Origin of the sequence: Actinomadura kijaniata NBRC 14229, assembly GCF_001552175.1 — a bacterium.
In the GTDB taxonomy this organism is placed as follows: Bacteria; Actinomycetota; Actinomycetes; order Streptosporangiales; family Streptosporangiaceae; genus Spirillospora; species Spirillospora kijaniata.
Genome location: NZ_BCQR01000086.1, coordinates 1 through 48758, shown reverse-complemented (window position 1 = coordinate 48758; position 48758 = coordinate 1). Strand labels below are relative to the sequence as shown.

42 protein-coding genes, 2 pseudogenes and 3 CRISPR repeat arrays are annotated in these 48758 nt (G+C 66.7%); of the genes and pseudogenes, 28 read left to right on the top strand and 16 right to left on the bottom strand.

The features are described 5' to 3' along the window. Positions 1–501: 501 nt before the first annotated feature. Positions 502–1143, bottom strand: a complete 642-nt coding sequence (locus tag AKI01S_RS26310; RefSeq protein WP_067823564.1) for a hypothetical protein — start codon at positions 1141–1143, stop codon at positions 502–504. Between the two features lie 3223 nt (positions 1144–4366). Next, a CRISPR array of direct repeats spans positions 4367–5676; the repeat unit is 28 nt; unit sequence GGACCATCCCCGCATGCGCGGGGCCGAC. A 213-nt stretch (positions 5677–5889) separates the two neighbouring features. Here AKI01S_RS26310 and AKI01S_RS26305 point away from each other — a divergent pair. The 9 genes from AKI01S_RS26305 (at position 5890) to AKI01S_RS26265 (ending at position 16266) form a co-directional block, all read left to right on the top strand. After that, positions 5890–8766, top strand: a complete 2877-nt coding sequence (locus tag AKI01S_RS26305) for a CRISPR-associated helicase/endonuclease Cas3 (protein WP_084000273.1) — start codon at positions 5890–5892, stop codon at positions 8764–8766. A gap of 250 nt (positions 8767–9016) precedes the next feature. Further along, entirely contained in the window at positions 9017–10690 is a 1674-nt protein-coding gene (gene casA / locus AKI01S_RS26300; RefSeq protein WP_218009809.1) for a type I-E CRISPR-associated protein Cse1/CasA, read from the top strand. A 5-nt stretch (positions 10691–10695) separates the two neighbouring features. Next, the gene (casB, locus tag AKI01S_RS26295; protein WP_067823559.1) at positions 10696–11298 is read left to right on the top strand and encodes a type I-E CRISPR-associated protein Cse2/CasB; all 603 of its coding nucleotides are present in this window, start codon (positions 10696–10698) and stop codon (positions 11296–11298) included. 88 nt (positions 11299–11386) lie between these two features. Further along, complete coding sequence (cas7e, locus tag AKI01S_RS26290; RefSeq protein WP_067823556.1) at positions 11387–12523, top strand: type I-E CRISPR-associated protein Cas7/Cse4/CasC; 1137 nt, start codon at positions 11387–11389, stop codon at positions 12521–12523. Next, positions 12523–13320 carry a type I-E CRISPR-associated protein Cas5/CasD gene (cas5e, locus tag AKI01S_RS26285; protein ID WP_067823554.1) on the top strand — a complete coding sequence of 266 codons (798 nt, stop codon included), beginning with the start codon at positions 12523–12525 and terminating at the stop codon, positions 13318–13320. Before cas7e ends, cas5e begins: the two co-directional genes overlap by 1 nt. Before the next feature lie 2 nt (positions 13321–13322). Further along, positions 13323–14078, top strand: a complete 756-nt coding sequence (gene cas6e, locus AKI01S_RS26280) for a type I-E CRISPR-associated protein Cas6/Cse3/CasE (protein WP_067823551.1) — start codon at positions 13323–13325, stop codon at positions 14076–14078. Further along, positions 14078–14320, top strand: a complete 243-nt coding sequence (locus tag AKI01S_RS52905; RefSeq protein WP_218009807.1) for a CRISPR-associated endonuclease Cas1 — start codon at positions 14078–14080, stop codon at positions 14318–14320. Before cas6e ends, AKI01S_RS52905 begins: the two co-directional genes overlap by 1 nt. 335 nt (positions 14321–14655) lie before the next feature. Next, positions 14656–15106: a CRISPR direct-repeat array (repeat unit 24 nt; unit sequence GTCGGCCCCGCGCACGCGGGGATG). Between the two features lie 131 nt (positions 15107–15237). Then, a complete protein-coding gene (locus AKI01S_RS26270; RefSeq protein WP_067823548.1) occupies positions 15238–15987 on the top strand; it encodes a hypothetical protein in 750 nt (249 codons plus the stop codon). A 99-nt stretch (positions 15988–16086) separates the two neighbouring features. Next, positions 16087–16266, top strand: a complete 180-nt coding sequence (locus AKI01S_RS26265) for an Lsr2 family DNA-binding protein (RefSeq protein WP_067823545.1) — start codon at positions 16087–16089, stop codon at positions 16264–16266. Between the two features lie 796 nt (positions 16267–17062). On the opposite strand, the gene AKI01S_RS26260 is transcribed toward AKI01S_RS26265, so the two are convergent. Continuing rightward, a complete protein-coding gene (locus AKI01S_RS26260; RefSeq protein WP_067823542.1) occupies positions 17063–17308 on the bottom strand; it encodes a hypothetical protein in 246 nt (81 codons plus the stop codon). Beyond that, positions 17309–17638 (bottom strand): DUF6247 family protein, encoded by a 330-nt coding sequence (locus AKI01S_RS26255; RefSeq protein WP_067823539.1) that lies wholly within the window; start codon positions 17636–17638, stop codon positions 17309–17311. A 569-nt stretch (positions 17639–18207) separates the two neighbouring features. On the opposite strand from AKI01S_RS26255, the gene AKI01S_RS26250 reads away from it, so the two are divergent. From AKI01S_RS26250 to AKI01S_RS26210, 11 genes are all read left to right on the top strand, one after another. Then, a complete protein-coding gene (locus AKI01S_RS26250; RefSeq protein WP_067823536.1) occupies positions 18208–19116 on the top strand; it encodes a hypothetical protein in 909 nt (302 codons plus the stop codon). Between the two features lie 33 nt (positions 19117–19149). After that, a complete protein-coding gene (locus AKI01S_RS26245; RefSeq protein ID WP_067823533.1) occupies positions 19150–21021 on the top strand; it encodes a hypothetical protein in 1872 nt (623 codons plus the stop codon). Between the two features lie 10 nt (positions 21022–21031). Continuing rightward, on the top strand, positions 21032–21754 hold the full coding sequence (locus AKI01S_RS26240) for a hypothetical protein (protein WP_157420160.1): 723 nt from the start codon (positions 21032–21034) through the stop codon (positions 21752–21754). A 72-nt stretch (positions 21755–21826) separates the two neighbouring features. Further along, positions 21827–22160: a CRISPR direct-repeat array (repeat unit 29 nt; unit sequence CGTCGGCCCCGCGCACGCGGGGATGGTCC). Positions 22161–22349: 189 nt separating this feature from the next. Further along, positions 22350–22658, top strand: a complete 309-nt coding sequence (locus AKI01S_RS26235) for a hypothetical protein (protein WP_067823527.1) — start codon at positions 22350–22352, stop codon at positions 22656–22658. 807 nt (positions 22659–23465) lie between these two features. Beyond that, on the top strand, positions 23466–23792 hold the full coding sequence (locus tag AKI01S_RS26230; protein ID WP_157420159.1) for a hypothetical protein: 327 nt from the start codon (positions 23466–23468) through the stop codon (positions 23790–23792). A 41-nt stretch (positions 23793–23833) separates the two neighbouring features. Then, positions 23834–24724 (top strand): hypothetical protein, encoded by an 891-nt coding sequence (locus tag AKI01S_RS50865; RefSeq protein ID WP_169814018.1) that lies wholly within the window; start codon positions 23834–23836, stop codon positions 24722–24724. 21 nt (positions 24725–24745) lie between these two features. Then, the gene (locus tag AKI01S_RS50860) at positions 24746–25408 is read left to right on the top strand and encodes a hypothetical protein (RefSeq protein WP_157420157.1); all 663 of its coding nucleotides are present in this window, start codon (positions 24746–24748) and stop codon (positions 25406–25408) included. A gap of 425 nt (positions 25409–25833) precedes the next feature. Continuing rightward, positions 25834–26343 carry a phosphotransferase family protein gene (locus tag AKI01S_RS26225; protein ID WP_067823521.1) on the top strand — a complete coding sequence of 170 codons (510 nt, stop codon included), beginning with the start codon at positions 25834–25836 and terminating at the stop codon, positions 26341–26343. 32 nt (positions 26344–26375) lie between these two features. Next, positions 26376–26552, top strand: coding sequence for a hypothetical protein (locus AKI01S_RS26220; protein ID WP_157420156.1), 177 nt, complete (start codon positions 26376–26378; stop codon positions 26550–26552). A gap of 119 nt (positions 26553–26671) precedes the next feature. Continuing rightward, positions 26672–27055 carry a fibronectin type III domain-containing protein gene (locus AKI01S_RS26215; RefSeq protein ID WP_067823516.1) on the top strand — a complete coding sequence of 128 codons (384 nt, stop codon included), beginning with the start codon at positions 26672–26674 and terminating at the stop codon, positions 27053–27055. Between the two features lie 210 nt (positions 27056–27265). Next, complete coding sequence (locus AKI01S_RS26210) at positions 27266–28519, top strand: HEXXH motif domain-containing protein (RefSeq protein ID WP_067823572.1); 1254 nt, start codon at positions 27266–27268, stop codon at positions 28517–28519. Between the two features lie 144 nt (positions 28520–28663). Here the strand turns inward: AKI01S_RS26210 and fxsT are convergent, their stop codons facing one another. Continuing rightward, positions 28664–31168 (bottom strand): FxSxx-COOH system tetratricopeptide repeat protein, encoded by a 2505-nt coding sequence (gene fxsT / locus AKI01S_RS26205; RefSeq protein ID WP_067823513.1) that lies wholly within the window; start codon positions 31166–31168, stop codon positions 28664–28666. Between the two features lie 82 nt (positions 31169–31250). Here fxsT and AKI01S_RS26200 point away from each other — a divergent pair, with 82 nt between their 5' ends. Further along, positions 31251–31493, top strand: coding sequence for a hypothetical protein (locus tag AKI01S_RS26200; protein WP_157420155.1), 243 nt, complete (start codon positions 31251–31253; stop codon positions 31491–31493). A gap of 276 nt (positions 31494–31769) precedes the next feature. Next, positions 31770–33422 carry a tetratricopeptide repeat protein gene (locus AKI01S_RS26195; RefSeq protein WP_369688742.1) on the top strand — a complete coding sequence of 551 codons (1653 nt, stop codon included), beginning with the start codon at positions 31770–31772 and terminating at the stop codon, positions 33420–33422. A 24-nt stretch (positions 33423–33446) separates the two neighbouring features. Here AKI01S_RS26195 and AKI01S_RS26190 read toward each other — a convergent pair whose 3' ends face one another. Then, the gene (locus tag AKI01S_RS26190; protein ID WP_067823504.1) at positions 33447–34874 is read right to left on the bottom strand and encodes a pentapeptide repeat-containing protein; all 1428 of its coding nucleotides are present in this window, start codon (positions 34872–34874) and stop codon (positions 33447–33449) included. 164 nt (positions 34875–35038) lie between these two features. Here AKI01S_RS26190 and AKI01S_RS26185 point away from each other — a divergent pair, with 164 nt between their 5' ends. Then, positions 35039–36049: a hypothetical protein gene (locus AKI01S_RS26185; RefSeq protein ID WP_067823501.1), complete on the top strand. Its 1011-nt coding sequence runs from the start codon at positions 35039–35041 to the stop codon at positions 36047–36049. Positions 36050–36561: 512 nt separating this feature from the next. Here the strand turns inward: AKI01S_RS26185 and AKI01S_RS26175 are convergent. Beyond that, on the bottom strand, positions 36562–37068 hold the full coding sequence (locus AKI01S_RS26175; protein WP_157420153.1) for a hypothetical protein: 507 nt from the start codon (positions 37066–37068) through the stop codon (positions 36562–36564). Positions 37069–37114: 46 nt separating this feature from the next. After that, positions 37115–37222, bottom strand: a complete 108-nt coding sequence (locus AKI01S_RS54710) for an ATP-binding protein (protein WP_369688741.1) — start codon at positions 37220–37222, stop codon at positions 37115–37117. A gap of 841 nt (positions 37223–38063) precedes the next feature. Between AKI01S_RS54710 and AKI01S_RS26170 the strand changes: the two genes are divergently transcribed. Continuing rightward, the gene (locus AKI01S_RS26170) at positions 38064–38456 is read left to right on the top strand and encodes a hypothetical protein (protein ID WP_067823495.1); all 393 of its coding nucleotides are present in this window, start codon (positions 38064–38066) and stop codon (positions 38454–38456) included. Positions 38457–38521: 65 nt separating this feature from the next. On the opposite strand, the pseudogene istB reads toward AKI01S_RS26170, so the two are convergent. Continuing rightward, positions 38522–39275, bottom strand: a pseudogene (gene istB, locus AKI01S_RS26165) (IS21-like element helper ATPase IstB). Here istB and AKI01S_RS26160 point away from each other — a divergent pair. Next, a complete protein-coding gene (locus AKI01S_RS26160) occupies positions 39274–39840 on the top strand; it encodes a hypothetical protein (protein WP_067823492.1) in 567 nt (188 codons plus the stop codon). The pseudogene istB and the gene AKI01S_RS26160 sit on opposite strands and share 2 nt — an antisense overlap. Before the next feature lie 187 nt (positions 39841–40027). On the opposite strand, the gene AKI01S_RS50850 is transcribed toward AKI01S_RS26160, so the two are convergent. Beyond that, positions 40028–40498, bottom strand: a complete 471-nt coding sequence (locus AKI01S_RS50850; protein ID WP_157420152.1) for a hypothetical protein — start codon at positions 40496–40498, stop codon at positions 40028–40030. Positions 40499–40623: 125 nt separating this feature from the next. On the opposite strand from AKI01S_RS50850, the gene AKI01S_RS50845 reads away from it, so the two are divergent. Beyond that, complete coding sequence (locus AKI01S_RS50845; RefSeq protein ID WP_157420151.1) at positions 40624–41112, top strand: hypothetical protein; 489 nt, start codon at positions 40624–40626, stop codon at positions 41110–41112. A 52-nt stretch (positions 41113–41164) separates the two neighbouring features. Here the strand turns inward: AKI01S_RS50845 and AKI01S_RS26150 are convergent, their stop codons facing one another. The 6 genes and pseudogenes from AKI01S_RS26150 to AKI01S_RS50840 all read right to left on the bottom strand — a co-directional run bounded on the left by AKI01S_RS26150 (position 41165) and on the right by AKI01S_RS50840 (position 46917). Beyond that, the gene (locus tag AKI01S_RS26150) at positions 41165–42196 is read right to left on the bottom strand and encodes a CNNM domain-containing protein (protein WP_067823485.1); all 1032 of its coding nucleotides are present in this window, start codon (positions 42194–42196) and stop codon (positions 41165–41167) included. Further along, positions 42193–43581, bottom strand: a complete 1389-nt coding sequence (locus AKI01S_RS26145; protein ID WP_067823482.1) for a hemolysin family protein — start codon at positions 43579–43581, stop codon at positions 42193–42195. Before AKI01S_RS26145 ends, AKI01S_RS26150 begins: the two co-directional genes overlap by 4 nt. A gap of 345 nt (positions 43582–43926) precedes the next feature. Continuing rightward, positions 43927–44151 (bottom strand): annotated as a pseudogene (locus AKI01S_RS26140) (IS701 family transposase); the annotation flags it as partial. Positions 44152–44233: 82 nt separating this feature from the next. Next, positions 44234–44725, bottom strand: a complete 492-nt coding sequence (locus tag AKI01S_RS26135) for a GNAT family N-acetyltransferase (protein WP_067823479.1) — start codon at positions 44723–44725, stop codon at positions 44234–44236. A 252-nt stretch (positions 44726–44977) separates the two neighbouring features. Next, positions 44978–45508, bottom strand: a complete 531-nt coding sequence (locus AKI01S_RS26130) for a hypothetical protein (protein ID WP_157420150.1) — start codon at positions 45506–45508, stop codon at positions 44978–44980. Positions 45509–45534: 26 nt separating this feature from the next. Then, on the bottom strand, positions 45535–46917 hold the full coding sequence (locus AKI01S_RS50840) for a hypothetical protein (RefSeq protein ID WP_157420149.1): 1383 nt from the start codon (positions 46915–46917) through the stop codon (positions 45535–45537). Positions 46918–47280: 363 nt separating this feature from the next. Between AKI01S_RS50840 and AKI01S_RS26120 the strand changes: the two genes are divergently transcribed. Both AKI01S_RS26120 and AKI01S_RS26115 read left to right on the top strand, forming a co-directional pair. After that, the gene (locus AKI01S_RS26120) at positions 47281–47718 is read left to right on the top strand and encodes a hypothetical protein (protein WP_157420148.1); all 438 of its coding nucleotides are present in this window, start codon (positions 47281–47283) and stop codon (positions 47716–47718) included. Positions 47719–47934: 216 nt separating this feature from the next. Then, positions 47935–48369 (top strand): GNAT family N-acetyltransferase, encoded by a 435-nt coding sequence (locus AKI01S_RS26115; protein WP_245681782.1) that lies wholly within the window; start codon positions 47935–47937, stop codon positions 48367–48369. Positions 48370–48558: 189 nt separating this feature from the next. Here AKI01S_RS26115 and AKI01S_RS49460 read toward each other — a convergent pair. Further along, the coding region (locus tag AKI01S_RS49460; protein WP_157420147.1) for a tetratricopeptide repeat protein at positions 48559–48758 on the bottom strand (200 nt) is incomplete at its 5' end.

Here is a 48758-nt window from a genome sequence, read left to right as displayed (position 1 = left end):
CCCACCCCGAGGGGGTTCTCCCTGCTCTGGTGGGGACCGGCGACGAACCCGTCGATCGACATCCCGATGTCGCAGGTGACCTTGCCGCAGGCTGTCGTACTCATGGCGTCATTGCTAATCTGCGTCGAATCTTCCTGCTCTAACTGAAGCAGCGCCAACTCCATCAGCCGTACGGCAGATACTCGCACCTTCCCTGCTCTCGACCCGCTGACACACAACCGCAGACCCATCGAGGTGATGATGCCCTGGGGCAGCAGCGACCCCGTGACGGCGTAGTCGAGAGAAGCGGTTGAACTCCCACAGTGTTAACGCCGAAAACACTTGACGCGCCCTGCCCACCCTCCACCGAGGTCAGCAGCATATTCGTGGCCATCCACCTACGGCAGGACCACCGACTCTCCGATCGGCCTGAGCAGGCTCCGCCCGCCGACAAGGCGACACGATCGGCAGCCCGTCAGCACTGGGAAGAGACGTCAAGCAACAGAGAACCGAAGCTACGGACTACAGCTTCCGCACTGCTCGCATTGCTTCCTGAGCTGGAACCGAAGCGGTCGATGGGTGACCGGTCCGCGCTGCAAGCTCCTCGATCTCAGCAACGGCGATACGCATTTGGGTGACCAGGCTGGCGGTTGCGCTGGGGGAGTGGGGACTGCGTAGCACCAACTCGATGCCCTCGGCCCATTCGTCGATGTCGGGATCGGTCTCCAGTTCCGGCCACACCCTCAACAGAGTCTCGGCGACGGCTCGTACGTGCTCCTCCGGAGGCGTGGCGGGGGAGGAGGAGTCGTCCAGCGCCTCGGGTGGTACACCCAGCCGGGCAGCGCCGATCTTGCGAGTGAGAGCTCGGATGCGGTCGTGGATGCCTTGACGCGTGCGGATGCCCGTAGCCGGGGTCAGTTGCCGCGTTTTGATGCGGTCCGCCTTGGCGGTGAGCAACGCGCGCTTCTCCAATCGGTCCAACTGTTCCCTGGCACAGCGGACCAGCAGCAACGCGTCCAGGACATTGGCCTGGCTGTCGACACGCGACAGCCGGGTGCGGCGACGCAGAGCGAAGTCCACGACAGCGGCGATGTTCTCTGGGTCGGGGAACGCTTCCAACCCCAGGTCGTCGTCCTTATGACGGGCGGCGATACGGTCAGCCACCTCGGCGGCGGAAACATCGCGGGGGAGTGGAACGGCTTTTCGCACTCCGGCATCATCTCAAAACGTCAGTAAGATGCTGACGTTTTAGGGGGTCGGTGATGCGGCATGTGGCGACCGGAGTGTTAACGCCGTGAACACTCTTGCGGCAACAGGGCGTTCACCTGGGAGAACATCCTCGCCGGGCGGCCTTCGGTGCCCACGGCCGACTCTCCCTCGGTGTTTGCGACAGAACCGCTCGGTGGCTTGAGCCGCCAAGCGGCAACGGCGTCTCTCGGCACAAGAAGCATGAGGAGCGGTGTGATGCCTCCTCTGCACAGCCCTCTGTCAAGCACCTGCTTCAAGGGTGGGGGAGGGGACTCGCAGGATCCACATGGCCTCGATGGGTGCCCGCCGCTGGTGTGAATGCAGTCCGCTAATGATCACGAAGGGAACGACCCAGCGGCGGGCATCATCACTCTAGCCGCACACCCAGCACGACACGATGAAGCCACTCATGACGAGGTTGCTGCGGCCAGACGCAGCTTGACCACGGCTCTGCGGAGAGCGGATGCCTGCAGCGATACCGGACCAGCTCCGCCTGCGTGGGGTCAGCCGCATATGCGGCCAGGGCATGGCTGGGGTCATCGGACCATCTCCGCTTGCGCAGGGCAGTCGCATTCCCGGCCCGTCAGCCGCTCGGTCACGCGAGACCATCCTCGCATGCACGGAACCGACATAGTTCGTCAGTCCAAGCTGGACTGGATCAAGGAGGCATCCCCGCATGCGCGGGGCCGACGACCTCAGCGTCTTCGAGCCGCCGCCGCAGGGCGGATCATCCCCGAATGCGCGGGGCCGACGGGGGTCATGACGCGTCTCCGTCCGGGGCGAAGGGACCATCCCCGCATGCGCGGGGCCGACCCGGGCTGGGCGGCTGAGCAGGCTTTCCAGACCGGACTATCCCCGCATGCGCGGGGCCGACGGAGTGACCTGGGCCTAGGAGTCGTAAGCACGCGGACCATCCCCGCGTGCGCAGGGCTGACGTGACCGAGATGCGGGTGTGGAGGTGGCACGCCGGACCATCCCCGCATGCGCGGGGCCGACCCCTGCACCGACGCGTACACGCCCTTGCTGACGGAACCATCCCCGCGTGCGCGGGGCCGACGGCACGCGCAGCGGTCTGGACGCCCAGATCGGGGGACCATCCCCGCATGCGCGGGGCCGACCGCTCTCCCCGCCTCGGCCCTCTGCTCCCGACCGGACCATCCCCGCATGTGCGGGGCCGACCGCAACGCCGTGATGCAGGCCAACGACCCGAACGGACCACCCCCGCATGCGCGGGGCCGACGTGGCCTCCCACGCCTCCCACAGGGCGGCGATGGGACCATCCCCGCGTGCGCGGGGCCGACCACATCAACCACGGCCACGGCGACCGGGCGGCCGGGCCATCCCCGCATGCGCGGGGCCGGCAGATCGCGACTGGCCAGCCACATCTCGTCGCGTGGGTCATCCCCGCATGCGCGGGGCCGACCCCGACCCCGCCCTGCTCCCCGATCCGCAGACCGGACCATCCCCGCATGCGCGGGGCCGACTACCTGGGCCCTATGGCGGTATGACGATATGGCGGACCATCTCCGCATGCGCGGGGCCGACCAGGTCGGGCACGACACGAAGAACCCGACACCCGGACCATCCCCGCATGCGCGGGGCCGGCCTGGCCACCCTCCCCGCGGAGTGGCACCCGGTGGGACTATCCCCGCATGCGCGGGGCCGACGGACTGCATTCACACCAGCGGCGGGCGCTCATCGGACCATCCCCGCATGCGCGGGGCCGACGGGGACGGTCGCCGGACCGCGGCGGGCCCGGTAGGACCATCCCCGCATGTGCGGGGCCAAGTGTCATCATAGGGACGCGGGGCGGCTGTCTTGTGGACCATCCCTGCCTGCGTGGAGGTCCACTGCCGCGGCTGTAGTTCCGCAGAGACCTGCCTGGGATCATCTCCGAATGCGCAGAGCCGACGCCCCGGTCGTGGGGCACGCGTCGAATGCACCGGGCCATCCTCGAGTGCGCGGAGCCAACACGCTGCACCCGCTCGCCTATGGCGGCTACCCAGGACCATCCCGCGTACGCGAGGCCGACCGCGCGAAGACCGTCGAAGGGTAGGGGAGTGGCAGCCCACCCCCGCCTGCGCGGGGCCGACTACGAAACGCCCAACGGCGCGAACCATCCCCGCGTGCGCGGGGCCGACGACACCGGGGTGCACAGCGACCAGGTCCCGTACGACTCATCCTCGCGTGTGTGGGGTCGGCCGGTGCGTACTGTTGTCCGGCCACGGCGACGAGGGATCATCCCGCCTGCGCGGGGCCGACCTGCTCGAGCTGCACGACGTGAATGTGCTTGGAGGGACCATCCTCGCCTGCGCGAGGTCGATCGCACCGGCGGAACCGGCGGGCTGGGGCTCTCCCCTTGCATGCGCGGGGCCGACGACGCGGGCACGCAGATGGCGGCCAAGCCCAAGGGACCACCCCCGCATGCGCGGGGCCGGCAGATCGCGACTGGCCAACCACATCTCGTCGCGTGGGTCATCCCCGCATGCGCGGGGCCGACTGGAGGAGCGGGTGCCCCGACCGGACCTATGCCGAACCATCCCAGCGTGCGCGGGGCCGACCAACGGACCCGCCACACGTTCGTACGCCATCCAGGACCATCCCCGCGTGCGCGGGGCCGACGTCCCGAGCCGGACCCACGCGGTAGCGATCGGCGGACCATCCCCGCATGCGCGGGGCCGACCCCCTGACCTGCGAAAACACAGGGTGGATCAGAGAACGATCCCCGCATGCGCGGGGCCGACTCCGACGCGCGGATGACCATGCGCTCACCCGGCGGACCATCCCCGCATGCGGGGTCGACTGCCGGATCGGCTCCGCGTCGGACCGCTCCGCGGGGCCATCCCCGCATGCGCGGGGCCGACTCACCGAGGGACGCCACGGCGGCATCGCGGGTCGGACCATCCCCGCGTGCGCGGGGCCGACCACGAACCGGACGGCAAGATCAAGGACGGGGTGGGACCATCCCCGCATGCGCGGGGCCGACGGTACGCGCCCGGTCGAGCTGGCCGTCGCGGGCGGACCATCCCCGCGTGCGCGGGGCTGACCCGAACAGCGTGTCGAAGCTGGCGATGTCGGTCGGACCATCCCCGCCTGCGCGGGCCGACGACAGCGACCAGCAGATGGCGGCCAAGCCCAAGAGGCCATCCCCGCCTACGCGGGACCGACAGGCTCAAGCGCCAGGACCCCAAGCACTGCCCGGGGCCATCCCCGCCTGCGCGGGGCCGACCCGTCGCCGATCATCCGGATCACGCTGCGGATGGGACCATCCCCGCATGCGCGGGGCCGACTTCAAGGTGCACATGCGCGCCTGGATCGACACCGGACCATCCTCGCATGCGCGGGGCCGACCTCATCGGCGCGCTGGCCGGCCGGGCCCTGCACGGACCATCCCCGCATGCGCGGGACCGACCGCTGCGCAGCTGGCCTGCCTCGCGGGCCTGGCGGACCATCCCCGCATGCGCGGGGCCGACTCACCCGAACTGGTTGCCGACGCGCTGGCCCAGGGACCATCCCCGCCTGCGCGGGGCCGACGTGACCTGGGGGACGCGGGGCATCTTCCACTCGGGACCATCCCCGCATGCGCGGGGCCGACCCTGGCGGGCGCGGCCCACACCCGGTGGACGACGGACCATCCCCGCATGCGCGGGGCCGACTCGTTCTCGGCCTCGATCCCCAGGCTGTTGGAGGGACCATCCCCGCATGCGCGGGGCCGACAGGGCGATAGCGACGAGCGTCCCCGCGTGGCCCGGACCATCCCCGCATGCGCGGGGCCGACCTGCCCGTGGTGGGCGATCCAGCAGGGGGTGTCGGACCATCCCCGCATGCGCGGGGCCGACATCCACCCGGCCGTGACCGCCGCGCTGGGTGAGGGACCATCCCCGCATGCGCGGGGCCGACGTCCGCACCGATGAGGCCCCGCCCGAGCTGATCGGACCATCCCCGCATGCGCGGGGCCGACGGACTGCTGGTGGTGGTGGGACTGCGTATCGCGGGACCATCCCCGCATGCGCGGGGCCGACGCGGCGGCGACCTGGTCGGACTGGGTCTTGCGGGGACCATCCCCGCATGCGCGGGGCCGACAAGCCCAGGTCAGCCCCGAAGGTTCCAAAAAGGGGACCATCCCCGCATGCGCGGGGCCGACTCACCCCGAGCAGGACCGGGCCGGGATCCCCGCGGACCATCCCCGCATGCGCGGGGCCGACTGGAGGTATCTCGCGGTCGGTGGGAGAATCGGGGGACCATCCCCGCATGCGCGGGGCCGACACCGACGACATCGACATGATGGTCATCGACGAGGGACCATCCCCGCATGCGCGGGGCCGACCGTTGCCGGTGTGGACCGGCCGCGTCTTGTCGCGGACCATCCCCGCATGCGCGGGGCCGACCCCGCGGCCTCGGACCACACGCCGTGCGCTGCGGGACCATCCCCGCATGCGCGGGGCCGACGCTTCCTGAACTGCGAGTTTGTGATGCAGGTCCCCAGGTTTCATTTAGTTGCATCACGCGACTCGTTCTCGATTTGCTCAGCTTGATCCAGCGTAGCTGAGGTGATGGCGGAGGGCGGATGAGGTGCCCCTCCCTCCCCTGGGAGGGGCCGTCGGATCACCCAGGGTTCTATGTCGAAGACCGAATGTCGGTGGCGACTCTTAAGCTCGCGGCATGCATGCCGCAGACAACGCGCCCCGAGAAGACGGGGGGACTGGACGCTTCGGCGATGATGAGGTCCAAGGCTGGTTGGGGGTGCTGTGGGGCAAGTCCGCCAAGCGGGCTGGCGGGGTACTGAACCTGTTGCTGTCCCACATATTTGACACGGCTGCGGTCGCTGAGCAGATCTGGGACCACTACCTGTCGCTGTCGGCTCGTCGGATGCTGAACGAGGTCTCTGGCGGCCAAGGCTGCCGGTTCTTCGCCTGGCTGTGTGGTGTGCACGACTACGGGAAGGCCACGCCCGCTTTCCAGCATGTTGATGCCTTCAGCGCTGAGGCGGTTCTCAGAGCGGGTCTTTCGTGGAATCGGCACGTGGTCGACCGCGTGCGTTGGCGGCATGATCGGGCGGGTGCGTATCTCCTGCGGAGGGATCTGGGGGAAGCATGCTGGGGTGAGGAGCAGATCGAGTGGGTGTGGCCGTTGGTCGCCGGACACCATGGGTTGTTCCCGCCACTTCGGGAGGTGCGGGAGCCCCGCGGGGGGCGCGGAGAGTTGCCAGGGCGTGGACCGGCATGGCCGCGGGTTCAGAAAGCGCTCCTGTCGATCCTTACTGCAGAGTTGGGCTATACGGATCTCGCCGAGGTGCAACCGGCGCGGGCCCCGACCCGCGCTGAACAGTTGCAGCTCAGCGGACTGATCGTGATGGCGGACTGGATCGCCAGTGACCACCGGCACTTCCCGGGGATCGACGATCTGGACAGGGTGAGTCTGGTCGGGGCGCGCCGTCGCGCCAGGGATGCCTGGAAGAGCTTGGGGTTGCGGGGAGGCTGGGGCGAGCTTCCGATGCCAGATGCCGACACCTTCCGTCGCAGGTTCAACGAGACTCCTCGCCCCTCGCAGGTGCTTGTCCAAGAGGTTGCCGCGCTCATGGGCGCTCCAGGGCTGATGGTGGTCGAGGCCCCGATGGGGGAGGGGAAGACCAAGGCCGCGTTGATCGCCGCCGAGGTGCTCGCCTCCCGGTTCGGACTAGACGGTGTGTTTGCCGGAATGCCGACGCAGGCCACCAGCGATCCGGTGTTCGGCAAGGTTCGCGACTGGGTAGCTCGGATCGATCCTGATCTAAGCAGTCAGGTTGCGTTGCTGCACGGCAAGCGGCGGTTCAACAAGGAGTGGCAGAGCCTGCTCACCAGCGCCGGGAACGAGCCCGACACCTACTTCGACGGCATCGAGGAGGACGAGTTTGGCCTGCCCGACATGTGGGCTGATCCTGATGAGGCCCCCGAGCGCCGGGCTCCTGCCGAATGGTTTCTGGGATCTATGCGGGGCCTGCTGAGCCCGTTCGTTGTTGGCACCATCGACCAGCTTTTGTATGCGGCGACCCGCACCAAGCACGTCATGCTGCGCATGGCCGGGCTCGCGGGCAAGGTTGTCATCCTGGACGAGGTTCACGCCGCCGACGTCTATATGTCGCAGTTCCTCCAGGAAGGGTTGCGCTGGTTGGGGCAGGCGAAGGTTCCGGTGGTGCTGTTGTCTGCGACGCTGCCGCCGGCGCAGCGTCGTGCGCTGGTGGCCGCCTACCTGGCCGGAGCCACCGGCCAGGAGGAGGACGAGGTTGAACTGCCGTCGGAGCCGACGGGGTACCCCAACGTGACGGCTGTTTGGCCGGAGGCCCACAGGGTGCGCAGCGAGGTCCGGTCTGCCGAGACGTGGCGCAAGGATCTGTACACCCGGATCGAGGTGCTGAGCGAACCGGTCACTGCGCAGCAGGAGCGGGCAGACGACACCATCTCGCCCGGCGACAAGGCGGTCAGAGCATTGCTGCGTGAACGGCTGGCGGAGGGTGGCTGCGCGCTGGTCATTCGCAACACCGTGCCGCGAGCGCAGGCGACCTATGCGGCGTTGCGCGCAGAATTCGGCGATCAGACGCGTCTGTTGCATGGCCGGTTGAACGCCGGGCATCGCGCCGACCGCACCGAGGAGTGCCTGGATCTTCTGGGGCCACCCGACGATGAGCGTGTTCGGCCTGACCGGCTGATCGTGGTTGCGACGCAGCTGGCTGAACAGTCCTTCGACGTCGATGCGGATCTGCTGATCACCGATCTGGCCCCGATGGACCTGCTTCTGCAACGCTTGGGCCGGGCTCACCGGCACGCCTGGGAGGTCCGTCCACCTCTGGTGAAGGTGCCCCGCATCGTTGTCACCGGGTTCGAGCCTCGTCCTGACGGGCCGCCCGCGTTGCTTCCGGCCAGCGTCAGCATCTATGGGGAGTATCTGCTGCTGCGGACAGCGGCTATGGTCCTGCAAGCCGAGGGTGGTACGTGGGCGATCCCGGGGGCGGTTCCGAGCCTGGTCTCGCGGGTGTATGGCCCTCAAGCGGTGGTTCCTGAGGCATGGTCTGGCGCCGAAAGCACGGCGCGTGACAGGTGGAAACGGGAACAGGACGAGCGGCAGCGCAACGCCGAACCGTTCCTGCTGACCCGCGTCGGAGAGCGCGACAAGCCGACCCTGGCCGGGCTTCACTTCGGCCATTCCCGTGGCGTGTCCGGCGATGAGCAGTTCCAGTCCCTGGTGCGGGACGGCGAGCGCACCATCGAGGTCGTCATGGTGAAAGGCGGAGAGCGAGGCTTTCACACGCTGGCCGGGCGTCGGCTCAGCATCAACGGTGAGGTCGCTCCGGACTTGCTGGACGAGGTGCTGTTCGCCACCGTCCGGCTTCCAGCGACGCTGACCGAGGTGGCGGAGCGGGAACTGTCTGCTCTGAGCGGCTGGCGTGACCACCCCTGGCTCCGCTACACCCGCGCCCTGGTGCTGGACGAGGATGCCTGCGCCGTGCTCGATGGGCATCAGGTTCAATACGACGACCAGTTGGGGCTGGTCGTCGATGGGTGACCAAAGAGGAAGGGGCCCGCGTGTCACGTGGGCCCCTCATCCCCGCATGCGCGGGGCCGATTTGCTTCCCCAGTCTCACTGGGGAGCTCGCCCCAGAAGTAGCTAGGAGCCATCCCCGCCATAGCCGACAACGCCGACGTGTGCAGGGCCATGACCAACCTATGTCCGCATTTGGCCTTCGCCCTCCTCTGAACGTCGAAGACGTTAACTTGGTGCCGCCCCAGAAGAAGCTAGTTCAAAGGTTGTCATTGTGTTCAACCTGATTGACGAGCGCTGGTTGGTGCTGCGCGGGCGTGACGGTGAATCCGTCGAGGTGAGCCTGCTGGAAGCCCTGCTGGACGCCGAGCGGTACGAAGAGCCGGTCGTGGATCTGCCCACCCAGACACCGGTGCTGTTCCGCCAGCTTTTCCTGCCGGTGATGGTCGCGGCTCTGGGAGCCCCGGCCAACGAGCACGAATGGGCTGACCGATTCGGAGCGGGGTACTTTTCCTCCACCGAGCGCAAGAAGATCAGCGACTATCTGGACAAGCACCGGGACCGCTTTGAGCTGTTCCACCCGCGCACGCCCTTCGCTCAGGTCGGCGGGCTGCGGACGGCCAAGGACGAGACCAAAGGGGCGGCCCTGCTGGTGGCGACGGCCGCGACCGGGAACAACGTGCCGCTCTTTTCTGCGCGCAGCGAGGCCGACCCGCTGCCGCTGACGCCCGCCAAGGCCGTCCACTGGCTATTGCATGCCCATTGCTGGGACACTGCCGCGATCAAGACCGGTGCCGCCAACGATCCCAAGGCGAAGGCGGGCAAGACCACTGGCAACCCGACCGGACCGCTCGGGCAGCTCGGCGTCGTCATGCCGATCGGCACCAACCTGTATGAGACGTTGATGCTGAACCTTCCCATCGGGCCGCCCGGCGGCAGAGGCCAGCCCCACTGGGAACGCGACCCCGCCAACAGCACCTGGGACACTTTCGACCCCCCAGGCCTTCTGGATTTGTGGACCTGGCAGTCCCGTCGCATCCGCTTGATCCCCCAACAGACGCCCGACGGTATCCGCGTCACCCGCGTTGTGGTGTGCGCCGGGGACCGGATACGCAGCCTGCCCGAATGGGAACCCCACACCACCTGGAACTTCCGCAAGATCTCCAAGAAGGCGAGCGAACGCAAGCCCCGCCGCCACCAGCCCGGCAAAGCGATCTGGAGGGGACTGGACGCCTTCCTCACCCTGGAGCCCCCCCATCAGGGCGAGAACGGTCCCGAGACGAGCCTGCTGCTGCGGCAGATCGGTGATCTACAGGACCGGATGCCCGAGGGGTACCCCCTCCGGGTGGCCACGTTCGGAATGGTCTACGGCAACCAGTCCGCAGTCGTAGAGGATGTCATCCACGACGCCATGCCCTTGGCCGTGGCGGCTCTGAAACCGGGCAGCCTGCCCTACGACATGCTGCTGGACATCACCCGCCAGGCCGAGGAACTCGCCCAAGCCGTCAACCGGCTGTCTGACGATCTCCGCAAAGCCACCGGCGCCGACCCGATCCCCTGGGACAAGGGGCAGCGTCCCGGCGAACGGGTCCTGCACGCCCTGGACCCGCTGGTGCGCCGGGTCCTGTTGGGGGTGCGCCGTGAGGCCGACGATCACAAGCGGCTGGAGGCAGGCCAGCTCGCCTGGGAGAAGGTGGCCTGGACCAAGACCTGGCAGATCGTCGACACCTTGTTCGCCGCGCTGCCTGCCGGGTCCTTCCTCGGCCGAAAGACCACCCAGGACAACGGGACCACCGTGACCTGCAGACCCGGCGCGGCCGACGAACAATTCCGCCGCCGACTCACCGCCATCTTGCCGCGCGCCGCCGAATTCCATCGGCAGGCCGCCAAGGACCGGCGCGCGGTCCACCAGGATCCCGAACCACAGCCCCTGACGGCCGGAGCGTAAAGCCCATGACCGACAAGTCCCAGCGGTACTGGAACCAGCACGCGCGCCAGGACGGCACCTGGCGCATCGACCCCACCTACGGCAAGCCGAAGAAACCACCGGGGGAGGACCTGGCCGACTTCCGTGCCGGGCTCGGCCAGCTGCCCGGTTCGGTCCCACGGCTGTGGCGTCACTACACCTGCGATGCCGATGAGCACCTGGCGCGCAAGGGCGAGCTGTCCTACGAGCAGGCCGCCGAACACGCCGCGCTCGCCCTGTACGGGCTGCACCAGCAGTCCCAAGACCGGCCGATGCACCGCCCCGGAATCGGACTCGGCACGGCGCTGCGCGCCCTGCGCAAGAGCGAGAAGTTCAGCGAGGACGCCGTCGATGCCCGCGTCGCCGCACTGGCGACCGCCACCAGCGTCCCGGCGCTGCTGATGCGACTACGCGGGCTGATCACCCAGCTTCGCGACATCGGCCAACCCCTGGACTACGACCGGCTGATGGACGACATCGGCGCCTGGTACCGCGCCGACCGCCGCCCCCGCGTGCGTCGCGCCTGGGGCGTTGACTACCACGCCTGGGAGAAGCCGACCGAACCGAAGGACAACCTGAAGGACAAGTAGCCGGGCACGACCCCAGCCACTGTCCAAGAACCTTCACCCCACCTGAACTCGGCGTTCGCGCCGCCTGCCACCCCATTCGGAGAACCTCATGCTCAAGCGCCTCTATCTCGACGTCCACATCCTGCAGACGGTGCCCCCGGCCAACCTCAACCGTGACGACCAGGGCAACCCCAAGGAAGCGATGTTCGGGGGAGTGCGCCGCGCCCGTGTCTCCTCTCAGGCATGGAAGCGGGCCACACGCAAGGAGTTCGCCGAGAAGGTCCCCCAAGAGGAACTGGCCACGCGGACCCGACGGGTGACCGCCGAACTGACCCGCAGACTGGCCGCCCGCACCGACCTGCAGGGTGACGCCGCCGCACGCGTCGCCGGGGCGCTGCTGGCTCCGCTGGGCATCAAGGCGGGCAAGAAGGAAGGCGACACCGCCTACCTGCTGTTCTACGGCAACCGTCAACTGGAGACCATCGTCGACCTGGTCGCCGACCAGGCCGCCGAACTGGCCGAGGCCACCGACGACGCCCTGGCCGCCGCCGTCAAGGACCTGCCGATCGCCGACAAACTCACCGCCGGCCACCCCATCGACGTGGCGCTGTTTGGCCGCATGGTCGCCGACATCCCCACCCTCAACGTCGACGCCGCCACCCAGGTCGCCCACGCGCTGTCCACCCACGCCGCCGACCTGGAGTTCGACTACTTCACCGCCGTGGACGACAAGAACGAAAAAGGCGAGACCGGCGCCGGAATGATCGGCACCATCGGGTTCAACTCCGCCACCCTGTATCGCTACGCCACCCTTGGGCTCCACCAGCTCCACGACAACCTCGGCAACCTCGATGCCACCCTGGAGGCTGTCGAGCTGTTCCTCGCCTCCTTCGCCCGCGCCATGCCCACAGGCCACGGCAACTCCTTTGCACACCGCACCCTGCCCACCCTGCTGACGGTGGTCGCCCGCCGGGACCAGCCCGTCAACCTGGTGTCGGCATTCGAACGCCCCGTCGTGTCCACCGAGGGCATCGCCGCCGAATCGGCCCTCCGGCTGGCCCGCGAACACCAGCGCGCCACCCAGCAGTGGGGCGACGAGCCCACCTACACCGCCGTCACCCACACCCTGGACCCCGACACCCGGCACGCCATCGCCGTCACCGAGGCCTTTGGTACCTCCCAGAGGTTCGGGGACCTGCTCACCGGACTGCGCGCCCACCTGGTCGAGCACACCAAGCAGGCCTGATGGACACCACCGACCACCAAGCCACCCTGCTGCTGCGCCTAGCTGGCCCCCTGCAATCGTGGGGTGACCGCAGCGCCTTCAACCGCCGCGAGACCCGCCCCGAGCCGACCAAGTCCGGCGTCCTGGGGCTGCTGGCCGCCGCCGCGGGCCGCCGCCGCGAAGACCCCATCGATGACCTACGCGACCTGCAGATGGGCGTGCGCGTCGACGCCCCCGGCACGCTACTGCGGGACTACCACACCGTCAGCGACTACCGGGGACGGCCACTGCCACAAGCCGGCGTCAACGCCAAAGGCGTCCAGAAACCCACCGGACCCGCCAAGTACACCCACGTCACCCAGCGTTTCTACTTGCAGGACGCGGTGTTTGTCGCCGCGCTCACCGGCCCCACCGCACTGCTGACCACACTCGCCGACGCCGTGCGGCACCCCGCCTTCCCCCTGGCGCTGGGACGGCGCTCCTGCGTCCCCACCCAGCCGATCCTGCTGGAAATCCGCCACCACAGCCTGCGGGAGGCATTGACGAGTGTGCCCTGGCAGGCGAGCGAGGTGGCCCGCCAGGCCTACCACCGCACCTCGGCCCACCCCGAACGCATCAATCTGTCAGCCACCATCGAGGACATCAACGGCCCCGACACCGCAGGCGATGTCCCGTTGTCCTTTGATCCACGCGATCGCCGCTTCACCACCCGCCGCATCACCCACGACTGGCTCACCGTCCCGACCGGACTTCCCCCCTCCAACAAGCCCGACGCCACCGACGGCGGCCACGACCCCTTCGCCCTGCTGGGCTGGTGACCATGACCTACCTGTCACGTATCCGCATCAACCCGCTGCGCGAGGCGAGCCGCAAGATGCTCGCCAACCCGCGCATCCTGCACGCCGCCGTCATGGGAGGCGTCCCCGACCACCCCACCCAAGAACGCGCCCTGTGGCGACTGGACACCGACAACCCCCGCCGCCCGATGCTGTTCGCCCTCACCCGGTCCAAGCCCGACTGGACCCACATCGTGGAAAGCGCCGGCTGGCCCGACGCCGACGGAGAACACGCCGCCGTCCGCGACTACACCCCGCTGCTCGCCCAACTGGCCACCGGTCGCCAGTTCGCCTTCCGTGTCACCGCCAACCCCATCCAGAACACCTTCAGACCGCACAAACCCACGCCCGGACAGCTGGAGAAACAAGCCCTCGGCAGCCACCGCGCCCAACGGCTGGGCCACCGCACCGCCGCAGCACAACTCCAGTGGTTCACCGAACGCACCCAGCGCTGGGGTTTTCGTCTTCCCGAGGCCAGAACCGACACCGGCATCCCCGACCTGGCCGACGACATCCAGATGCGCCCCGCCCACGAGCTCCTCATCACCCGCCGCGACCGACTGACGTTCAACAAGCCCGACAACCCCAAGCCCGTCATCCTGCACACCGCCACCTTCGAGGGCCTGCTGGAGATCACTGACGTTGGCGTCTTCACCGAGCGACTCCTCGCCGGCATCGGCCCCGCCAAGGCATATGGCTGCGGCCTGCTCACCCTCGCACCCCCCAGAAAGCTGCGCTAGTGGCCGACATCTGGTGGAAAGCCCACCCCCACGACCTGCACCGCCTCACCGACCGCGTCTCCAGCGTCTACGTCGAACGCTGCCACGTCGACCGGGACGAAAACGCCGTCGTCATCGTCAACAAACTCGAAACGGTCCGCGTCCCGGCCGCCATGGTCGCCACCATGCTCCTGGGACCCGGCACCAGAGCCACCCACGCAGCCATCGCCCTGCTGGCCGACTCCGGCACCACCGTCAGCTAGGTCGGCGAACAAGGCGTGCGCATGTACGCCTCCGGCCTGGGCCCCAGCCGCGGCGCCGGACTCCTGCACCGTCAGGCATGGCTGATCACCCGCCCCAAAGAACGCCTCAACGTGGCGCGCGCGATGTATAGCATGCGCTTCCCCGGCGAAGACGTCTCGGCCAAGAGCATGCAACAGCTACGCGGCCGTGAAGGATCACGCATCCGCAAGCTGTACCAGGCGCATGCCCAGCGCACCGGAGTCCCCCGGAACGGCCGCGAATACAAGCCTGGGGATACCTTCGCCGCAGGCGACGACCTCAACCGCATGCTGTCGGCGGCCAACGCCGCCCTGTAGTCGGCCCCGCGCACGCGGGGATGCTCCTTCGACACCCCACCCCCGGACCACCGATGACCGGTCGGCCCCGCGCACGCGGGGATGGTCCGATGTTCATCCACACCCAGCCCGACACCGAGGCGTCGGCCCCGCGCATGCGGGGATGGTCCGCCGCCGGTCCAACCAAGGCGGATCCTGCGTGGGTTGGCCCCGCGCACGCGGGAATGGTTCCCTGCGCACCGGCAACGGCTGGTTCGTCCTGGTGTCGGCCCCGCGCACGCGGGGATGGTCCGCCGTATGGACGCGGAACTTTCACGTGTGCTCCGTCGACCCCGCGCACGCGGGAATGCTGCGAGGATGCTCAGGAAGTCCGTGACGCCGGAGACGTCGGCCCCGCGCACGCGGGGATGCTCCGTCCTTGCCCAGCTTGCGGGCCCTCTTGCCGGTGTCGGCCCCGCGCATGCGGCGATGATCCGAACTCCCCCAGCACTCCGCCGTCCTTCAGCCAGTGCCAAAAGCACATGTAATCGCCGTAACCTGCCAGCCGCCCCACCGTCCCCGGTCGGGCGGCTGGCCCATACCCCGACCGATACGGAGTCACCATGACCCCCCAACTCCTCGGCAGCCACACCGCAATCGCCACCACCGGCCACGGCATGTTCGGCTTCTATGACGAAGAAGGCGCCTACCCCGAACCTCCACCCCGGCACGGTGACCAGTGGTACACCGCCTCTAGCGGCGCGGTCCGCATCTACCCGGTCTGTCAGCACCCTGCCCCTGCCATCCGTTTCGAACGCTGGGACCGGCTGCCGTCGCACGACGTCTATGACGAACTCGACCTGCCCGAAGTCGCGGCCACGCCCACATTCGAAATCAACGGAGAGGGATCCCTGGGCCTGATGGCGGTGGCCGCCGGTGCCGAACCCGGCGTGTTCAAAATTCCTCCGGGCCGCTACCACCTCCAGTTGCTCGGGTACCGGCGCTCGCTCGCGGCCGCCAAGGAACGCGACCTCCAAGCGCGCAACGCCGACGATGAGGAATGGGAGCAGGCCCAAGGCGCCGAACTGTACGTCGCCCGCTTCTGGCCGGCCCCAGCGGAACCCATACCCCAGCCGCAGACCCCCACCGACGCCGCAACCGACCGGTACATCGCAATCGTCCACGCCTGGGCAAGGAACCAGGGCATCCCTATCGACGACCACACAGGCGATGCATGGGAGGCGGCACATGCGGCCGACATCCGGGCTTGGTACGAAGGCCAGGGAATCCCGATCAACGAGTTCGGCCGCATCCCCGGGCACATGGTCGACAGGTACGTGGCCGAGGTGTACCCAGCAGAGGGGCAGGAATGAGCGAGGACCTTAACCCACGAGAACAGGCCATCATCGACTACGAGACCATGTTGCGACCCTGGCATGCGACCAGCGCATCACAGTCACAGCCGGATCCCGTTGCAGGTCAAGGAGCGTTACGCAGCCGCGACCGGAGAGACCCGCGAACAGGTGATCGCGCTCGAAACGGTCCGGGCGTGGGCGGAAAGCCACGACATCAAGATCAACGAATACGACCGCATCCCCGGCCGCCTGGTTGCCGAGTACGAGGCCGCACACCAAACAGAACAACGGGAGTGACCTCGTGCGCTCACCAGCCGTCCTCTCCCCCGAAAGCCCCAGAGTGTCGAGGGCACGAGGGCCGCCGTCTCAGTTGCGACAGCACAACCTGCGCCGCGACCTGAACATGCCGGTGGTGGTCTGCGCCCAACTCGACCGTGGCCCCGAACAACGCCTCAACCACCGCCCGGAAGTGCTGCTGATCCTTGACTGTTGGAGTTGCGTGGGATCGTGACGTCCGGGTTGGTGTGCGGTACGCCGGAGGCATGCGATATGAGCAGGGCGGCGGGTCGGCCTCGCCGACTGGACACGGATCAACTCCTTCCCGACCGCCGGAGACTACGACCACGGCCTGCAGATCCTGGACCGCGTCCGCGCCGATGTGGTCCACCATGCCGTCGCCGCCTCTCCGGCTGTGGCCGCGCTGCCCGGCAGTATGCACCTGCGCGCTCACCCTGGCTGCCCGCCTCGATGCCACCGACCCGGGTCAGGCGCCACTACATCGACCTGGCCCGCGCATCTGATGGCCACTTGGTGCCGTTTCAGTCAGGTCCAAGGCGTGCGACGACACCTCACCGTGAGGCTGGGGGAGCGAATCAGCCGACCATGGCTGGCGCGTCTTCCTCCTACGCTCTCGGTTGCCCATAGCTGTTGTGCGCCCGCTTTGTGCACCCGTGCCAAGCCGGGAACCAAGCCGACACGGCTGCCATCAAGTGCGAGGGCGGCGCCGGAAGCCCGCCAGCCAACGCGGCCGCCCTTGTGCACCCGTGGCAGAACTACTGGATGCGCACCGAGCAGCTCAGGGAAACTCTCCTCGTCATACCCATTCGATGCGGAGCACGTATACCTCGCGCTGTTCCTCCAGCACGATGTAGGTGGCCAGGCCGTACTCCCCGAATGCGTGGGTCAGCATGTTGCCGGTGGGATTGGCCGGATGGAACGGGTGCCCGCTGCCTGGTGCCAGTTCCAGTAGTTCAAACAAGGCCGCCAGCGGCCCGAGCGCTTCCTCGGGCAGCGCAAGGATGGTGTCCTCGGCTTCCGGGGTGAGGATGACCTCGAACACTTACCGGGAACCCTCCCGCTCGGCCAGCACCTCGCGCCATGATCGCCCTCGCGGCACCGTCTGTCCCGCCCGTACCTGGTCGGCCCGGGTGTGCATGCCTTCCCGGCCGACCGGGTCGGCCACCGAGGCACAGGCGGTAATCCACCACCGATGCACAAACTCGTTCAACGACCCAAGATCCAAACTGACCCGGACCTCATCGAGGACGTTCTTCAGCCCTGCGTCGAACGCCTCGCGATCCCGCGACGCCGTCAACGCGGCCCGGATAGCGCGCAAGTTCTTCTCCACCTGCCGTGCTGGCGCAGAGGGACCTTCAGGCTGTGCCGTCATACAGACAGACTAAGGGACCAGCGGCTCACGGCTGCTGGCCGGAGGGCCAAACCCAGACACAAGGCAGGGAGCGGCCAGGCTGGGCGGCTGCTTTCCTGCCTTGACCACATTGACCTGGCCGATGGGCTGATCAAAAGACTGTTTGATCTACACGCTGATCTCGGTGGCAACACCGCTGATGCGTCACCTGGCACCTCTGGAGCCTCCGGTGCGCTCCCCGAGGGGACCATTGGACGATGCGTTGTTCTACCGGTTCCGTTGAGCCGCTCTTTGCCTGGCGGAGTTGCGCTGGGAAACGGCCAGTGCCTTGATCTAGGCAGCGGCCAGCGTACCGGGCAGCTTTTCAGGTACTGCCTGCGCTCTCTGCTTGTTCGAGCTGTCGCTGCCGGACGATGGCATGATCACTGCCGACGTCTATCTGGAGCAGGCCCGGCCGTGGTTCGATCGACCGATGGGGAGAGGGGATCCTGACCGATGCGTATCTCTACTTCTAACAGGGGAAACGCTGTTCTGTCAGACCCCCTCTCTAATCTCAACTTGCGATGTCACAACAGCGAAGCGGGGAGTCAATGACGGGGCAGCTCACTTCTCCACTCTCGACAGGCGGGGCCGGCGTCGTCTTCGAGTATCGCGTAGCGGCGTTGATGTTCAGCCGCTTGCTGCGCGGGGCCCACGTGCCAGTCGGGATCCAGTTGCCACTCGAGCGGGTGGCCCTCCAACAGCGCAACGAGGGATATCCCTTCGACGACATCGTGGCCCACGCCGGTCCCGACGGCGACGGCCCGAGTATCCAGATCCAGGTCAAGCGTCGTCTCCAGATCACCCGCCGGGACGCCGAGTTCATCAAGGTGATGACGACGGCCTTGGATGTATGCCGGACTCACCCCGACGAGCTGGACGACGGATCACTTCTGATGGGATTGGCAGCTGGCGCGCCGACGAGCGAGCTGTCGGAGCTCGCCGAGTTGACGGAGATGGCGCGAGCACACACCGACCACCACGGGCTCCAAAGCCTGCTCCGTGCCGGCATCACCCATCAAAGGCTCCGGACGCGCTACGACCACGTGAACGCCACGGTGGCCACTGCAGCGGGCGGGGTCGATGACCAGGCTGCCGCACCTCTGACCCACCGCCTACTGGCGAGTCTGCATGTCTGGCAGGTTCTCACCGGACCGGACGACCGAGACTGGCAGACGGAACTCGACGGGCTGGCACCCCTGGCGGCTCGAGCTGGCAGGACCTCTGCCGACATCATGGAGCATCTGTGCGGCTTTGCGCAGGAGCATGGCCCGCGAAGCGGTCACGTCGACGCCGACCTTCTCCGTAGGGAGCTTCGGGGACGGTACGGCATTCGGTTGGCTTCCCTCGAGGGGACCGTCCAACGTTCCGGTGCCTCGATCACCGTTTCCAACACCGGCCCGGGCACCGTGTTCGCCGGTGAACGCCAGGAGTTCCACAACCTCCGCATCGGAAGTTGATCGGCTTCCCACCCCCCGAGGAAGGCAAATCCCATGACCTACGACATGGGCGTGAACGTCCACGACCGCGCCACCGCCTTCGTAGCCCAGACCCAGATCTTCCAGAACGGCGACGACTTCATCGAGATACGTCCCGTACCCGTCGGCGACTTCAGCTCCTGTGCGCAGGAGCGCTTCGTTCCTCCGTCCGGTGATTGGGAGAGAACTCTTGACCTCCTCAAGCAGGAGCGGCTCCTTGTGCTGGTCGGTGAACGCGGCAGCGGCCGGCGCACCGCCGCCCTGCGCCGGCTGCGTCAGGCATGCGGTATCGACCCCATCCACGAGCTCGAACCTGTCTGGTCGCGCCCCCGGGCGAAACTACTGCCCCCGGTGAGGCCCGGATACGGATACCTGCTCGACCTGAGCGACCCCACAGAGCAACGTCCAGTCGACCAGTTCGGCGGACAACTGCTCCAATGGGCGAAGGACCAGCAGATTTTCCTGGTCGTCATCACCACACAAGAGGTGTGGAACGGCCGCTGGACCCACGGCGCAAACGATGTCGCGGTGCGCATCGGGTCCCCTGACGCACTACGGCTCACCGAGCGCGAACTGAGCATAAACGGACACCCGGACCTCGTCCCCCTCCTTCAGGACCCCGCCTTCGCCCCCATCTGGAAGTCGAATCCGAGGGCGGAGGACGCCCGTCGACTCGCACGGATCATTACGGCAGCCTCTGCTGCCGACCCCGGCCGCATCGTCGCCGAGTACGAGGACTGGCGGAACTGGATCAACGACCAACTACCCGCCACTCTTGGCCCCCGCGCCCTGCTCTGGGCGAGCGCCTTCTGTGACGGTGGCCAGCGCAAGTCCGTCATGCGAATGTCGGAAGACCTGCGCCGGAAGCTGGGGGAGCGCCGCACCCCCGCGGACATTCTGGGCGACTCCCCCGCCTCCAAACGGTTGAAAGAAGCGAAGATCGAGACCGAGGGCGATCGCGTCCGGCTTGCCCCCGAACAGCACGGGCTGGCCGCCGCCGTCCGCCGACACCTGTGGGACGAGTATGAGGATCAGACCAACATCCTCAAGGACTGGGTCGTGAACCAGGCCGCCACTCTCGAGTACGAGGACGCCGCCCGCGTACTCGACGCCGTGCTCGACCTGGTGATCCAGTACCGCGACGACGAACTGCTACGGAGCATCCGCACAACGCTGACCGGAGAGCGCCGCCCGCTCGCGGTGCGGGCACTGTCCCGTGCCGCACTCGATCCGCAGTTCGGCGCGCACGTGCGCGGACGCCTGTACACCTGGCTGGCATCCCCCTCGCAGGAGACGATCGACCTGGTGGCTGAGGTGTGCGGCGACCGTTTCGGAATCGAGAAACCGGACATGGCGCTGGTAAGGCTCCGCCGAGCCGCACAGAAGTCCCGCCCTGGAAGCTCGGCGCTCGCGAACGCCTTCACCAACCTCGCGAGCCACCACCCGCTTCAGGTCCTGGAGGCGATCCGGCTCTGGTCCACCGGAACGACATGGGCGCGCGCCGGGAACAATGCCTTCCTCGCGCTGGCCTCCCAGGATCAGGGGGCGGAGATCCTTTATGGCCGAACGGGGGAGCACGTAGGCAACCCGAAGTTCAGAAAAGATTTGACCAGATACTTCGACACCGCGCTCGGCGATCCCACAACCAGCCAAACCGCGATAGAAATCATGAACGTCTGGGCGGCCCTGGTTGAACAGGGACGTCTGGACGAGGAGGCCACCGTCGACGTGTTCGCCGGAGCTTATGCTCCCAGGGTCCAAGATCCGGTGATCCAGCGCTTCCTGCTGGCCAGCGCCCACCCGGGTCTCGACACCTTCTGGGGCCGCGTGCTGACCAGAGCGCTCAAGCTGACTCCGGAAGCGGAAACGGATGCTCGGACGGGCTGACGGCTGGGGGATGAGGCAAACGCGCACAGCCCGGTTTGCCGCACTCCTGCCTACCAACCTACCCGGCGTCCGTTTTACCGCTAGCGGCCGCATCTGGTTCCGGCGCGTCACCGACGGGCCGGGCAGAGACGCCCCCACCGCGGTCGCCCGCGCGGCGGCGTTGGCCGCCGTCCATGACCTGGCCAGCGGTATCTCAGGCCAACGCGCGCCGGCGGCTGTCTTCGACGCTGAACAACAGATTGCGTTGAGACTGGGGGGTTGGCAGGCATCGGAGGAGCACCACGTCAAGTTCAAGGGAAAACTCCGCCTCTCCCTGGCACCTGCGGACATGGTCAAGGCGGAACGCTTCGACGAAGCACGCCGCCTCGCCCGCCTGGAGGAGGCTGTGACCCATGACCGGCTCGGATTCCTCCGCGACGTCACCCTTGCCGATCCCCGGTCGGCTCAGCTGTGGTGGCTGCAGCGCAATCTGGAGGGGGAGCAGCCAGAGACGTCGTGGCAAGTGTTCGACGAGATGGTTCGTCCTTTGATTGTGAACGCCGCTTCTCAGGACGATGCCGTGACCAGATTCGCCAACCTTGTTGTCTCCCTCGTGGATCGTGTCCACGAGGACTCCGACCGGTTGGAGATCCTGGCGGGCCTCTCCAAGGCGCTTCTCGAAACCATGGGGTGGCAGGACCTGGCTGATGAGGCGGCGGCGCTGTTCGCAGTCCCTCCGCCCGTCCCCGAATGACTCGACACTGAGTCTCGTGAAACAACTGAATGAAAACGTAGACCCACGTCGGCGTCACTACAGGTCAACAAGCGTCGGCCCCGCGCACGCGGGGATGGTCCCTTGGGCGGCGACGCCCGCCCACGCCAGCGCTCGTCGGCCCCGCGCACGCGGGGATGGTCCCGGCCAGACGGGGCAGCCGCTCCACCAGGTCCCGTCGGCCCCGCGCACGCGGGGATGGTCCTGTACCGGGGCAGTTTTCACCGGCTGTGCCGGGGTCGGCCCCGCGCAGGCGGGGATGGTCCGTACGGCCCGCCCGTCACGGTGCGGTGCCTGCTGTCGGTCCCGCGCACGCGGGGATGCTCCGTACGACACGGTATTGATCGCCATCGTGGACGTGTCGGCCCCGCGCACGCGGGGATGCTCCCTGCTTTTCAGTCGGTTCGTTCGGTGCGGCGTAGTCGGCCCCGCGCACGTTGGGGATGCTCCGAACGCCCCCAGCATCCCGCCGTCCTTCAGCCAGTGCCAAAAGCACATGTAATCGCTATCACCTGCCAGCCGCCCGACCGTCCCCGGTCGGGCGGCTGGCCCATACCCCGACCGATACGGAGTCACCATGACCCCTCAACTCCTGGACAGTCACACCGAAATCGCCACCACCGGCCACGGCATGTTCGGCTTCTACGACGAAGAAGGGACCCACCCCGAACCCTCGCCCCGGCACGACGACCAGTGGCACACCGCCTCTAGATCGGTGCTGCGGTTCGGGCCGGGCGGGCAACTCGGGCTTGCGGCCTGCGTCCAGCAGCAACCGCACGGCGCGGTATCGCAGCTCGGGCAGCGGTATCCGCCCGTCCCTGACGAGCTGCGCAAGGACGCCCAGGGCGTCTCGCGTCTGGACGCCGGACCGAAGACGGACCCCTGACAGCAGACCCCAGACGTCAAGCTCCCCCAGAAAGTCACCGGCGGCCCCTTCCGGGTCGGCCGACGAGCCCACCCACTGTTCGAGCGGCTTGTCCGGAAGCGGAACATCCATGGAGCCTCCCCAACGCGTAGTCAGCAGAATGCGAGAGGCGGGACCGGCCTGACCTACCCGCACCAGCCACTGTTCCGTGTCCTGGGCGCCTGTTCCTGGGGAGACGGTTCCAGAACGAGTTGTGGAGAAGTCACAGGTGGGCGGTGGCGCACGCCGGCTCCGGCGTCCCGTCGCCCGCATCGCCTGTGTCCAAATGCGGCAGCATCTGGCTGACGTCGTAACGGGACTGCGGCCGTGGGCGGTGAGCGGTCGGTCCTGACAGCGCGGTTCGGTGTTGCGGGACTCAGGCGGAGTCGGGGCCGCCGATCCAGTGCCAGGACAGGGAACTGCTTACCCAGCCGCCTGACCTCCATCGTCCAGGCGATCCTCGCCCTGCACCATCACGCCAACTGAGGTTGGAAAGACCTCAGTTTGCCCGTTCCCGCCAGATCACGCCGGTCAGATAGTTCGGGGTCGAACGCGACAACGGCAGCGAAGCACGATAGAACAGCATGTGAAACCGCTGGTGGGGGGGAGATCAGAGACCATCTCTCCTGCCAGGGATTTCTTCACGTCCACGGCCAGCCACACCGTCCGCGATCATGCTGTGACTAGCAACCCCGAAGAGGCTGTTGGAAAGGCTCCCTGCTGCACGCCCCATGCTGCTGAGAAGACTTCACTACTTCCCTTCAGGAAGTCGCTAAGGATCTTGGTGCTATGCAATCATTCCGTATGACCAATCGGATGCTGGTCTGTACGGGTGTGGGTGTCATGGCGCTGGCTGCCATCGGCCTGGGAATCTACTTCCTCACGATGGATCTTGACAAGGCGGACAAGGTCGCCAGTGTCGTCGGAGCACTGGTGGCGACTGCAGGATTGGCTTGTACGATCATCGGCCTAGTCCCCTCCAGGGACCTGGCTCGGCAAGACGGGGACGGTGAAGGCGACGGCAAGTTCCGTACCGTGAACATGCATTCCAGGGTTTCGGGCCAAGGAAGATCTTACCAGTCCGCCGGTGATCAGCGCATAAACGAACGAGATTGATGTTTAAGAGGGCAGCTAAAGGCGACGTCAATCTGACCGCTATGGCGGACGGGCATGCCCGTTCCTACGTAGCCTATGGCAAGCAGTATGTGATCCATCATCATCACCAGGGCGGCCTTGCCGACGGGCCTATGAACCCCGCAGCGTTGAGGAGGTGGGCTGAGCGCCTGCTGACCGAGTATCGAAAAATGGTGGCGGAAAATGCGCTTCCCTGCAGTCGCAGAACGCGAACGAAGTACGAGAGAAACCTGGCTGATCTCGTCGAAGGGCTCACTGAGCCAACCCTGGAAACTTCTGCTCTCGCGCATCTGAGGAGATTGATATCTGCTGGAGCCGCCCAGTATATCTATCGCGCGTCAAGCCTTCCTGACGAGGCGCTCCCAAGCGCCGTGTTCATGGATTTTGCGGTCTATATGCTCTGGCCGGTCGTTGCAGAGAGACGCCTTCCCGAAGGGTGGCAGGAAGCGCTCGCCGAAATATCGTCCCCAGCCACGGTTCACATGGTTGAGCAGACCCGTGAGGCGATGGAGAAGTACGGCCGACAAAAGGTGAGCGCGGAGATCTTCGCTCGATACATGGCGACCATGCCCTTCGCTCCGGGAATCCTCGGGCTCCTCGAGGATCTATGCGACCCCAAAGGTGCCGGTGCGTGCCTGTCAGCGATAGCGGTCGCTTGTGGCTACCCCGAACCACCGGCAAAGGTGAATTCCAAGAATCTTTTGAAATGGGCGCTCTGGGTCTCTGGAGGGCTGGTGGCGACCCGGGTAGACGATCTCGTTGGCCAGATATGGGAATGGCTGCGCGGGCATAAAAAAGGATATGGAGGTTCTTCCTTCGATCCAGATGATCCCTATATTTACTTGCATGGTTCGGGTGGCAGCGAAAGAGGCAACAGCGTTCTGGGTGAGTTTGCTGATGTTTTGTTCGACTGATCTGTACCTTGGAGGAAAACGATGGGGTGGCTGGGTGAGAATATAAGAGCTATCCTGGAAAGCTTGTTGATTGGATGGGCGGTCTGGGCTCTGGCTCAGGCTATCATTGTGCTGGCCACATGGTGCAGTCCATATTGGCTAATGGACCTCCTTGAAAGCCGAAGATGGCTGAGGGGGCGGGCCCCTGCCGGTATCGTTTTCTACTCGCGAGACGGCAGCGCGTCGATGCTCGTATACGACCCTGAATCGAACGAAGAGAAGCAGTTTGACTTCGGCAAGATTGCGATAGGTTGCTTCCTTCGCTGGAGAGGCAAGCCTAAGAAGTCTCTGGCTGCCGTTCGACGTCGGATCGCCATAGATCTGTGCATACGGGTTTCCGTGCTAGTGGCTCTTGTCACCCTAGTGCTGATTCCGAGCTTCTGGTTGGCCAGTCGCCAATCTCTAGTCTGGCTCTTCGTTCCCGGATTCCTGCTGGTTCATCAACTTTTTGTAATGAGAACCAGGCGACTCTTCTTCATTCGCCCAGGTTGTTTCTTCATGGCATTTTATGTCGTCCGTCAGGAGAGTGTTTTTGGCTTCTCCCCTTCTGAAGTCGGAGCCTTTTGTGGGATGGTAGCTATTTTTACAATCATTGGACTCCTCTTGACGTCGCCGTCGCCGAACAAAGTTGTCGTCACTGAATGATTGAGTCGCTAAGGTATTCCGAAAAATGGTTTATCGAGCGATCGGGAGAAAAGGTGAAGTATCGCCGATACGGGCGCCGCGAAGGGGTGGTTAAGGTGGACGGTGTCACCTTTCCTCAATCCTTTCATGTGTCTGTTAGGGGGTCCTATCGGGCTATGTCTGACGTCTGATGACCATTCAGTTCTCGGCGGTATTTTGGTCGCACATCGATGTATCCTTGGGGCGCCTAGCCATTCCCATGTGCTGACACAATTCCGCCAGATTGTGTCGATGCTGCACTGGTTCCGTGACCCTACCCGCATGCCCCGGCTGGTTCGTGATGCACACGTCTGGCAGGCTACCGCCTACCGATACCTGCACAAAGGAATCAATGTGCTGGCTCGGTGTGGGCCTGCTTTGCCGCAGGCCCCTATCGCAGCGCCGAAGTGGAGATCCATCTGCCGGTCACCGACCGGCAGATCCAAGCGATGTGCCACCGCGCGTTCGGCGTGAACGCCCAGGTGCGCCAGGCCGTCGAATTCGGCAGGGGCCTCTACAACACCGTCCTGCGGGTCCAGATGGACGGCCAGGAACCGTTCGTGCTGCGCATCGCGCCGCACCCCAGCGCCCAAGCCCGCAGCGAGCGCGAGCTGCTGCGCAACGAGTACGCCACCGCCCCGTTTCTGGCCGGACTGGCGATCCCCACCCCCAGACTGCTGTTCGCCGACTTCACCGGCGAGGTGATCGACCGGGACTGGATGATGCAGACCCTGCTGCCCGGCGTCTCGGCATCCGACGCTCTGCGCGACTTCCCCCAGCAAAGTTGGCCCCACTTCTACGCCCAGCTGGGCGGGATCACCCGCACCGTCCGCCAGATCCCCGGCAACCGCGATCGGTTCAGTCCGTCGTCGGCCCCTGGCACCCGACCTGAAGCGCGGCGATCCTCGACGGGCTGACCGTCATCGCCACCGACATGCAGGCGGCGGGCTTGGACGCGGGCGACCTGCGGCAGGTGATCGCCGCCGTCCGGCAGCGGCGTGCGACGCTGAACACCGTCACCGCGCCGTCCCTGAGCCTGGGGAATTTGTGGGTGCTCCACGCGCTGATCGACCCTGGAGCCAAGGTCCCGGTTATCACCGGGATCATCGCCTTTGACCGCGGCTGATGGGGCGACCCGGCGTTCGGCTGGACGCTCTACCCGACCACCAGCCGCGCTGGAACCGCTGTTGATGCGTTTAGGACCGCCTATGGCTCCAGCCCCGAGGCGCACGATGACGACGCGCGGTGACGGTCGCTGATCTACGCTGCTTGGATCTAGGCGCAATTCGGTTGGAGCGGCAGCGGTCTGGGATCACCGGCTCCGACGTCCAGGTGCTGAACTCCAACGGCCAGACGGGCGACACGCTCACCGCGACCGCCCCCGAACTGGTAGTCACCGGCCTGACCAACGGATCGGGCTACCGGTTGCGGGTACGGGCCCGCAACGTGCAGGGGCCGGGGGAGTGGACGACCGGAGGTGACATCACTCCGCAGACGGTTCCGGGTGAGGCCGCCTTGGCGCATATCGTCGGCGACGGACCGACGGTTGTGCCAAAGCGCTGCAAGCCAGAGAACGAGGCGTTGGCCATCTTGGCCAGAACGTGGGCGCATCTGATGTGGGTCGTTTGACTCAAAGGCGAGACCGCTTGTGGCGAGGCTTGTTTCGCTGTCACACAATCGGCGCAAATAACGGGAAACGCCGCGTCGGTGGGGGAGTCGGGCGGCTGGGACATCGAAGGGACGTAGATGCGTGCCGGAGCCGCAGGGAACGGACCCGGGCATCCTCGAGGCCCTCACTCGCAGCATGGCAGGAGCCGCCCCCTGGTGGTGCCGGGCCGGATGTTTGACGACCTGGCCGCTGGCGGCGGCGGAGCGCCAGCCGGTCGGTTTCTTACCTCGGTCGCGCGCGGGCGACACATGATGCTCTTGCGCGCCGTGGCCGAGGAGCCCTCATCTGAAGCGGTGCGGACGGCGTTCATGCAGTTGGCGCGTATCCACTCCGCCGCTCCCGGGCCGGTGGATCAGGTAGTGCGCCATCCCGCGGTCGGCGCGTGGGCGCTGTCGGTGGTGCTGTCGCAAGGAGCACGACCAGAAGCAATGGCAGCGGTAGCTGCGGCGGCGGCTGTCCGGGCGGGCTTGCCCTTGGAAACCGCGATTCCCGTCAAGGGCGGAATGGCGGTGCTGCCCTCGCTCGGACGTGCGCTGCTTGGTGGGCCTGCGGACGAGGGCATGTGCACGGTTCGGGTCGCCTCGTCGGGCACGACGCTGACGTTTGAGGGAACGACGGTGACGGTGCCGCCAGATCCCAGCGCCGACACCGGCCGGTGGCAGGGGTTGCGCACCGTGTCTGCAGGCCAGGGCCGGGCCCGGTTCTGTCTGGCCATCGACGACCTTGACCCATACCGGTTCCCCTCCAGCGCGGCGCTGGCGTCGCGGCTGGGTGAGGTTGACCGGGCACGGTGGCAGGCGATGCTGCCACAGGCGTGGGCATTGTTGTGGCGCTGCCATCGAGCCGTCGCCCAGGAACTGCAGACGATGGTGTCGGTGCTGACGCCGTTGACTCCTTTGGGTGGGTGGCCTACCAGCGGGACGTCACGGACCACGTTCGGTTGTGTGGCCTTGGCTCCGCCTGCTGACGCCACAGCGTTGGCCTTGGCGCTTGCACATGAGGTGCAGCACATCAAGCTGACCGGGCTGCTGTATCTGGTCGATCTGGTCGAGCCGGATTCTGGCGATCGGTTCTATGCTCCCTGGCGGCATGATCTCCGCCCAGCAGCTGGGTTGCTCCACGGGGTGTACGCGCACCTGGGCGTCACCGGTTTCTGGCATCGCCAACGCATGGTCGACCAGGACGACGTCTCGCACGCGCAGTTCGTCAGGTGGCGGCAGGCCACGGCGCAGGCCGCACAGTCGCTGTTGGAAGGCTCGGTGTTGACACCCCTGGGGTACCGGTTCGTGGAGGGCGTGTTGGGGGCGGTAGGTCAGTTCGGGGGCGAGCCGGTGCCGGCGCGGGCGAACGAGATGGCCTACCGAGCCGCCGAGCGCCACCGTCGCTGCTACGGGCTTCACACCGGTGAGGCCCCGTTCAGGTGACGCCCGGCGCGGGCAATCTGCGGTGCAGGTGGGCACGCGGTGCAGGTGGGCGCGATGCCGGTGGACGCGGTGGCATCCCTCCGGAAGCTGCACATGGGCGCAAGGTCGCGTTCAGGGCCGCGTTCAAGGGTGCGTTGTGAAGCATCAGATGGGCGGCGGGTCGAAGTCGAAGTCCAGGCGATCGCCCGCTGCGACGGTCAGTACCACGGGGTGGCTGGGGCCCAAGCGTCGCCGCAGGAGCGTCAAGGCGGTCTCGCGCTTGTCGACTGCCTCTGTCTGACGTCCCACGGCCGCCAGGTCCCGTCCCAGGTTGGCCATGCAGCCCAACGTCATGGGGTGCTCGGCGCCGAGGAGGTTTTTCAGCTGTTCCAGGGTGCGTTCGCCAAGTTCCACTGCGGTGGCGCACTCGCCGAGTGCGGCCCAGTCGCTGGCCAGGCCGACGGCGCACACCAGGGTTTGGTGGTGTTGGTCGCCCAGCAGCGCCGTCAGCCGTTCCACCACGAACTGGTGGATCTGGCGGGCTTGGTCGATCTGGCCCACGTGTCGCAGCAGCAGCGCCAGGTTGCCGCGGCAGCCGTGGGTGTAGGGGTGGTCGGAGCCGTAGACGCCCGCGTAGGCGAGGATGACCAGTTCGGCGGGCTCGACCGCCTCCTCCAGGCGGCCCGCCTCGCGATAGACGTTGACCAGCGCCATGTCGGCGGCCAGCTTGTCGGGGTGCTGGTCGCCCAGCAGCCGCCGGTAGCGCTGGACCAGTTCTTCGGTGCGCAGTACCACCTCGGGGGAGCCGCCCTGGGCCTTGCGTAGGGCGATGACCAGGTCGTTGGCGGCTTTCAAGGTGGTGGGGTGGTCGGCGCCCATGGTGGTCACGCCGACGGCGTAGATGTCTTCGCCCAGTTCACAGGCTTCGGCGTAGTCGCCGCGCAGCCTGATCACGCGGATCAGGTTGTTCATGACGATTTGGGCCGTGGGATGGTTGGGGGAGCCGTACAGATCGCGCATCGCTGCGTAGACGTGGGTGAGCAGGTCCTCGGCGGCTTGGTACCGGCTGGTCAGCGTCAGGTCGAGCGCGAAGCTGTTTTGGGCTTTGAGGGTGCGTTCGTCGGAGTCGCCGAACTTGGCCCGATGGCGCTCCACCAGCTGCTCGTCGACCTCGTAGGCGCGGGGGAACTCACCGATGGCGCGCAGGTCGGCGCTGAAGCTCTTGGTGAGAAGGAGAGTTTCGTGGTGGTCGGCACCCAGGTCCGTCACGGCCTGGTCCAGTGCCGCGGCGTCGACCTCATAGGCCTGGCGGTAGTGGCCTGACAGGCGCAGCGCCAGCCCTAGATGGCGTTTGGCGGCGCACAGGTCCTCGGCAGGGGTGGCCGGGTCGGCCGACCAGGTGTCCAGGCACTGCTGGGCCATGCTGCGGGCGGCAGGTGCGTTACCCGACATGTACAGGTAGCGGGTGACCGCGCGCATCAGCCTGCGGATCTGACGATCGCTCGATTCGACTGCTTGGGAGGGGCTGATGTGTGGCAGCAGGCGTGCGAAGGTGGGCCAGGAGGCTGAGTCGTCGGTGTTTTTGGCCAGCGCGGCCGCGGCCAGCAGATGCTGCACGCTGGAGCGGTAGCGGTGGGCGTCGGTGTCGTTGACGTCCTCGCGCAGCAAGGCTTGGACCAGGCGGTGCACTTGGAGGGTCTGCTCGGCGCGGTCGACTTGGACCAGGGCGTAGCGGTGCAGTGCGCCAACGGCGCGGCTGAAACGCAGCGGGTCGGCCAGGATCGATGACAGGGGGTCGTCCACCACCGGGCGACCGACGGCCAGCACGTCGCGGGGGATGGGGTCGGCGCCAAAGAACGCCAGCAGATGGATCAGTTCGACGGCGTCGGGGTGTTCTTGGCGCAGCCGCGTCAGCGACAGTGACCAGGTCGCCGTCAGAGGCACGTCATAGGCCATCGGGCGGCCTTCGGCCATCAGCTCGCCGGTCTTGGTCTTGAGCAGGGTCAGGTATTCCTGGACCGGCATTCCGGTCTCCGACTGCAGGGCGCCGGCCTGATCCAGGGCCAAAGGCAGGTCGCCCAACGCATCAGCGAGCGCGTCGGCCTCGTCGCCGATGATGCCGGGGACCCGAAGGTCCAGGAACATGCGGCTCTCCTGGCGGGAGAACACATCGACGGTCAGGGTGCGCACCACCCCGTTCCAGGAGAAGTTCCGCGAGGTGATGATCACGTCGCCGGGTCCGTCGGGGATGTACTCGGTCAACGATTCGGGGTCGTGGGCGTTGTCGAAGACCAGCAGCCACCGTTCGAACGGCTGTCCGGCGCGCAGGGCGTTGATGACGGCTTCAGCCGTCTCCTCAACGCCGGTCTCGTTGGACTCGGGCAGACCCAGGTGCGGCGCCAGCCGGGCGATGGCCCCGGGGACCAGGAGCTTTTGATCGGAGGGGATCCACCACACCACGTCGTAGTCGCTCTTGTGGCGGTGGGCGAATTCGATCGCGATCTGCGTCTTGCCGACGCCGCCCAGGCCATGCAGCGCGGTCGGCAGGACAGCGGTGGTGCCGCCGCCCTGCTGGCGGAGCCCGGCCAGCAGTTCCTCGCGTCCGGTGAAATCCTTGTTGCGAGGTGGGACCCGACCCCACACCTGGGGCCTGCGCCCTGGCTCGGTCATCTTCGCTCCATGAGGCGACAACGCGTGGTCACGGCCATCGTAGACGTGATTGCAGCTATCTCCATCCTGCAAGGCAGTGGTCATGTCTCAGCCGATGGGTGATGATTGCCTGAGGCGAGGAAAGGTTCCCTGTGTGATGTCGGATTCCCCACGCGACATAGAGGTCGAAATGACAGATTGCAGGGGCTGGTCGCTGTCGGAAATCGATGCACTCGACGTCATCTGCTTCACTCGATCCCTCGCACGCATCCTGACCGCCGAACGCGATCCCACTGACCCGCTGTATGGCGGTGACACTCCAGAGCCCGACCGGGAGCAGCTCTGAGGCCGGCTGCGAGGACAGCTCTGAACCGTCGCCGACCAGCGCTGACCAGCTGGGACTAGCCCGGACCAGCTCGGACCAGCTCGGAGAGGCCAAGGCTGTGACCCGACCCGCGACGCTGGCACTCCAAGGTGACCCCTTGGGGCATAGACCGGTTCCTGGCAGGAGGCTCGCACAACAGCGCCGTGCGGTTGCGGCGCGTAAGAGGGCGGGGGCAAGCGCGCGCGCTGCCTCGTCCTCTATCGTGGTGGTGGTGGCGTCCCTTTCGAGGTTCCGGCCATGAACGCCGGCGAAGCGACAACAATGGGCGCTTTCTGCCCTTTTCCTGGTTCGCGTCCTTATCGGCAGAGCGAGAGTTCGCTGTTGCGCGGGCGTGCCGAGGAGTCGGCGCAACTGGCCGACCGGTGGATGACGTCACCGATGACCCTTGTTTCCGGACCGTCCGGAATCGGAAAAACGTCGCTTTTGTGTGCTGGTGTGCTGCCTCGGGTCCGTGCCCTGGGCGCCCCCGTCCTGCCCGTCGGCCGGGTCAGCGGCGGCCCGATCTTTCCCGAACCGGCCACCACCGCCACCAACCCGTTCACCCGGACGCTGCTGCGCACCTGGACCCCCGGCTCCCAACCCCCACCCGCCGGCATGCGACAGTTCCTGCGCGATGCCACCGAACGCGCCACCACTCCACTGCTGGTGATGGTGGACCAAGCCGAAGACCTGTTCCGAGGCGACCGCGCCACCCACCGCCGAGAGCTGCTCACCGACCTGCTGTCGGCACCCGGAATCCACCTGCTGTTCTGCGTCCGCGACGACCGGCGCGCTGCCCTGGCCGACGAACTGAACACCCCCCCTGCCGCTGAAATCAGCATTGCGGCGCTGTCCCCACCCGCCGCGCTGCAGGCACTGCGCGACCCCTTGCGCGGTACCGGCCGCACCATTCCTCCGGCAGTAGCTGAGGACCTGGTCACCGATCTGCGCACCGTTCCGGCCAGCGACGGCCCCACCGGCGACACCCGCCTGCAGCGGCCCTTGACCCAGCTGGCCACCGTATTGCCCTGGCACCTTCAGCTCGTGGCCACCTACACCTGGCGGCACTGGCGCACCGGCGACCGCGCCCTGCGCCCGGCCGACGCCCCCCGACCCACCCAGGTCCTCAGCCACGCCCTCTGGGGCGTGATATCGCAGGTCGCGGCGTTGTTCGACCACGACCCGGCGGACCTGCTGCCCTGGCTGGCCGCCACCTTCTGCGCCCCGCCCGACCAGACCCCGCACACCACCCTCGACCAGGTCCCACCGGCACTGCTGGAGACCCTGGCCGACCAGTCGGTGCTGCGGGCCCACCGCGACGGCGACGATGCCACCTACACCTTGCACCACCCCCGCCTGACCGAACCTCTGCAAGACCTGGCCCGCCGGGCCGGTTCCCTCACCCCGCACCCCATCGACCCCGCCCAGCGACTGGACGCCGCCCTGCGCGCCTTGGCCGACGACGACACCTCCAGAGCCCGACGGCTGGCCCAGCAGGTCCTCACCGACAGCCCCGGCGACCCCCGCCTGCGCATCGACGCCTACACCGTTTTGGGGAACATCGCCGCCGCCACCAACCTTCCTGAAGCCCAGCACGCCTACCAGAGCGCCGTTGGCATGCTGGAGGCCCGGCGCGACCGGCACGCGGTCGGCACGATGCTGACAGCGATGGGACGCCTGGAGCTGCGCCGCGGCGACTCGGCCCAAGCTCTGGGCCTGCTGCGGGCCGCCTCCGCGCGCCTGCCCGGCGACCGGATGGTCAAAACAGAACTCGCGCGCGCCCTGGCCGCCGCAGGGGATCCCACCGCCGCCGCCGCGATCCTCGGCCCGGTCATGACGGCCGCCGATGACGACGACGCCAGGATCTTGCACGGCCACCTGCTAGCCGAACTAGGAAGACGCTCTCAATAGAGGCTCCGGCAAACACCCGCCTGATCAGCTGTCGCGACGACCGATCCGCCCTGTCGCCTCCTCGCGCCGCCATCCCGACGGCAGCCGAGTCCCCGCTGAGGCAACCGCACCCTCCAACGCCAGACCAGACCGCCGCACCCGCGTCAGATCCACCCCGTCCAACCGGGCGCCCTCCAACAACGCCCCCGACAGATTGACCTCATCGAGATCGGCGTCACTGAGATCAGCCTGCTGTAGCCGCGCCTGGCTCAACACCGCTCTTGGCGCATGCGCCCGCACCAGCACCGCCTCCCGCGCATCCACCCGCGTGAGCGTCGCATCATCCAGCCGCACATCAGTCAGCGCGCTTTTCTTGAGCACACATCCCGTCAGGTCGCCTCCGGTCAGCACCGCCCCGGTCAAGTCGGCCCCCGCCAGATCGGCCTCGGTCAAACGCACCCGGTCTGCCACCACACGGACCAGACACGCCCCGGTCAGCTGAGCCTCGGGCAACTGCGCTTCCGTCAGATCCACACCCCTCAGATCAGCCTCGCGCAACACCACCCGCCGTGCCGCCACACCACCCATGACAGCTCCGGCCGCGGCAGCTCCCGTCAGATCAGCCTCCTGCAACATCGCCCCGGACAAGTCGGCCCCGGCCAGATCCGCCCCCCGCAGATCGGCATCCGACAGATCCGCTCCGGCCAAATCCGCCCCAGCCAGCGCCGCCCCGGCCATCTCCACCCCCGCCAGCCGGGCCCCACGCAGCCGCAACCGCCCCCGGTCGTTGGCTGTCTGCCGCCGCGCCAACACCGCCACCGCCGCCTGCAGATCCTGAGGCACCTCCCCATCAAGACGCGCCAGCGAGGACCGGCAGACAAACGCCGCCAACACATCCACCACCGCGGGCTGGTCCCGCGGGGAATCACGGGTGATCCTCTCCAGCGAATAGATCGCCCCGAGCCGAACATCGACGGCATCACTACCGAGCTGATCGATGGCACGAGCGAACCGGTCAGCCACCTGCACCGCCTCGCTCTGCTCCAGCGTCCGCCGGTTCAACTCACTTTGCTGCCGCGCCAGCCCGAAGTTACGCACGGTGTAGACAAAACCAGCCGCTGCGGCGAACCCCACGATGAACTGGATGATCCTGCCGCGCGCTGCGTCCCGCGCCACCCGCAACTTCTCGGCGCGCTCGGCCGAAGGTATGTGCCGCACGTCATGGGCGGCGATCAGGTCAGCGGCTGGCCACAAGAACGCTGTCACCACGGCCACGGCAACGACGAGCGCACCAGTCCATCCAAGCCACAGGCAAGCGCGTCGCCACAACGAACCGCCCGATCCGCCGCCATCGCCCACATCCCACACGATAAGCCGGATCGATCCCGCGACAAGTGACGCATCGCTGCGGCACCCGATGAGCCTGTCCACCGGTTCGATGAGCCGGAACGGCACACCAGACACCGCGATCACTTCCAGGAGATCGCTGCAAGCGGGATGAGCGCGGCTCTTTCGCAGGGGGCATGACTGAACTGTGGGAAAGCCGTGTCCAGTCTCGTTGCATGGTGGGGTGCCATTGCCCGCACCCGCTGCCCCTGGCACCGGGAACTGTCCGAGGCCAGCGCCATACTCCGCCCATGATGATCACCCAGTTGCCTGACCCGTGGCTGCTGCTGCGCGACACCGACTGGTGGAGCCTGGAGCAGGGAACCGGATCTGCGTTGGAGTTGCCCGCGCTGCTGGCCTCCGTGGTCAGCGGCGATCCCGAGCAGGTGTACCACGGGTTCTGCTGGGCGCTGGATTTGGTGTCCCACCAGGGCACACTGTTCTCGGCCGCTCCACCGGTGGTGTTGTTCACCGCCGCAGTGCTGCCCGATCCCCGCATCGACGCAGTGGTGACCAGAACGTACTGGGAGGGGCCGCTGCACCCGCTGCGCCAGGTGATGCTGCACTTCCTGGGCCAGGTGGCCCAGCTCATCAGTGCCAAGGGCCGGGAGGATTACTGGAGTTCGTCGCCTCCCGGATGCAGCTACAGCCAGCCCTACGTCCAGATCCGCAGGCAGCGCCCGGCATTGCTGGCCGCGGTGGCCGCTTGGAGCCATGACCCCGACCCTGAGGTCGCCAAGACCGCCTGGTGGGCGACTCGGCAACTGCTGGCCCCTGCTCCTGGGTGGGGCGCTCCCGGCCCTGATCCCTACGATCTCGCTTCCCAGGGTTCAGACATCCAGGATCCGAACGCCTGTGAGCCGACCGACCACGATCCCACCAACCGTGATCCCGCCCAGGCACCGCTGCCTGCGGCCTGGCCTCGGCTTCCCGGCTGGTTCACCGCCTGCCCCGCCTGCACCGAACTACTGGCTGAACTACAGGCCGAACTGGGTGCCGCACAACAGTCCGGGTTCAGTGATGAGTCCATCCCGCACTCCCAGGCAGCCACACGGGCCGACCTTGCCCTGGGCCACCACCTGGTCGACACCCACGCCAACCACCTCCCCGGCCTGGACATCCAAGGCCACGGCGGGTGCGTGGGCTGCTTCGAATGGACGGTGCGCGCTGTCGGCGGCATGGCCATCCCCGGACAGGACTTGTATGAGGAGTACCTGCACCGGGCCCGGCACGTGTACGCCCCCACCCCTGAACCGCAGTAGGTGCGACCCGCTCTTTGGCAATCATCTGCCCAGCCCAACAGGGCCCCTGCAGAAGAGCTGCACCTATCCCACGTGGACCTCACCGCACAGCACCTGGGCTGGGCAGATACGTCGTTGAGAACGAGCCGCACCCATGTCCGATGGGTGCGGCTCGTGGCTCATACAAGATTTTCGTAACTGGTGATCGTCTGATGTGAGGGTGTGACGGTGCGGGCGGGCGGCGGGATGCTGGGGCATGTCCGATGAGGTTCTGCTTGTGCTGCTTCCGCGCTTGAGGCCGGTGGTGGTCGAGTCGGTCGCGGTGGTCGACGGACTGGTGGTCGTCACCGCGCGGACGAGGGACGGTCCGGCGGGGTGTGCAGGGTGTGCGGGGTGTGGACGGGATTCGGACCGGGAGCACAGCCGCTACCAGCGGCATGTCGCCGACGAGGCAGTCGGTGGTCGGCCCGTGTCGGCGTACTCCTTGGTGTGCAGAGCTGAGTACGGATAAACGTGCAGAGGTTTGAGGTTGGTCAGGTCCAGAGGTCTTGAGCTTGGTGTCCTGACGGGTCTGTTTCGCCGAGGCTTTCGTGGAGGCCGCCCAGGCGTTGCCTGGTGTGGTGGTCGACGGCGTCGGTCTCGTGAAGACTCCACCCTGGAAGTGGCTGGTCGCCTGGGGCGGTGGATCCGCCTTCGTCGATCGCGGTCAGCGTGGCGAAGACTGCTTCGAACGCCGCGGCCCGCATGGTGAGCACGACGTCGGCGCGGTCGGCTCCGGCAGCGAGAAGGCGAGCGGCTGCGGGGACGTTTTCCACCGCGCCTTGGTTCTCCCAGCTGTTGATGGCTTCGTTCCAAAGTCGGCGCAGCAACAGGAATCTGGCCAACTGAGGGAGATGCTCGAAGAGCTCCGACTGGGCCCACTCCTCTGGCCTGTCGGCACCGAGTCGGGCGAAGCGGTTCCGCAGCGCGATCGCGGCGGCGCGTTGCTGCGGTGGCAAGCTGGCGAGCCACTGGTCCCAGGCGCTCTGCTCGTTGGTCATGAACAGAGCATGGCGGATGAGATGAAGCGACTCGCTCGCTGTGCGGTCATCCTGCTGCGGCGACTTTGGCTTCGACTGCTTCCATGCGGTTCTTGAGCCGGTAGTTGGGGCCGTTGATGGCGATGACCTCGCAGTGGTGCAGGAGGCGGTCCAAGATCGCAGTTACGCTCCCACACTCGACACGCTGATCAACTCTGCACGTTTTACCTGTACCTGGTTCTGCACTTGAACTCGTACACCGACAGCCCGTCCATATTGATCTGTCGGTGCGCCGGCTGTACTGCGAGAATCCGGACTGCCCGAGGGCGACCTTCGCCGAGCAGGTGAAGGGTCTGACGGTCCGGTATCAGCGGCGCACGCCCGCGCTACAAGCCGTGGTGAGGGCGGTGGCGTTGGCGGGCAAGGCCGGTTCCCGGCTACTGCTTCATCTCCACCAAGTGCTGAGTTGGGTCACGCTGCTCAACGTGGTGATGACTGGTTGTGACCGTGATGATTTGGAGAACGCGACTCGGCTCCACCCTTCGCGCGGGAGCAGGCCCCAGGCCCCGGCTAGTTCCAACGAGATCTGGCCCCACCTCGTCGCCGAGTGTCGCCCGCTGCTTGCCGCACCTCAACGTCGTTCGTCCTCGCTTCGCTGCGGGCGCTCCACGTTGACCTGCGCCGCGCTGCGGCGGAACCGGTACCTATCGAGGACGGAGCAGGAACGACCAGCTCCGATCGAAGTGGGACCAGATCTCACGCGAACATGAATCCCTTTCGGCGGGGTGGGGCCGCAGCTCGCTGAAGGCGGGGCCAGATCAGACGCGTACAACCAACCGTGAAAAGCAGCAACGTTTGTTCGCTGGTTTGAGCGACGGCTGGAGGCTGGTCGGGTGATGATGTCGATGAGTTTTGAGGACGGTGTTGGCGTCGACCGCGTGGCAGGCGGTCACGGTGAGCTGCCGCGTGGTGCGGCTCCGGGCGAAGTTGTGGTGCGTTTATGAGACGATCTCGGGGTGGCTCGCTTTGAGCGTTTCGTGGAGGAGCTGCTTGACTTTCTGCTGATGAGGCTGGATGAAGAGGGCTTTGAACGACTGGTCGTTCACGAACCACAGCGGATGTCAGCCGCGCATATGTTCACCGGAGGCGGCCGATGCGAGGTGCGGGTGGACAGGTTCACCGGCTGCAGCGCTTGCTCGCGGGTCCCTCCGGGAGCGCTGTTCACAAGTTTCCTGCACACTGATGTTGAAGCATGGCCCTGCCCGCCGGTCCGGTCCCTGGCGCTGCAGTTTTCCGACGACTCCGACTACCGCTACGGGTGGAGGCCGGAGTACGCCGTCTTCGCCTCCGGGAAGCTTGTCCATCCGGTGGGCGAGATCGAATGGCCCTGGGGCCTTGTTCAAGGCTGAGAGGTGGGCGGCGGGTTCCTGGCCAGGGTGGCCGTTGTGATGGTCGTCAGGCATGGTCGTAGTGGTCAGCTGGCGGTGTGTTCGGCTCGGGTGCGGGTCTGGGCGAGCCGGTAGGAGTCGGTGCCGGTCTCGATGATGGTGCCGCCGAAGGTGAGGCGGTCGACGATGGCGGCGCAGAGACGCGGGTCGGTGAAAGTCTTGGCCCAGCCGCTGAAGGCTTCGTTGGAGGCGATGGCCAGGCTGTTCTTCTCCTCGCGTTCGGTCAGAACCTGGAACAGCAGCTCGGCGCCGGCCGGTCCAGCTCCATGTATCCCAGCTCGTCGATGCAGAGCAGGTCGACGCGGCCATAGCGGGCGATGGTCTTGTTGAGCTGCTTGTCGTCGGCGGCCTCGACCAGCTCGTTGACCAGCTTGGTGGCCAGGGTGTACTTAACCCGGAAACCTGCCATGGCCGCTTCGGTGCCCAGGGCGATGAGCAGATGGGACTTGCCGGTCCCGAGTCGCCGATCAGGCAGAGCGGCTCGCCCTTGCGCGCCCAGTCGGAGGAGGCCAGGGTGTGGATGATCGCGGGGTCGATGTTGGGGTTGGCCTCGAAGTCGAACTCGCGCAGCGACTTCTGCCGGGGGAAGGCGGCGGCCTTGAGGCGGCGTTCGGAGCGGCGCCGGTTGCGGTCGTCGCACTCGGCCATCAGCAACTCGGCCAGGAACCCGCGGTAGGTCATCTGGTCGCGGACGGCAGCCTCGGCCAGTTTGGGGAACTTGGCACGGACGGTGGGCAGCCGCAGGACCAGGTCAACACCCTCCTGACATGATCCGCCCATGGACTCTGCGCCAAAACTGACGGTAGAGGGCTATGAACGGCTGGTCGCCGGCCTACGTGGACAGACGGTTCTCACCGTCGACTACTTCGTTCTCATGACCGGCGACGAGGGCACCACGCCTGACGAATGGGACTACGGCGCCTGGCACGAACCCACCATGGGCATTGAACTGGCCATGGACTCGGGCGTCACCTACTCAGCGACCTGGAACCACACCTTCGGCCACTACGGTCTTGAGCTCTACCAGGCCCCGATGGGCGACTTCCTCCTCAACATCGGCGGTCCGGGCGGCTCCGCTCGCACTTCCGCCACCGGCCATCCCTTGTGGGCCGCCTTCATCGCCGCACCGATCGAGTCCTGCCACATCCTGTGGAGTGACCACGAACACGGCCCTGAGACCCAGATCCCCGAAGCCGTCCGGTTGCGGACCGCCACCGGTCAGGTCTGGATCGCCGCTGGGCGCCCAGCCACCTATCCGCCAAACGGCCGGTTCCATCTGTGCACCGACGACGTACTTGTCACCTTCGACGTGGAGATGGCCGCCCGTGTCGGGCTCAAGACCTGATCACACGCCGAACCCGCACCACGACCAAGCCCAAGCTCCCGCCGCTCGCCCGCGCCATCACACCCTCACATCGGACGATCACCAGTTACGAAAATCTTGTAAGAGCCAAGAGCCACACCCATGTCCGATAGGAAGCCCGCCCTCACGCCATCGGAGTGGCCTTTGAGCCGAGCGTTCACTGGCCGAATCAGGCCGGTGCTGTGGGCCCATCACCTATGTCATCCAGCGGCGATTTACCCCCACACACCTTGAAGATATTGCCCACTGCATCGATGAGTCGTAGCTGTAGCTTCCCTCGGGCGTCTGAGATGCCACCGTCATCGAGCGCTGCGAGCTGACGGTCAAGCTCGAAGATCGCATCGACCGCGTTGACTACGTCGGGATGCTTCAAGTGTGGATGGACCTCACGAAAGCTGTCCATCATGATCTTTTCCGCCGTGAACACGAAGTCTGTCGTGAGCTTGGACGGATGCCTGGCCTTGACGGCTTGCTCGATTCTCAAGCAGTCAGCCTGCCGAAGGTCTTGGTCGGCAGTGTTCGCAGCTTTCGGAGCGCTGTTGCCGACTGCCCTGGGCGTTGCGGCGTCGGAGGAGCAACCGGTCAGCAAGGTGGCTACCAGCGCCACAACTGAGGGGAAGGCGACGGAGGTCGTTTTCACTGCATCTTTCTACAGGAAGTGCAGCCGATGGTGTGAAAGAACCTAAAGCGGCGCAGCTTCTGACATGCGATCTGGCAGGTTCTCGGCTGACCGTCGACACCTCCACCGCTCGGGCCGCTGCCGCAATGGCAGCGGTGGTCCACGATGCGGCTCCTACACCGCGCCGCCCGCACGATGTGACCAGTATCGGGAACGTCGAGGCGACCGGCCGAAGCGGGCCGCGCGTCACCGGCAAATGGGTCTACGGATCGGTGATTAAACCCGCGAGCGTGGTGATCGGTGACGCGTTCGACCAGGTCCTCCGCCTGCAGGTGAGCCACGACGAGGCCCTGTTGATGGACTGGGCGGCCGAGCCGACCGGCTGGCTGGACGCTCTGGTCGGCGGCCACCGTGGTGGAGCGCATGGCTACGCGCCGCACAGCGGGCACGGACACCATGACGAGTACGGACACCATGACGAGTACGGACACCACGGCGAACACGGGCATCGCCGCGGTCCGGGCTGGGGCGGGGTGGCGGCCGGTGCGGCGGCTGGAGTTGCGGTCGGCGTGGCGGGTGGCATGGTCGCCGACGAGATCGTCGAAGAGATCGTCGAGGACGACGAAGAGGACTGACCGGTTGGGCGCGCCTGCGGAATGGAAGGCGCGCCCAACCCTTCCTGTCCGGTTAGGGGGTGCCTGACAGGTCCCGGCTGTGGCCGGCGCGCGGAAACAGGCGCCGGAGCACGTCGTTGATGGTGACGACGCCCAGGACCGTCTCGTTCTCGGTGACCAGAGCGAGCTGCTCGCCGGTTTCGCGCATCTGGGCCAGCGCCGTGTAGACGGGCGTGTTGGCGGTCAGCAGGAACGCGGGGCGGGTCAGGTGCGCGATGCCGGCCGTCTCGGGCTCGGTCAACGTGTCGCGCACGTGGACGACCTTCCAGTCGGCGCCGGGGCCGGGGACCAGGATGCGCAGGTGGCCCGAGGTGTGGCTGGCGGCCTGCACATCGGCCACGGTAGCCTCCGGAGCGACAGAGGTCGGTGTGCTCTCACGCTTGACCAGGTCGCCGATCCGCAGGTTCCGCAGGTCCAGGGCCTCCGACAACTGGGCCGAGTAGGCGGCGTCCAGCGCGCCGACGTTGGCCGAGTGTTCGACCAGGTGGCGCAGCGCGTCGGGGTCCTGGCCGGAGTCGACCTGGTCGGTGGCCTCGACGCCGACCTTGCGCAGGCACCAGTTGGCCGACTCGTTCAGGGCGCGCAGCAGCGGGCGGGTCAGCCACATGAAGCCGCGCATCGGCAGCGCCAGCAGCGTGGCCGACCGTTCGGGGTGGGCGATGGCCCAGGACTTGGGCGCCATCTCTCCGATCACCAGGTGCAGGAACGTCACGATCAGCAACGCCAGCACGAAACCCGCCGCGTCGGCCAGCCACAGCGGCGCGCCCCACGACTCCACCAGGGGCGTGAGCCAGTGATGTACCGCCGGTTTGGAGATCGCGCCCAGCGCCAGGGTGCACACCGTGATTCCCAGCTGGGCCCCGGCCAGCAGCACCGTCAGTTCCGAGGCGCTGCGCAGCGCGGCCCGCGCCGACCGGCTGGCCGGCGCGGCGTCCTCCAACCGGTGCCGTTTGGCCGCGATCAACGCGAACTCCACCGCGACGAAGAACGCGCTCAGCGCGATGATGGCGACGGTGGCGGCCAGTACCACCCAGGGATCGCTCATCGCCGGGCCTGCCTTTCGTCGGCGGGGGCGTCGGTGGTGTCGGGTGTGACCACCTGCAGCCGGATGACGGAGGGCACGTAGTTGTCGACCTCCAGGACCTCCACATGGACGAACCTGGCGGGCGGCTCGTCGGCGTGGGCCAGGTCGGCGGGGTCGGCGGGCAGTTCGATGTCCAGTTCCGTACCGACCTGGGGCAGCGCGTCATGGGCGGCGATCACCAGGCCGGCGATGGTCTCGTAGTCGCCCTCGGGCAGCCGGTGGTCGATGGTGCGCTCGACCTCGTCGATGTGGAAGCCGCCCGGGATGATCCAGGCGTCGCCGACGGCGGTCGCGGCGGGCCCGTCGGCGTCGGCGTCGTGCTCGTCGGTGATTTCGCCGACCAGCTCCTCGGCCAGGTCCTCTAGCGTCACCACCCCGGCGAAGCCGCCGAACTCGTCGATGACACAGGCGAGCTGGTTGCGGTCGTCGGACAGCCGGTCCAGCGCGGCGGGCAGCGTCATCAACGTCGGCACCACCGTGGCCGGGCGCATGATCGCCGAGACCGGACCCGAGCCGTCGGGGGCGGCGAGCACGTCGTCCAAGTGGACCACGCCGACGATGTGCTCGGCGTCGTCCAGGACGGGATAACGGGAGTGCCCGGTGCTCATCAGCTCTCGGACCTGCGCGATCGTGGTGGTGTCGTCGACGGTGTCGACGTGCGTGCGCGGAATCATGGCGTGCTCGACGTCGCGGTGCGGGAAGTCCAGGATGCGGTCCAGCAGGATCGACAGGTCCGGCGGCAGGTCGCCGCTGCGGCGCGAGTCGGCCACGATGTGCGCCAGGTCACGTTCGGTCGCGGCGTGCTCCACGTCGTGCACCGGCTCGATGCGCAGCAGCCGCAGCAACAGGTTCGACGACTGGTCGAACACCCAGATCAGCCAGCCGAACACCTTCAGGTAGAACAGCGTGGACGCCGACAGCCACCGCGCCACCGGCTCGGGGCGGGCGATCGCCAGGTTCTTGGGGAACAGCTCGCCGAACACCATCTGCACCAACGTCGACAACGCCAGCGCCAGCACGGTGCCGACCGCCACTCCCACCGGCTTGGGTACGCCGACCCCGCCGATGATGTCGCCGAACGCCCGCCCGATCATCGGCTCGGCCACGTAACCGACCAGCAGGCCGGTCACGGTGATGCCGAGCTGGGCGCCCGAGAGCATGAACGAGGTGCGCCGGGTCACCGCCAGCGCACGTCCGGCGGCCCGGTCCCCGGTGGCCGCTCGCGCGTTCAGCCGGGAGCGGTCCACCGCCATGTAGGCGAACTCCTGGGCGACGAAGTAACCCGTCAACGCGGTGATCAGCAGGACCACCACCACGCCGAGCAGGAGGGACAGTACGGTGATCAACCCAGAACCGTCCAGATGTCGGCCGAGGGGCGGACAGTATCAGGAGGAACAGGGTCAGGAGGTAGGTCGCTGCTCATGACTCTCTCTGTTGGACGGCTCACCCACCAGGACGATGAGCAAGGACGAAAGGTTCCCCTCGTACCCGCTGAAAAACCTCAGGTCAAAGCCGTGACATCCGGCCAGGGGCGACGAGGACACCCTTCGATACTATGTTTGTAGTAGGTTGGCGGCTCGCCGTGACGGCGGCAAGACCCGGAGGTGCCTCGATCACGGCCCCACTCCATCGGGACATGGCGACTCCAGCACATACTCACGCACGTCATCACGCACGCGGTCGGCATCTCACCTGGCCCGGGCGAGCAGGTGCTGCATGCCGTCCGGACTCGCCTCCTCGGCCAACTCGGCGATCGACCAGCAGTTCTTGCGCGGCAGGTCCGACGGCAGCCCCAGCACCACGTCTCTTACCCGGCGCCGGGGCTCCACCCGCGCGAACCGGCCCGCTATCCGGCCCATCAGGACCTTGAACGCCTCCTGCCAGCGGGCAGGGTCTACGCTGTGACCTGCGCCCACCGCACGATCGTTTGTCTTCACACACCGATGATCAGCGGTGGTCGCAGCCTTCCCGCAGCCGGTCCACCAGCAAGATCACGGTCTACCGCCGCAGTACCAAGTCGCGCTGATACCAGAGGTCTGACTTACCACCGAGATCGGCCGGGTCAACCAGGACGAACCCAGCCTTGGTCAGCACCCTCTGGGACGCGACATTCTCGCGGGAGGTGCCCGCCCGCAGGGTGCGCAGCCCGTGCCGTGCCACCGCCAGCCGGCACAGCTCCCGGACGGTCTCGGTCGCCACGCCGCGTCCGGCGACGTGCTGCGCGACCCGGTAACCGAGCTCGGCAGTGCCGTTCTCCAGGTCGTACAGGTTGAACCGGCCCAGAACCGAACCGTCCTCGGCAACCAGCAGGTAGAAGGCGCAGATGCTGGCCTCCTGCTCGGCCAGCAGGGCGCCGTACCGGTCGGTGAACTTGTCGAAGAAGTCGTCGCCGCGGTCGGGGACCGAGGCAGCGAAGTAGGCGCGGTTCTCCAGCTCGAAGGCCAGGACCGCCGGGGCATGGCCGGCATGCAGCCGCTTCAGCTCGGGCACCGCCCGACCCTAACCGGATGGTGGGCTCAGATCATCTGAGTTTCCACCAGCGGCGGACAATCCCAAGACCAGGGCACATAACGATCTACGGCTGGAGTGCTAGCCGACGGAGAAGGTGGATGCGTGCATTTCGTCGAACTCACCGATTACGCCTACCAGCAGGGCGATGGCCGCCGGTGCACTGCTCGGTCAGGCGAGGCATCGGCGCTTCCCGCACCTAGGCGATGATCTTCAGTTCACATCACCAATATGCTATGAGAGTTTCGCTGTCCGGCGCGTGGCAGCCCCGTACCTGTCCCGCGTCTGGTGGACTATCTCGGCATCCTCTGATGTGGGCCATGCCTGGATGAGGTACTCCTCGACCGAGTTGGTTACCGACAGGTCGGTGGCTTCGTCTCGTCCTCGGGCGTGGACGCGGAGTCGATATTTTCCTGGCCCTGTTGTTGCGAGGTTGGGGAATTCGTGCTCAAGGTTGAACTCCAGTGCGGCCACCATCAAGTGGCCACTGGTCGAGGTGAAGGTTGTCTCCACTACTTCATCCCAGTCGTTGAGGTGAAGCGGCGGCGGGGAGCCGTGTACCTCGACGGTCAAGGTGACGTTTCCGTCGGCGATGCCGGTAGTTATCACGGCGATCCCGGGCTGGATGTCGATCAGGCCGTTGAAGAACAGGGTGTAAGAGTCCGGGGCCGGGTGCGGGGTCCCGTGCTGTGGCATGTCCACTAGATGGAATCTGTGGTAGCTGATCGGCACGGGGCCCCGGGAAGGGGCTTCAGTTGCTGCCATGCTGTGAGTTTAGCCCTCAGACCGGTCTAGTAGGTATGGACGAAGTAGCCGTCTTTTTCGATGATGCGGTTGTCGTTGTAGAACTTGAGGAGGTCGTTGCCGCCGCCGCCGTTATGGGTTTTGGGGATCATGCAGACGCTGTATCCGTTGGGCCCGGTCACGCCAATGGGGGTGAGGTTGTCGAATATCTGGCACCAGTCATGGGTTCGCGCTGTCCATGGAGTGTTGGGGTTGGCGTCAGCGGCGGTCCGTGCTCCTTGCCAGGTTGAACGGAACGGGTACTCGTCGCATTCGTGCTCGACGGGAGTCTTGGGGCGCGGGTAGCGGCTGGGGCATGCCCTGTCGCCGTTCTGGGTTCGCAGGGTCTGGTCGGTGAGACGTCTCAGCGGGGTGTTGTTGGGACCGTCGGCGGCAGTGGCGGCTCCGGGCAGACCCGACTTGAGGGCGTCGCGGAGGTGGGCGGCGTAGAGGGAGAGCATCCCGGTTCGGGAGACGGCGTAGGTCGGCTGGTGACGGAAGAAGACACAGCCGCGGCTTGTGACGCCAGGGAGAGCGTTGTCACAGCGGATGTAGTCGGTTTGCCAGAGCTTGCTTTCAACACCCCCGATCTTGGTCGCGCCCGCAAGCTCGAACTTAATGGTGATCTCAGAGCTGGAGTAGGCGATCTGGCCGGGGGTCGTTACGGCAGTCTGGATGAAGGTGACGCCGCCTTCAGGCTGGTCGGTCAGCTTGTCGACGCTTTGCAGGGGGATCAGGTTGGGGAATTGTGCTGCGCAGTTTGGGGCGGAGCTGCCGGGGGTGAAGCAGGCACCCGAGCCCTGCATCTTCATTCCCGCGACCTGCCCGTTGATGTTCATCACCTGGGTGCTGATCCGGTGATACCACTGCGTCTGACCGTAGACAGTTGGCGTTGACGCCTCTTGGATGGTGCGGACCTGAACGGCCCCTACTTGGACGACGTTGCCCGTACTGTCAGCCCGCCAGACCTCAGGCCGAGACCACAACCAAGCGCGACACCCGATGTGCCTTGTCTGCTTCCAGTTCAGATCACTGTTGGTGTTGACGCATACGGGAGGAAAGGGGGCGGGGGCGGATTCCTTAACTTTGGCGGCCCGCTTCTTCTCCATCATCGTGATCGCCGCTGCCGAGGGCGGTGTGTGATCGACACAGATGGCTTTGGTTGGTTTCTTCAGCGACCTTGCCTTTGCCCGAAGGGTCGACTTGACCTCGGCGCAGTCATTTCTCTGGACCTGTGATCCGGGAGTTCGATGCACGCTGAAGGGCTGGGTGAATTTGGTGGTCGGCTTGGGTTCCTTGGCCCTTGCTGGAGTGGCTGCTGAAGCAGCAGATGCCAACGCCAGCACGAAGCTAGCAACCAGGAGTGAGATGAGCGAGATCAATCGGGGCATGAAGCCTTCTTCCCTCAGAGAATGGGGTGATCTCGGGGAGCCAGGTGCGAGTGAAGATCGCTGCGATCGATCTTGTTGCATGAGTAAACAGCAAGTCAATGCGACAGTTGGTCCTGATGTGGCCAGCAGAGTCGTCATGCCGCCCTGCCCAGCACCGCTCACGCACAGACAAGGGCGATTCAGCGAGCGGCTAGTACATGCTCTGACCAGAGTCGACACTCCATGCTGAGCTAAAGAAGAGACCAGGAGCCTCAAATAGATGCGGCTCGTTCCGAGTGACGTTCCATCTGGTTCGGCGGGCTCTGGAGGTTCAGAGACATTACGAGCGCGCCATGCGCAGTCCACGTGAGGGGGAATCGGGTGGTGAGCAGTGAGGAAGCCGAAGGCTTCCTGACCGATGCCAGCGGGGTCAAGCCGTACCACTGGGTGGCGGTGACCCTCGATCCGCTAATCAGCGATGACCAGCAAGTCTTGGGAGTAGCCCGCCAGAAGCTCACGGAAGAACTGCGCCAGTCCTTTAACGCCGAGCCGGATGTGGCGCTACTGCTGCCGGTGGAAGCGGCTGGCGAACTACTGGAGACCACGTTCGGCGGTACCCCCGAGGGCGCGGTGGTGATGGTCCTGGCCACTGTGTGGAAGCTTGCACAGGACGGCGAGGAACCCGGCGATGTGCGGCAGGTACCACTCCCTGAGTGGACCAATGACGAGTGGTTCAAGGTCATGAGAGCACTGAAACCAGACACGCCGCGCAGCGTTGCTGAGGCCGCCGTGGCGTCGTGGCGGGAGGAAGCGGAGGAGTAACGCATGCGCGGCGCCCTGGGCTCTTCCCGCCGAGGTGGGTCTGCCCGGTCGGCCGCATCGAGCGATAACCGGCGTGGACTGGCCTGCTGCTCCACAATGGGTGGCGTGCTGAGGATGCGTCGTGCGAGGAGCGCTGACCGGCCGCAGGTGGCCCGGATGGTGGAGGCTCGGTGCGCCTGGATGCAGGCGCGGGGATTGCCGACCTGGCGGGGTGCGGTGGCTGATCTGGTCGCCCAGTGTGACAACCCCGACGGGGACGTGTGGGTGCTGGAGGATGACGAGCTTGGCGTGGTCGGGCAGATGGTGGTGCAGGAGGTGGGCCCGCCGTGGGGGTGGACCGAGGCCGAGCGCGCCGAGCCGGCGCTGTATCTGTCGGGGTCGGTGACCGATCCGGTGCTGCGGGAGCGGCGGCCGGGCGCGTTGATGGCGTGGTGGGCGGTGGATCGGGCGGCCCGACTGGGGGCGCGGTGGGTGCGGCGGCACTGCCATTTCGAGGGCGTGGCGCGCTACAACCTGTCGCAGGGATTCACTCTGGTGCGTACCGAGCAGCGCACCCACGCCCGGGTGTTCATGATGGCGCGCCGCGCCGAGCCGCTGGAGCTGTCGCAGTGGTTCAGGGAAGGAACGCCCGCGTCGCCTGATCCAGGGTGATGACCTCCACCAGCTTGGAGCGCGGCTCCTCTTATGAACTGATTTTCTCTGCGCGGTCTGTCCTGGTGATTGGCCAGTTCGCAGAGCGGCCCGCCGTTGGGTGGGCAGGCGGACCACTCGGACGCACCACCCGAGCGGCCCCTTCGCGTTCCTTGATCATCCCATGATGATTGAAGACCGGACCAGGCCTCACGACGCTGGCGGCGGATCTGCGTTATCGCGTTCATCCAGCGCAGACACCAAGCACGCACGAGTGCGACACGCGGCGGGATGATCCTCTCCTAGGATCCGCTCACGGCTGGTCAGCGCCCGCTTCAGCAGGTCGACCGCCTGCCGCACCTCGCCGCCCTCATGGTAGGCAACGGCCAGATTGTGACGAGAGGTCAAGG

What these genes read in the sequence shown, in the direction of transcription:
- AKI01S_RS26305 (WP_084000273.1), top strand. Translation starts at nt 5,890, where the DNA reads ATGCATGCCGCAGACAACGCGCCCCGAGAAGACGGGGGGACTGGACGC.
- casB (WP_067823559.1), top strand. Translation starts at nt 10,696, where the DNA reads ATGACCGACAAGTCCCAGCGGTACTGGAACCAGCACGCGCGCCAGGAC.
- cas7e (WP_067823556.1), top strand. Translation starts at nt 11,387, where the DNA reads ATGCTCAAGCGCCTCTATCTCGACGTCCACATCCTGCAGACGGTGCCC.
- cas5e (WP_067823554.1), top strand. Translation starts at nt 12,523, where the DNA reads ATGGACACCACCGACCACCAAGCCACCCTGCTGCTGCGCCTAGCTGGC.
- cas6e (WP_067823551.1), top strand. Translation starts at nt 13,323, where the DNA reads ATGACCTACCTGTCACGTATCCGCATCAACCCGCTGCGCGAGGCGAGC.
- AKI01S_RS26270 (WP_067823548.1), top strand. Translation starts at nt 15,238, where the DNA reads ATGACCCCCCAACTCCTCGGCAGCCACACCGCAATCGCCACCACCGGC.
- AKI01S_RS26255 (WP_067823539.1), bottom strand. Translation starts at nt 17,638, where the DNA reads ATGACGGCACAGCCTGAAGGTCCCTCTGCGCCAGCACGGCAGGTGGAG.
- AKI01S_RS26250 (WP_067823536.1), top strand. Translation starts at nt 18,208, where the DNA reads ATGACGGGGCAGCTCACTTCTCCACTCTCGACAGGCGGGGCCGGCGTC.
- AKI01S_RS26245 (WP_067823533.1), top strand. Translation starts at nt 19,150, where the DNA reads ATGACCTACGACATGGGCGTGAACGTCCACGACCGCGCCACCGCCTTC.
- AKI01S_RS26240 (WP_157420160.1), top strand. Translation starts at nt 21,032, where the DNA reads ATGAGGCAAACGCGCACAGCCCGGTTTGCCGCACTCCTGCCTACCAAC.
- AKI01S_RS26235 (WP_067823527.1), top strand. Translation starts at nt 22,350, where the DNA reads ATGACCCCTCAACTCCTGGACAGTCACACCGAAATCGCCACCACCGGC.
- AKI01S_RS26230 (WP_157420159.1), top strand. Translation starts at nt 23,466, where the DNA reads ATGCAATCATTCCGTATGACCAATCGGATGCTGGTCTGTACGGGTGTG.
- AKI01S_RS50865 (WP_169814018.1), top strand. Translation starts at nt 23,834, where the DNA reads ATGGCGGACGGGCATGCCCGTTCCTACGTAGCCTATGGCAAGCAGTAT.
- AKI01S_RS50860 (WP_157420157.1), top strand. Translation starts at nt 24,746, where the DNA reads ATGGGGTGGCTGGGTGAGAATATAAGAGCTATCCTGGAAAGCTTGTTG.
- AKI01S_RS26210 (WP_067823572.1), top strand. Translation starts at nt 27,266, where the DNA reads ATGTTTGACGACCTGGCCGCTGGCGGCGGCGGAGCGCCAGCCGGTCGG.
- fxsT (WP_067823513.1), bottom strand. Translation starts at nt 31,168, where the DNA reads ATGACCGAGCCAGGGCGCAGGCCCCAGGTGTGGGGTCGGGTCCCACCT.
- AKI01S_RS26200 (WP_157420155.1), top strand. Translation starts at nt 31,251, where the DNA reads ATGTCTCAGCCGATGGGTGATGATTGCCTGAGGCGAGGAAAGGTTCCC.
- AKI01S_RS26195 (WP_369688742.1), top strand. Translation starts at nt 31,770, where the DNA reads ATGAACGCCGGCGAAGCGACAACAATGGGCGCTTTCTGCCCTTTTCCT.
- AKI01S_RS26185 (WP_067823501.1), top strand. Translation starts at nt 35,039, where the DNA reads ATGATGATCACCCAGTTGCCTGACCCGTGGCTGCTGCTGCGCGACACC.
- AKI01S_RS26175 (WP_157420153.1), bottom strand. Translation starts at nt 37,068, where the DNA reads ATGACCAACGAGCAGAGCGCCTGGGACCAGTGGCTCGCCAGCTTGCCA.
- AKI01S_RS26160 (WP_067823492.1), top strand. Translation starts at nt 39,274, where the DNA reads ATGGACTCTGCGCCAAAACTGACGGTAGAGGGCTATGAACGGCTGGTC.
- AKI01S_RS50845 (WP_157420151.1), top strand. Translation starts at nt 40,624, where the DNA reads ATGGCAGCGGTGGTCCACGATGCGGCTCCTACACCGCGCCGCCCGCAC.
- AKI01S_RS26150 (WP_067823485.1), bottom strand. Translation starts at nt 42,196, where the DNA reads ATGAGCGATCCCTGGGTGGTACTGGCCGCCACCGTCGCCATCATCGCG.
- AKI01S_RS26130 (WP_157420150.1), bottom strand. Translation starts at nt 45,508, where the DNA reads ATGGCAGCAACTGAAGCCCCTTCCCGGGGCCCCGTGCCGATCAGCTAC.
- AKI01S_RS50840 (WP_157420149.1), bottom strand. Translation starts at nt 46,917, where the DNA reads ATGCCCCGATTGATCTCGCTCATCTCACTCCTGGTTGCTAGCTTCGTG.